This window comes from Aurantiacibacter flavus (assembly GCF_039710615.1).
GTDB lineage: Bacteria > Pseudomonadota > Alphaproteobacteria > Sphingomonadales > Sphingomonadaceae > Alteraurantiacibacter > Alteraurantiacibacter flavus.
On the sequence record NZ_JBDLBR010000001.1, the window covers coordinates 230,687 to 284,672 of the forward strand.

The 53,986-nt window shown below is 64.5% G+C and carries 61 protein-coding genes and 1 tRNA gene (1 of these 62 only partly in view); 43 read left to right on the forward strand and 19 right to left on the reverse strand.

From position 1 onward, the window contains the following. Positions 1-65 precede the first annotated feature (65 nt). Positions 66-2,258, reverse strand: a complete 2,193-nt coding sequence (gene uvrB / locus ABDJ38_RS00940; protein ID WP_346783199.1) for an excinuclease ABC subunit UvrB — start codon at positions 2,256-2,258, stop codon at positions 66-68. Positions 2,259-2,404: 146 nt separating this feature from the next. Here uvrB and ABDJ38_RS00945 point away from each other — a divergent pair, with 146 nt between their 5' ends. The 7 genes from ABDJ38_RS00945 (at position 2,405) to ABDJ38_RS00975 (ending at position 8,847) form a co-directional block, all read left to right on the forward strand. Continuing rightward, the gene (locus ABDJ38_RS00945) at positions 2,405-2,932 is read left to right on the forward strand and encodes a DUF3617 domain-containing protein (protein ID WP_346783200.1); all 528 of its coding nucleotides are present in this window, start codon (positions 2,405-2,407) and stop codon (positions 2,930-2,932) included. A gap of 68 nt (positions 2,933-3,000) precedes the next feature. Then, positions 3,001-3,804 carry an esterase/lipase family protein gene (locus ABDJ38_RS00950; protein ID WP_346783201.1) on the forward strand — a complete coding sequence of 268 codons (804 nt, stop codon included), beginning with the start codon at positions 3,001-3,003 and terminating at the stop codon, positions 3,802-3,804. Positions 3,805-3,885: 81 nt separating this feature from the next. After that, entirely contained in the window at positions 3,886-5,310 is a 1,425-nt protein-coding gene (locus ABDJ38_RS00955; protein WP_346783202.1) for a circularly permuted type 2 ATP-grasp protein, read from the forward strand. Positions 5,311-5,327: 17 nt separating this feature from the next. After that, entirely contained in the window at positions 5,328-6,272 is a 945-nt protein-coding gene (locus tag ABDJ38_RS00960; protein ID WP_346783900.1) for an alpha-E domain-containing protein, read from the forward strand. Positions 6,273-6,291: 19 nt separating this feature from the next. Further along, positions 6,292-7,107 (forward strand): transglutaminase family protein, encoded by an 816-nt coding sequence (locus ABDJ38_RS00965; RefSeq protein ID WP_346783203.1) that lies wholly within the window; start codon positions 6,292-6,294, stop codon positions 7,105-7,107. 65 nt (positions 7,108-7,172) lie between these two features. Beyond that, entirely contained in the window at positions 7,173-7,928 is a 756-nt protein-coding gene (locus ABDJ38_RS00970) for a proteasome-type protease (RefSeq protein WP_346783204.1), read from the forward strand. Positions 7,929-8,118: 190 nt separating this feature from the next. Beyond that, the gene (locus ABDJ38_RS00975; protein WP_346783205.1) at positions 8,119-8,847 is read left to right on the forward strand and encodes a response regulator transcription factor; all 729 of its coding nucleotides are present in this window, start codon (positions 8,119-8,121) and stop codon (positions 8,845-8,847) included. 7 nt (positions 8,848-8,854) lie between these two features. On the opposite strand, the gene ABDJ38_RS00980 is transcribed toward ABDJ38_RS00975, so the two are convergent. Continuing rightward, on the reverse strand, positions 8,855-9,535 hold the full coding sequence (locus tag ABDJ38_RS00980; protein ID WP_346783206.1) for an extensin family protein: 681 nt from the start codon (positions 9,533-9,535) through the stop codon (positions 8,855-8,857). Between the two features lie 195 nt (positions 9,536-9,730). Between ABDJ38_RS00980 and ABDJ38_RS00985 the strand changes: the two genes are divergently transcribed. The 4 genes from ABDJ38_RS00985 to ABDJ38_RS01000 all read left to right on the forward strand — a co-directional run bounded on the left by ABDJ38_RS00985 (position 9,731) and on the right by ABDJ38_RS01000 (position 14,207). Next, positions 9,731-10,891 carry a phosphoserine transaminase gene (locus ABDJ38_RS00985; RefSeq protein WP_346783207.1) on the forward strand — a complete coding sequence of 387 codons (1,161 nt, stop codon included), beginning with the start codon at positions 9,731-9,733 and terminating at the stop codon, positions 10,889-10,891. 25 nt (positions 10,892-10,916) lie between these two features. Next, on the forward strand, positions 10,917-11,381 hold the full coding sequence (locus tag ABDJ38_RS00990; RefSeq protein WP_346783208.1) for a nuclear transport factor 2 family protein: 465 nt from the start codon (positions 10,917-10,919) through the stop codon (positions 11,379-11,381). Positions 11,382-11,442: 61 nt separating this feature from the next. After that, positions 11,443-13,026: a phosphoglycerate dehydrogenase gene (serA, locus tag ABDJ38_RS00995; protein ID WP_346783209.1), complete on the forward strand. Its 1,584-nt coding sequence runs from the start codon at positions 11,443-11,445 to the stop codon at positions 13,024-13,026. A 74-nt stretch (positions 13,027-13,100) separates the two neighbouring features. Beyond that, on the forward strand, positions 13,101-14,207 hold the full coding sequence (locus ABDJ38_RS01000) for an ATP phosphoribosyltransferase regulatory subunit (RefSeq protein WP_346783210.1): 1,107 nt from the start codon (positions 13,101-13,103) through the stop codon (positions 14,205-14,207). On the opposite strand, the gene ABDJ38_RS01005 is transcribed toward ABDJ38_RS01000, so the two are convergent. Then, positions 14,204-15,064, reverse strand: a complete 861-nt coding sequence (locus ABDJ38_RS01005) for an alpha/beta hydrolase (RefSeq protein ID WP_346783211.1) — start codon at positions 15,062-15,064, stop codon at positions 14,204-14,206. The genes ABDJ38_RS01000 and ABDJ38_RS01005 overlap by 4 nt on opposite strands. A gap of 365 nt (positions 15,065-15,429) precedes the next feature. On the opposite strand from ABDJ38_RS01005, the gene ABDJ38_RS01010 reads away from it, so the two are divergent. Further along, on the forward strand, positions 15,430-16,719 hold the full coding sequence (locus ABDJ38_RS01010; protein ID WP_346783212.1) for an adenylosuccinate synthase: 1,290 nt from the start codon (positions 15,430-15,432) through the stop codon (positions 16,717-16,719). Positions 16,720-16,812: 93 nt separating this feature from the next. Further along, positions 16,813-17,793 (forward strand): winged helix DNA-binding protein, encoded by a 981-nt coding sequence (locus tag ABDJ38_RS01015; protein WP_346783213.1) that lies wholly within the window; start codon positions 16,813-16,815, stop codon positions 17,791-17,793. A gap of 82 nt (positions 17,794-17,875) precedes the next feature. Here ABDJ38_RS01015 and ABDJ38_RS01020 read toward each other — a convergent pair. Next, positions 17,876-17,951, reverse strand: a tRNA-Val gene (locus ABDJ38_RS01020). A 123-nt stretch (positions 17,952-18,074) separates the two neighbouring features. Between ABDJ38_RS01020 and ABDJ38_RS01025 the strand changes: the two genes are divergently transcribed. Continuing rightward, positions 18,075-19,316, forward strand: a complete 1,242-nt coding sequence (locus ABDJ38_RS01025; protein ID WP_346783214.1) for an FAD-dependent oxidoreductase — start codon at positions 18,075-18,077, stop codon at positions 19,314-19,316. Here the strand turns inward: ABDJ38_RS01025 and ABDJ38_RS01030 are convergent. Next, positions 19,256-19,837, reverse strand: a complete 582-nt coding sequence (locus ABDJ38_RS01030; RefSeq protein ID WP_346783215.1) for a TlpA family protein disulfide reductase — start codon at positions 19,835-19,837, stop codon at positions 19,256-19,258. The two genes, ABDJ38_RS01025 and ABDJ38_RS01030, sit on opposite strands and share 61 nt — an antisense overlap. Positions 19,838-19,856: 19 nt before the next feature. On the opposite strand from ABDJ38_RS01030, the gene argH reads away from it, so the two are divergent. From argH to ABDJ38_RS01050, 4 genes are read left to right on the forward strand one after another with little or no spacing between them, the layout of a single operon-like run. Further along, on the forward strand, positions 19,857-21,233 hold the full coding sequence (argH, locus tag ABDJ38_RS01035) for an argininosuccinate lyase (RefSeq protein WP_346783901.1): 1,377 nt from the start codon (positions 19,857-19,859) through the stop codon (positions 21,231-21,233). Then, on the forward strand, positions 21,230-21,472 hold the full coding sequence (locus ABDJ38_RS01040; protein WP_346783216.1) for a hypothetical protein: 243 nt from the start codon (positions 21,230-21,232) through the stop codon (positions 21,470-21,472). Before argH ends, ABDJ38_RS01040 begins: the two co-directional genes overlap by 4 nt. A 6-nt stretch (positions 21,473-21,478) precedes the next feature. Continuing rightward, positions 21,479-22,747: a diaminopimelate decarboxylase gene (gene lysA, locus ABDJ38_RS01045; protein ID WP_346783217.1), complete on the forward strand. Its 1,269-nt coding sequence runs from the start codon at positions 21,479-21,481 to the stop codon at positions 22,745-22,747. Between the two features lie 8 nt (positions 22,748-22,755). Beyond that, entirely contained in the window at positions 22,756-23,535 is a 780-nt protein-coding gene (locus tag ABDJ38_RS01050; protein WP_346783218.1) for a precorrin-2 dehydrogenase/sirohydrochlorin ferrochelatase family protein, read from the forward strand. Here the strand turns inward: ABDJ38_RS01050 and ruvX are convergent. From ruvX to pyrE, 7 genes are all read right to left on the reverse strand, one after another. After that, positions 23,532-24,029, reverse strand: a complete 498-nt coding sequence (gene ruvX / locus ABDJ38_RS01055) for a Holliday junction resolvase RuvX (protein ID WP_346783220.1) — start codon at positions 24,027-24,029, stop codon at positions 23,532-23,534. The genes ABDJ38_RS01050 and ruvX overlap by 4 nt on opposite strands. Next, positions 24,008-25,162, reverse strand: a complete 1,155-nt coding sequence (locus ABDJ38_RS01060; RefSeq protein ID WP_346783221.1) for a DUF3089 domain-containing protein — start codon at positions 25,160-25,162, stop codon at positions 24,008-24,010. Before ABDJ38_RS01060 ends, ruvX begins: the two co-directional genes overlap by 22 nt. A 34-nt stretch (positions 25,163-25,196) precedes the next feature. After that, entirely contained in the window at positions 25,197-26,303 is a 1,107-nt protein-coding gene (locus ABDJ38_RS01065; protein ID WP_346783222.1) for an AI-2E family transporter, read from the reverse strand. 3 nt (positions 26,304-26,306) lie between these two features. Continuing rightward, the gene (gene lepB / locus ABDJ38_RS01070; protein ID WP_346783223.1) at positions 26,307-27,176 is read right to left on the reverse strand and encodes a signal peptidase I; all 870 of its coding nucleotides are present in this window, start codon (positions 27,174-27,176) and stop codon (positions 26,307-26,309) included. After that, on the reverse strand, positions 27,173-27,574 hold the full coding sequence (acpS, locus tag ABDJ38_RS01075; protein WP_346783224.1) for a holo-ACP synthase: 402 nt from the start codon (positions 27,572-27,574) through the stop codon (positions 27,173-27,175). Before acpS ends, lepB begins: the two co-directional genes overlap by 4 nt. Positions 27,575-27,641: 67 nt before the next feature. Continuing rightward, the gene (locus ABDJ38_RS01080) at positions 27,642-28,403 is read right to left on the reverse strand and encodes a pyridoxine 5'-phosphate synthase (RefSeq protein ID WP_346783225.1); all 762 of its coding nucleotides are present in this window, start codon (positions 28,401-28,403) and stop codon (positions 27,642-27,644) included. A gap of 2 nt (positions 28,404-28,405) precedes the next feature. Next, positions 28,406-28,984 (reverse strand): orotate phosphoribosyltransferase, encoded by a 579-nt coding sequence (gene pyrE, locus ABDJ38_RS01085; RefSeq protein WP_346783226.1) that lies wholly within the window; start codon positions 28,982-28,984, stop codon positions 28,406-28,408. Positions 28,985-29,179: 195 nt separating this feature from the next. Here pyrE and coxB point away from each other — a divergent pair, with 195 nt between their 5' ends. The 8 genes from coxB to ABDJ38_RS01125 all read left to right on the forward strand — a co-directional run bounded on the left by coxB (position 29,180) and on the right by ABDJ38_RS01125 (position 35,618). Next, entirely contained in the window at positions 29,180-30,277 is a 1,098-nt protein-coding gene (gene coxB / locus ABDJ38_RS01090; protein ID WP_346783227.1) for a cytochrome c oxidase subunit II, read from the forward strand. A 38-nt stretch (positions 30,278-30,315) separates the two neighbouring features. Continuing rightward, positions 30,316-32,031 (forward strand): cytochrome c oxidase subunit I, encoded by a 1,716-nt coding sequence (ctaD, locus tag ABDJ38_RS01095; RefSeq protein ID WP_346783228.1) that lies wholly within the window; start codon positions 30,316-30,318, stop codon positions 32,029-32,031. Between the two features lie 73 nt (positions 32,032-32,104). After that, positions 32,105-33,016, forward strand: coding sequence for a heme o synthase (locus tag ABDJ38_RS01100; RefSeq protein ID WP_346783229.1), 912 nt, complete (start codon positions 32,105-32,107; stop codon positions 33,014-33,016). Beyond that, positions 33,013-33,141: a hypothetical protein gene (locus ABDJ38_RS01105; RefSeq protein WP_346783230.1), complete on the forward strand. Its 129-nt coding sequence runs from the start codon at positions 33,013-33,015 to the stop codon at positions 33,139-33,141. The genes ABDJ38_RS01100 and ABDJ38_RS01105 overlap by 4 nt, the downstream gene beginning before the upstream one ends. After that, on the forward strand, positions 33,141-33,740 hold the full coding sequence (locus tag ABDJ38_RS01110) for a cytochrome c oxidase assembly protein (protein WP_346783231.1): 600 nt from the start codon (positions 33,141-33,143) through the stop codon (positions 33,738-33,740). Before ABDJ38_RS01105 ends, ABDJ38_RS01110 begins: the two co-directional genes overlap by 1 nt. Before the next feature lie 67 nt (positions 33,741-33,807). After that, positions 33,808-34,635 (forward strand): cytochrome c oxidase subunit 3, encoded by an 828-nt coding sequence (locus ABDJ38_RS01115; RefSeq protein ID WP_346783232.1) that lies wholly within the window; start codon positions 33,808-33,810, stop codon positions 34,633-34,635. A 9-nt stretch (positions 34,636-34,644) separates the two neighbouring features. Next, positions 34,645-35,040 (forward strand): DUF983 domain-containing protein, encoded by a 396-nt coding sequence (locus tag ABDJ38_RS01120; RefSeq protein WP_346783233.1) that lies wholly within the window; start codon positions 34,645-34,647, stop codon positions 35,038-35,040. Continuing rightward, complete coding sequence (locus ABDJ38_RS01125) at positions 35,037-35,618, forward strand: SURF1 family protein (protein WP_346783234.1); 582 nt, start codon at positions 35,037-35,039, stop codon at positions 35,616-35,618. The genes ABDJ38_RS01120 and ABDJ38_RS01125 overlap by 4 nt, the downstream gene beginning before the upstream one ends. A 1-nt stretch (position 35,619) precedes the next feature. On the opposite strand, the gene ABDJ38_RS01130 is transcribed toward ABDJ38_RS01125, so the two are convergent. Continuing rightward, on the reverse strand, positions 35,620-36,099 hold the full coding sequence (locus ABDJ38_RS01130; RefSeq protein ID WP_346783235.1) for an SRPBCC domain-containing protein: 480 nt from the start codon (positions 36,097-36,099) through the stop codon (positions 35,620-35,622). A gap of 46 nt (positions 36,100-36,145) precedes the next feature. Here ABDJ38_RS01130 and ABDJ38_RS01135 point away from each other — a divergent pair, with 46 nt between their 5' ends. From ABDJ38_RS01135 to ABDJ38_RS01145, 3 genes are read left to right on the forward strand one after another with little or no spacing between them, the layout of a single operon-like run. Continuing rightward, positions 36,146-36,499: an ArsR/SmtB family transcription factor gene (locus ABDJ38_RS01135; protein ID WP_346783236.1), complete on the forward strand. Its 354-nt coding sequence runs from the start codon at positions 36,146-36,148 to the stop codon at positions 36,497-36,499. A gap of 39 nt (positions 36,500-36,538) precedes the next feature. Beyond that, positions 36,539-37,939, forward strand: coding sequence for a threonine synthase (thrC, locus tag ABDJ38_RS01140; protein ID WP_346783237.1), 1,401 nt, complete (start codon positions 36,539-36,541; stop codon positions 37,937-37,939). Beyond that, a complete protein-coding gene (locus ABDJ38_RS01145; protein ID WP_346783239.1) occupies positions 37,939-38,826 on the forward strand; it encodes a class I SAM-dependent methyltransferase in 888 nt (295 codons plus the stop codon). The genes thrC and ABDJ38_RS01145 overlap by 1 nt, the downstream gene beginning before the upstream one ends. On the opposite strand, the gene ABDJ38_RS01150 is transcribed toward ABDJ38_RS01145, so the two are convergent. Further along, the gene (locus ABDJ38_RS01150) at positions 38,823-39,611 is read right to left on the reverse strand and encodes a DUF1499 domain-containing protein (RefSeq protein ID WP_346783240.1); all 789 of its coding nucleotides are present in this window, start codon (positions 39,609-39,611) and stop codon (positions 38,823-38,825) included. The two genes, ABDJ38_RS01145 and ABDJ38_RS01150, sit on opposite strands and share 4 nt — an antisense overlap. Before the next feature lie 116 nt (positions 39,612-39,727). Between ABDJ38_RS01150 and ABDJ38_RS01155 the strand changes: the two genes are divergently transcribed. From ABDJ38_RS01155 to ABDJ38_RS01180, 6 genes are all read left to right on the forward strand, one after another. Next, complete coding sequence (locus tag ABDJ38_RS01155) at positions 39,728-40,099, forward strand: dihydroneopterin aldolase (protein WP_346783241.1); 372 nt, start codon at positions 39,728-39,730, stop codon at positions 40,097-40,099. Then, a complete protein-coding gene (locus tag ABDJ38_RS01160; protein WP_346783242.1) occupies positions 40,096-40,437 on the forward strand; it encodes a Rossmann fold domain-containing protein in 342 nt (113 codons plus the stop codon). Before ABDJ38_RS01155 ends, ABDJ38_RS01160 begins: the two co-directional genes overlap by 4 nt. Before the next feature lie 22 nt (positions 40,438-40,459). After that, positions 40,460-41,461, forward strand: coding sequence for a GTP 3',8-cyclase MoaA (moaA, locus tag ABDJ38_RS01165; RefSeq protein WP_346783243.1), 1,002 nt, complete (start codon positions 40,460-40,462; stop codon positions 41,459-41,461). Beyond that, on the forward strand, positions 41,461-41,703 hold the full coding sequence (locus ABDJ38_RS01170; protein WP_346783244.1) for a MoaD/ThiS family protein: 243 nt from the start codon (positions 41,461-41,463) through the stop codon (positions 41,701-41,703). The genes moaA and ABDJ38_RS01170 overlap by 1 nt, the downstream gene beginning before the upstream one ends. Position 41,704: 1 nt before the next feature. Then, on the forward strand, positions 41,705-42,154 hold the full coding sequence (locus ABDJ38_RS01175) for a molybdenum cofactor biosynthesis protein MoaE (RefSeq protein ID WP_346783245.1): 450 nt from the start codon (positions 41,705-41,707) through the stop codon (positions 42,152-42,154). 79 nt (positions 42,155-42,233) lie between these two features. After that, a complete protein-coding gene (locus tag ABDJ38_RS01180) occupies positions 42,234-42,416 on the forward strand; it encodes a hypothetical protein (RefSeq protein WP_346783246.1) in 183 nt (60 codons plus the stop codon). A 94-nt stretch (positions 42,417-42,510) separates the two neighbouring features. Here the strand turns inward: ABDJ38_RS01180 and ABDJ38_RS01185 are convergent, their stop codons facing one another. Then, the gene (locus ABDJ38_RS01185) at positions 42,511-43,020 is read right to left on the reverse strand and encodes a hypothetical protein (RefSeq protein WP_346783247.1); all 510 of its coding nucleotides are present in this window, start codon (positions 43,018-43,020) and stop codon (positions 42,511-42,513) included. A gap of 214 nt (positions 43,021-43,234) precedes the next feature. Between ABDJ38_RS01185 and rplU the strand changes: the two genes are divergently transcribed. The 4 genes from rplU to ABDJ38_RS01205 all read left to right on the forward strand — a co-directional run bounded on the left by rplU (position 43,235) and on the right by ABDJ38_RS01205 (position 45,503). Then, a complete protein-coding gene (gene rplU / locus ABDJ38_RS01190; protein ID WP_346783248.1) occupies positions 43,235-43,675 on the forward strand; it encodes a 50S ribosomal protein L21 in 441 nt (146 codons plus the stop codon). Positions 43,676-43,714: 39 nt separating this feature from the next. After that, positions 43,715-43,984, forward strand: a complete 270-nt coding sequence (gene rpmA / locus ABDJ38_RS01195; protein WP_346783249.1) for a 50S ribosomal protein L27 — start codon at positions 43,715-43,717, stop codon at positions 43,982-43,984. 163 nt (positions 43,985-44,147) lie between these two features. Beyond that, on the forward strand, positions 44,148-44,669 hold the full coding sequence (locus tag ABDJ38_RS01200) for a GNAT family N-acetyltransferase (RefSeq protein ID WP_346783250.1): 522 nt from the start codon (positions 44,148-44,150) through the stop codon (positions 44,667-44,669). Positions 44,670-44,840: 171 nt separating this feature from the next. Beyond that, complete coding sequence (locus ABDJ38_RS01205; protein ID WP_346783251.1) at positions 44,841-45,503, forward strand: TetR/AcrR family transcriptional regulator; 663 nt, start codon at positions 44,841-44,843, stop codon at positions 45,501-45,503. Here the strand turns inward: ABDJ38_RS01205 and ygfZ are convergent. Next, complete coding sequence (gene ygfZ / locus ABDJ38_RS01210; RefSeq protein ID WP_346783252.1) at positions 45,434-46,174, reverse strand: CAF17-like 4Fe-4S cluster assembly/insertion protein YgfZ; 741 nt, start codon at positions 46,172-46,174, stop codon at positions 45,434-45,436. The two genes, ABDJ38_RS01205 and ygfZ, sit on opposite strands and share 70 nt — an antisense overlap. 80 nt (positions 46,175-46,254) lie before the next feature. Between ygfZ and pyrC the strand changes: the two genes are divergently transcribed. After that, positions 46,255-47,292 (forward strand): dihydroorotase, encoded by a 1,038-nt coding sequence (gene pyrC, locus ABDJ38_RS01215; protein WP_346783253.1) that lies wholly within the window; start codon positions 46,255-46,257, stop codon positions 47,290-47,292. Here the strand turns inward: pyrC and rarD are convergent. The 3 genes from rarD to ABDJ38_RS01230 all read right to left on the reverse strand — a co-directional run bounded on the left by rarD (position 47,289) and on the right by ABDJ38_RS01230 (position 51,335). Beyond that, positions 47,289-48,194 carry an EamA family transporter RarD gene (gene rarD, locus ABDJ38_RS01220; RefSeq protein WP_346783254.1) on the reverse strand — a complete coding sequence of 302 codons (906 nt, stop codon included), beginning with the start codon at positions 48,192-48,194 and terminating at the stop codon, positions 47,289-47,291. The two genes, pyrC and rarD, sit on opposite strands and share 4 nt — an antisense overlap. A 245-nt stretch (positions 48,195-48,439) precedes the next feature. Continuing rightward, positions 48,440-49,849: a succinylglutamate-semialdehyde dehydrogenase gene (astD, locus tag ABDJ38_RS01225; RefSeq protein WP_429771077.1), complete on the reverse strand. Its 1,410-nt coding sequence runs from the start codon at positions 49,847-49,849 to the stop codon at positions 48,440-48,442. A gap of 73 nt (positions 49,850-49,922) precedes the next feature. After that, positions 49,923-51,335 carry a protein adenylyltransferase SelO family protein gene (locus tag ABDJ38_RS01230; protein ID WP_346783256.1) on the reverse strand — a complete coding sequence of 471 codons (1,413 nt, stop codon included), beginning with the start codon at positions 51,333-51,335 and terminating at the stop codon, positions 49,923-49,925. A 72-nt stretch (positions 51,336-51,407) separates the two neighbouring features. Between ABDJ38_RS01230 and ABDJ38_RS01235 the strand changes: the two genes are divergently transcribed. From ABDJ38_RS01235 to ABDJ38_RS01245, 3 genes are all read left to right on the forward strand, one after another. Further along, positions 51,408-52,277, forward strand: a complete 870-nt coding sequence (locus tag ABDJ38_RS01235) for an alpha/beta fold hydrolase (protein WP_346783902.1) — start codon at positions 51,408-51,410, stop codon at positions 52,275-52,277. Further along, positions 52,274-53,431, forward strand: a complete 1,158-nt coding sequence (locus ABDJ38_RS01240; protein WP_346783257.1) for a glycosyltransferase family 4 protein — start codon at positions 52,274-52,276, stop codon at positions 53,429-53,431. The genes ABDJ38_RS01235 and ABDJ38_RS01240 overlap by 4 nt, the downstream gene beginning before the upstream one ends. Before the next feature lie 127 nt (positions 53,432-53,558). Next, positions 53,559-53,986, forward strand: the 5' portion of a protein-coding gene (locus ABDJ38_RS01245) for a tetratricopeptide repeat protein (protein ID WP_346783258.1). 349 nt of this gene lie beyond the right edge of the window; 428 of the gene's 777 nt are visible here — the first part of the coding sequence; its start codon is at positions 53,559-53,561; its stop codon lies off the right edge, out of view.

Consider the following 53,986-nt stretch of genomic DNA (forward strand, 5'->3'; position numbering starts at 1 on the left):
ATATATTAATTTCAGTTATTTAAGAAAACCCTTGCTTGCGCTCATTTCCTTGTCGAAGTCCCGCATCACTTCCCCCACTTCTTCTTCTGCACCTTCCCATAGCGCGTCTTGCGCGTTCCCGGACGGCCCTCATTCGAACGCCCCACCATCGGCGCTTTCTTCTGATCGTCGGGCAAGCCCAGCTCGTCTGCCTCGAGCCGCCGGATTTCGTCGCGCAACCGCCCAGCCTCCTCGAACTCGAGGTTCGCTGCCGCGTCGCGCATCTTCTTTTCCAGCTCCTCGATATAGGCGCGCAGGTTGTGGCCCACGAGGTTATTGCGACCGTCCTCGGCCTCGATATCGACCGTCACTCCGTCCTTCGCCGCCGTATGCGCGACGATGTCGGCGATCTCGCGCTTGATCGTCTGCGGGGTGATCCCGTGCTCCTCGTTGTATTCGCGCTGCTTCTCGCGGCGGCGGTCGGTTTCCGCCATTGCGCGCGCCATCGAGCCGGTCACGCGGTCGGCATAGAGGATCACCTTGCCATCGACATTGCGCGCGGCGCGGCCGATGGTCTGGATCAGGCTCGTCTCGCTGCGCAGGAAACCCTCCTTGTCCGCATCGAGAATGCACACCAGACCGCACTCAGGGATATCAAGCCCTTCGCGCAGCAAGTTGATGCCGATCAGCACATCATAGACGCCCATGCGCAGGTCGCGGATCAGCTCGATCCGTTCGAGCGTCTCGACGTCCGAGTGCATGTAGCGCACGCGCACGCCCTGTTCGTGCATGAACTCGGTAAGGTCTTCGGCCATGCGCTTGGTCAGCGTGGTGACCAGCGTGCGGTAGCCCTTCGCCGCCACCGCCTTGGCCTCGGCGATGCAGTCCTGCACCTGATCCTCGGTCGGGCGGATTTCCACCGGCGGGTCGATCAGGCCGGTGGGGCGGATCACCTGTTCGGCGAACACACCGCCGGTCGCTTCCATCTCCCAGTTGCCGGGAGTGGCCGAGACGGCGACCGTCTGCGGGCGCATCGCGTCCCACTCGTTGAAGCGCAAGGGGCGGTTGTCGATGCAGCTCGGCAGGCGGAAGCCATATTCGGCCAGCGTCAGCTTGCGGCGGTGGTCGCCGCGCGCCATCGCGCCGACCTGCGGGATCGTCTGGTGGCTTTCGTCGACGAACAGCAGCGCGTTCTCGGGCAGGTATTCAAACAACGTCGGCGGCGGCTCACCCGGCAGGCGGCCGGTGAGGAAGCGGCTGTAGTTCTCGATCCCGGCGCATGAACCGGTTGCCGCGATCATCTCGAGATCGAAGTTGGTGCGCTGCTCAAGCCGCTGGGCTTCGAGCAATTTGCCCTCGGCGTTCAGCTCTTCCAGCCGGTGCGCCAGCTCGAACTTGATGGCCTCTGCGGCCTGCTTCATGGTCGGGCCGGGTGTCACATAGTGACTGTTGGCATAGACGCGCACCTTGTCGAGCGCCGCGCCCTTCTTGCCGGTGAGCGGGTCGAACTCCGCAATCTCTTCGATCTCGTCGCCGAAGAAGCTGATGCGCCAGGCAGTGTCTTCGAGGTGGCTGGGGTGCAATTCGAGATTGTCGCCCCGCACGCGAAAATTGCCGCGCGCGAAGGCGGCGTCGTTACGCTTGTATTGCAGGGCCACCAGCTTACGGATCAGCTCGCGCTGGTCGACGCTGTCGCCTTGCTTCAAGTCGAAGATCATGGCCGAATAGGTTTCGACCGAGCCGATGCCGTAAAGGCATGACACCGAAGCCACGATCAGCACATCGTCGCGTTCGAGCAGTGAGCGGGTGGCCGAGTGGCGCATCCGGTCGATCGCCTCGTTCACCGAGCTTTCCTTCTCGATGTAGGTATCCGAGCGCGGGACATAGGCCTCAGGCTGGTAGTAGTCGTAGTAGGAGACGAAGTACTCGACCGCGTTGTCGGGAAAGAAGCTCTTGAACTCGCCATAGAGCTGCGCGGCGAGGATCTTGTTCGGCGCCAGCACCAGGGCAGGGCGCTGCAAGGTCTCGATCACCTTGGCCATGGTGAAGGTTTTTCCCGAGCCGGTAACGCCGAGCAGCACTTGCGTCTGTTCGCCGTCCTCGGCGGCGGCCACCAGATCGGCAATCGCGGTCGGCTGATCGCCGGCGGGCTCGTAGTCAGACACCAGCTTGAAGGGCTTGCCGCCCGCCATCTTCTCGGGCCGGGCAGGCCTGTGGGGCACGAATGCGCCGGAGGTGTCGGGCTCTTCCAGCCCTCTGCGGATTACCAGTTCTGCCATCGCGCCGATATGGGACGTGCGCGGGTCTCGCGCAACGCTATCGAAAGAGCCGATTGGCAGTGCGGCAAGCGGCTGTTAGGCTCGCGGCGACTAGGGACCGTTTCGACGGGCCTGCCTTGTTGCGTCTTTGCGAAGGAACCCGCCAAATGAAAGCTCGCCTGATACTGCCTGCCGCCGCCGCGCTCGCGCTCACTGCCTGCGGCAGCTCGAACGACGAGGAGTTGCAGGACGAGGCGCTGTCGATGGATGACGTTGCCGGCTCAGGCGACCTCACGCTCGCCGCAGGGCAATACAGCTCGACGGTCGAACTGATTGAGTTCGACCTGCCCGGCCTGCCCGACGATATCAAGCAGTTCGCCGAACGACAGTTCGCCGAAGAGGGCGCAAACGAAACACTCTCGTGCGTCACCGAAGATGCCACGCCCGAGGAGTGGATCAGCGAGATGAACGAAAGCGATTGCACGATCTCCGATCTCGCGAAGAGCGGCAACAGCTTCACCGCCACGATGCAGTGTAACGATCCGCAAGGCATGAACGGCAAGGTCATGCTCAACGGGACCATGGAGGGCGACGAGGTGCAGATGGAAGCGCGGTTCGAGCAGGCGATTCCCGAAATGGGCGCAGCGAAAATGCATATGCGGGTGACCGGTACGCGCGTGGGCGATTGCAGCTGAGGCGGGATACTTTCTGCAACCCGCGCGTTTCTTTTTCCACTTGCAGAAAGGACACAAAGCGGGGGTGCATGTTTGAATTGCTGCCACGATCGCGGTTCCATCCGGCCAGGTTCGATCTGGGTCGGCTGCGCGACGTCGTGGTGGCTTCCTTCGATGCTGTCCGCAGGCGGCTGGCCCTGCTCACCGCGCCGCAGCCCAAGGGCGCGCATACTCCGCCGCTCAGGCTGCTACCCGGCGAGATTGCCTATTACGCCCGCTGGTTGGCAGGCAAGGCGTTCTATCCTTGCACCTTGCCGGAGAGCGACAGCCCCAAGGTGGTAATACTGCTTCCCGGCTTCGGGGCGGACGCGCGCCGGATGGCCCGCATGGCGCACGAGCTTGAACAGGCCGGGCACAAGGTGAAGCGCTGGAAGCTGGGCTATAACCTGGGCCCGAGCGAGGAGCGTTTCCGTCAGCTGTCCGACCGCATCGTCGAGGTGCATGAACGCTACGGCACGCCGGTTTATCTCGTTGGCTGGAGCCTGGGTGGGGTGTTCGCCCGCGAGATGGCCAAGCTGCATCCCGAACGCGTGGCCAAGGTCATCACCTTGGGCTCGCCGTTCAGCCACACGCCTTGGTCGAACCACCTCTGGCGGACCTATCAGGCTGTGACCGGCTACCCGGTCAACGATCCGCCGATTGCCTGCGATGTCCGGGCCAAGCCACCGGTCGAAACGGTGGCCTTGTGGAGCCCGTGCGATGCGGTGATCTCGCCGCGTGCGGCGCGCGGCCTGCCGGGCGAGCGCGACCGCGCGGTGTCGGTCCGCTGCACCCATCTGGGCTTTGCCGATTCAAACGAGGCGATTCTCGCCGTGGGGCGCGAACTTGCCTGAAGCAGAGAGTAAAAAAACTGTCGCGAGGGCACTTGGCGCGGGGCAAAGTTCCTGCCATGCTGCATCGCACAAAGGAGTTGCATGACCAGCGAAACCGGCTTTGACGAGATGCACGCACCCGACGGATCGGTGCGCCCGGCCTATGCCGGATATCAGGAGTGGCTCTCGCAGCAGGATGAACGCTGGATCCACTCGAAGAGCTTCGAGGCCGAGACGTTCTTCCGCAAAACCGGGATCACTTTCAACGTCTATGGCGAGGACGACGCCGAGGAACGGCTGATCCCCTTCGACATGGTGCCGCGCATAATCACCGGCGGCGAATGGCGGCGGCTATCGCGCGGGATCGAGCAGCGGGTGCGAGCGCTCAACGCCTTCATGCACGATCTCTACCATCGGCAGGAGATCATCCGCGCAGGGCGCTTGCCCGAGCGCCTGTTCCGCAACAACGATGCCTGGCTGCCGCAGATGGTCGGCTTCACCCCGCCGGGCGGGGTCTACACCCATATCGTCGGCATCGACCTGGTGCGGACGGGGCCCAACGATTTCATGGTGCTCGAAGACAATGCGCGCACGCCATCGGGCGTCTCGTACATGCTCGAAAACCGCGAGACGATGATGGCGATGTTCCCCGAGCTGTTCAGCCATGTCCCGGTGCGTCCGGTCTCGGACTATCCGTCGCGGCTGGCCGCCAGCCTTGCCGCCTGCGCGCCGCACGGGGCGGGGCCGAAACCCTCGATCGCGGTGCTCACCCCGGGCATCTACAATTCTGCCTATTTCGAGCACGCCTTCCTTGCCGACCAGATGGGCGCCGAACTGGTAGAGGGCAGCGACCTGCGCGTGGTCGATGGCAAGGTGCAGATGCGCACCACGGCGGGCTATCAGCCGGTCGACGTGATCTATCGCCGGGTCGACGACGATTTCCTCGACCCGCTGACCTTTAACCCGGATTCGGTGCTCGGCGTGCCGGGGATCATGGACGTCTATCGCGCCGGCAACGTGACGATCGCCAATGCGCCGGGCACGGGCGTGGCCGACGACAAGGCGATCTATTCGTTCATGCCCGAGATCGTCGAGTTCTACACTGGCGAGAAGCCGCTGCTGCCCAATGTCGAAACATGGCGCTGCGCCGATCCCGATGCGCTTTCCTATGTGCTCGACAATCTGGCTGAGCTGGTGGTCAAGGAAGTCCACGGCTCGGGCGGTTATGGTATGCTGATCGGCCCGACCTCCTCGAAGAAGGAGATCGCCGCCTTCCGCAAGAAGCTTGAAGCCAAGCCCGAGAATTACATCGCCCAGCCGACGCTGTCGCTGTCGACCTGTCCGATCCTCACGCGCAAGGGGCTGGCGCCGCGCCATGTCGACCTGCGCCCCTTCGTGCTGTGCTCGCCTTCGGGGGTCGACATCACGCCGGGCGGGCTGACCCGCGTGGCGCTGAAGAAGGGGTCGCTGGTGGTCAATTCGAGCCAGGGCGGCGGCACCAAGGACAGCTGGGTGCTGGACGACTGATGGCGAACAGAACGCATATCCTCGGCCGGACGGCCAACGCCACCTTCTGGATGTATCGCTATCTGGAGCGGGCGGAGAACACCGCGCGCCTGCTCGCGGCGGGCCAGCGCATGGCGCTCACCCGCGGGGCCGAGATGGCGAGCCAGGAATGGGCCTCGGTGCTCACCACGCTGGGCCTGAAGGACTCCTATCTCGCGCAGTATGACGAATATACCGGCTCGCACGTCTGCGATTTCGTGCTGCGGTCGAAGAACAATCCGGAAAGCGTGCTCTCGATGATGGAGCGGGCCCGGCTGAATGCGCGCATGTGCCGCTCGGCGATCACGGCAGAGGTCTGGGAATCGGTCAACGAGGGCTGGATGAGCCTGCGCGAGTTGCTTTCCAAGCAGGTGCGCTCGGCCAATCTGCACGAGGTGCTGATGGCGATCCGGCGCGAGAGTGCTGTCGTGCGCGGGGCCACCCACGGCTCGATGCTGCGCAACGAGATCTACAGCTTCGCCCGCGCCGGCACATTTCTCGAGCGGGCCGACAACACCGCGCGTATCCTCGACGTGAAGTACTACCTGCTGCTGCCGTCGCTGTCCTATGTCGGCACGCCGCTCGATGCGGGGCAGTGGGATAATGTGCTGCGCTCGCTTTCCGCCGAACGCGCCTATCGCTGGCTCAACGCGGGGCGCAGCGACATTCGCTCGATCGCGGATTTCCTGATCCTCGACGACCGGTTCCCGCGCAGTCTGATATTCTGCTATCATTCGATGCGCGAAAACCTGTTTCATCTCGCGCAGTTCCACGGCCGCGAGGGCAAGGCGCACGAGGCCATGCGCGACGCCGACATGAAGCTCAGCGAAATCACCGTGGAGACGATCTTCGAACAGGGCCTGCACGAGTTCCTGCTCGGTTTCATCGCCGATAACAACAAGCTCGCGGGCGCTATTGCGGAGGATTACCGCTTCATCGCCTGAGCCAGCGGAGCAAGCTACCATGCGACTAACGATCCGCCACACCACCCGTTACCGGTTCGCCCACGAGGTGGGCTATGCGATACAGCGCCTGCGGCTGACGCCGAAGGAAACGCAGGGGCAGAAGATCATCGACTGGCAGATGGTTTACGAGAACGCGCATGAGGAACTGGTCTACGACGATCAGAACCACAACCACGTGACACTGATCACGGTTGAGGAAGGCGCGCGCGAGGTCGTCGTCGGTTGTAGCGGCACCGTGGAGACGCAGGACCATGCTGGCGTGGTCGGGCATCATGCCGGGCACCTGCCACTGTGGTCGTTTCTCTCCTATACCGACCTGACGCGGCCCGGCCCGAAAATCCGTCAGCTCATCGCCAAGGTGGAGCGCAGCGAGGAGGGTATGGTCGATACCTTGCACAATCTTTCCGCCACCATTCTCGAAGCGGTCGAGTATCTGCCGGGCGAGACCAATTCGGGCACCACTGCCGAAGCCGCCGCCGCTGCGGGCAAGGGCGTGTGCCAGGACCACGCGCATATCTTCATCGCTGCCGCGCGCGCGATCGACATTCCGGCGCGCTATGTCAGCGGCTACCTTATGATGGATGACCGCATCGAGCAGGAGGCGACTCACGCCTGGGCCGAGGCATGGGTGCCTTCGCTCGGCTGGGTCGGGTTCGACGTATCGAACGGCATCAGCCCCGATCCGCGCTATGTCCGTGTCGCCACCGGACGCGACTATCGCGATGCCGCGCCGGTCACAGGGATCAGCTTCGACACCGTCACCGAGGACTTCCATGTCGAACTCGCGGTTGAACAGCGCAGCGTGGAGCAATAGAGGCGTGGGGACGAGGAACGCGGCCTGACCCGTAAATGGGCTGGCCGCCATAGGAAGATCGATCAATGACATATTGTGTTGGCATGGTGCTCGATAAGGGCCTGGTCCTGATGAGCGACACGCGCACCAACTCGGGCGTCGACAACATTTCGGTGTTTCGCAAGATGCAAAGCTGGTCGGTGCCGGGCGAGCGGATCATCTCGATCATGACCGCGGGCAATCTGGCCACGACCCAGGCGGTGATCTCGCAGCTGGAGGAACGCTCGAAAGCGCCGGAGGATCGGTCGAACAGCCTGCTCGAACTGCCCACCATGTTTCAGGTCGCGATTGAACTGGGCAATCTGCTGCGCGAAACGATTGGCGATACGCAGAAGCAGAACGGCGCGAACGGCGGAAGCCGGTTCACCGCCTCGCTCATCCTCGCGGGCCAGATCAAGGGCATGGAGCCGCGCCTGTTCATGATCTACCCCGAGGGCAATTTCATCGAAGCCAGCATCGACACCCCGTTCTTCCAGATCGGCGAGACCAAGTACGGCCGCCCGATCCTGCTGCGCGCCTACGAGCGCACGATGAGCTTCGAGGATGCGGTGAAGCTGCTGATGGTGAGCATGGACTCCACCCTCAAGGCGAACCTTTCGGTTGGCCTTCCGCTCGATCTGATGGTGATCGAGCGCGACGTGTTCGAGCCGCGGCACGAACGCCGTATCGAGGCGGGCGATCCCTACTTCGAGGAAATATCCTCGAGCTGGGGCGACGCGTTGAAAAGTGCGTTTCAGTCGCTGCCCGACTACGCGATGGATACGCCAAGCAAAATCCCTTGAATCAAGTCCTGATAGCCCTCGCCAAAGTGCTTAAGGGTTTGATGTAGGGAAGACCCACTAGTTAGCTCCACTTTGGGGGTAAATTAACCTTGATATGCCGCAGATTTTGGGGCGATGGCCGGCTCTATACTACTGATTCCGTAGCAATACGCAGTGCCTAGGGGAGTCCATAGGGGCTAGGTCTAGGGTCATGGAACACAGGATCACACTTCACATCGTTGGCGGGACAAGCCGCACACGGGCGGAACAGGCGCGGCTGGCCTTTTCGCAAGGGCACCACGCGGAGGTCTATTCGGACCTTCATGAGCTGTTCGACCGTCCGCCACGAACCGGGGCGATCATCGCCTGCGACGATGTGATGGCGGAAGGTGCTGCGGCGCTGCTTGAGAAGCTTGGTGAGCAAGGTATCTGGTTGCCGGTCGTCGCTGCCACCTCGAACCCCGGAGTGGAGCAGGTGGTCGAGGCGATTCAAGCGGGCACGATCGACTATCTGGAACTGCCGCTGACCTCGGCGGAGCTGGTGCGGCTGATCGCCCATCTCGAATCAGACGCAGGTCGCCATGCCGAGGCACGGCGTCGGCTGATCGACGCCCGCAGCCGGATCAAGAACCTATCCAGACGTGAACGAGAAGTGCTTGATTGGCTTTCCGAAGGCTGTTCGAACAAGGCGATTGCGCGCGAGTTGGAGATCAGCCCACGCACCGTCGAGATTCACCGCGCCAACATGATGGACAAGCTGGGCGCAGGCCATGCCGCGGAGGCGGTGCGGATGCGTCTCGATGCGGCATTGGACGTGCGGCAAAGCCATTCCGCAGGTGCAGATGAGGAAGGCGAGGGTAACGCTTTCGAGGGGGCGATCGGTATCCACCCTGAAAAGCGCTCTGCTCTTGGTCGCAGGCGTGGGGGCGCACGTGCCTAGAACAGGCCTAGCGACAGAAGCTTTTGCCTTCGGCCACGCCTTCGAGATGGAAATGGTTGCGGTGCGCGGAATTGTAATCCGGTCCTAGCACCGTTCCGAACCGGCGGCAGGCCGAACTCTGAACCACGCGCAGAAACTCGCGCTCGGCGGCGGAACCGCCGTTCCAGTCATCGAGCACCGACACGCGCCGCCCATCGGCCAGCACGAAGCCCGAAATGTCGATGGCCGAGGCCGTCGCATGGGCGCTGCGCCGCGAGGTTCCCGCCACGTTGCGGCAATTATAGCTGCCGTAGGTCTCGATCCGCACCAGCTTCGCACCGAGGATCTGGCGCGCAGCCCGGTCGACGCCGAAGCGCGCCCAGCCGGCGAAGGCCTGGCTGACCGGGCAGGTCACCGCGCCAAGGTTGCTGAGCGCAAGTTCGCCATCGTCGCTGCTCAGGGCGATCAGTTGCACCGTTCCGAGATTGGTGCAGCCGTTGCCGTCGTAACGGTCGGGAAGGGGGGAAAACCGTGCGCCGCTGCCACCCAGGTCGGCCATGCAGGCGCGGTCGGCAGAGCGCATGGGCGCGGCAATGGCGCGCGAGTCGGCGCTGCGTGGAGCGCTCGCCTGTCTGCCTGAGCGTTCCGGCACCAGCGAGCAGCCCGCCAGTGCGGAGGCCAGAATCAGCAGGGCAGCCAAGCTTCGCATAGGGCGCAATGTGCCGCAGACATGCTTAAGAGAACCTTGCCAGGATCAGAAAACTGCTCCTTTGGTCATCCGTAACCGGGCCATGGGCGGGCACAGGCCAGCGATCTGCGATTGACATTGGGCAGCGTGTCTTTAGGTGCGGCTCCGGGCCACGCGGTCCCAACGCCGCGCGAGCTCTCTGAAAGGAGAGAATACATGACTGTACAACCTACGCTCAAGCCTGAGCGCCCCTTCTTTTCATCCGGACCCACCTGCAAGCCACCCGGCTGGTCTGTCGACAAGCTCGACACCCGCTCGCTTGGTCGCTCGCACCGCGGCAAATACGCCAAGGGCCGGTTGAAATATGCCATCGACCTCACCCGTGAGCTGCTCGGCATTCCCGACGACTATCTGGTCGGCATCATGCCTGGCTCGGACACCGGCGCGCTGGAATGCGCGATGTGGACGATGCTCGGCGCGCGCCCGGCCACGATTGCGGCGTGGGAAAGCTTCGGCAACGTGTGGATTCAGGATGCAGCCAAGCAGCTCAAGCTGAAGGACCTGCAGATCCTCGACGCCGGTTACGGCGAAATTCCCGATCTGACGCAAGTCCCGCAGGACAACGACGTGGTGTTCACCTGGAACGGCACGACCTCGGGCGCGAAGATTCCGAACACCGACTGGCTCGCTCCGGGCCGCGAAGGTCTGGCCATCAACGATGCCACCAGCGCCGTCTTCGCGATGGAGATGGACTGGGCGAAGCTCGATGTGACAACTTACTCGTGGCAGAAGGTGCTGGGCGGTGAAGCGCAGCACGGCATGATGATCCTGTCGCCCAAGGCGGTGGAGCGGATCAACAGCTACGACCCCGAGTGGCCGTTGCCCAAGCTGTTCCGCATCAAGAAGAAGGGCGCCATCGACAAGGCGATCTTCGAAGGCGCAACGATCAACACCCCCTCGATGCTGGCGACCGAAGACTATATCGCCGCGCTTGAGTGGGTGAAGGAAATCGGCGGCCGTGAGGCGATGTTTGCCCGTGCCGACGCCAATGCCAAGATCGTCAAGGACTGGATCGAGGCGACCCCGTGGCTGCGCAACATGGTTGCCGACCCGGCGCAGCAGACCAACACCGGCGTGTGCATGGTCTTCCAGGGCGAGTGGATCGACAGCCTGTCCGATGAGGACAAGGCCGCGGTTCCCGGCAAGATCGCCAAGAAGCTCGAAGAGCTTGAGGTCGGCTTCGACTTCAACGGCTATCGCGATGCCCCTCCGGGCCTCAGGATCTGGTGTGGTGGTTCGCTTGAAAGCGAAGATATCGCGCGCCTGCTGCCGTGGATCGAGTGGGCTTACGAAGAGCTCAAGGCCGGCAACCTGTAAGAGGTTGGCAACAGGAGGTAACGCCATGGCGCGTCCACCCCTTCCGCCCTTCACCGCCGAAACCGCCGCGCAAAAAGCGCGGATGGCCGAGGACGCATGGAACGGGCGCGACCCTGCAAAGGTCGCGCTTGCCTATACGCCCGACAGCCGCTGGCGGAACCGCTCGGAATTCCTGTCCGGCCGCGATGCGATCGTCGCCTTCCTCACTGCCAAGTGGGAACGCGAGCTTGAGTATCGGCTGATCAAGGAAGTCTGGGCCTTTGAAGGCAACCGCATCGCCGCCCGTTTTGCCTATGAGTGGCACAACGCGACGGGTGACTGGTTCCGCTCCTACGGGAACGAGAACTGGCAGTTCGATGCCGAGGGGCTGATGGCCGTGCGCCTTGCCAGCATCAACGACGTGCCGATTTCGGAAGGCGAACGCCTGTTCCACTGGCCCCAGGGCCCGCGTCCGGCGGACCATCCCGGCCTTTCCGACCTCGGTCTTTAATCCCGATTGCGGCGCTGCCATGCGTCGTGCACCCGATATTTCCTGCGACAGGAGCACTATTGTGACCAAGCCCAAAGTCCTCATTTCCGACAAGATGGATCCCAACGCCGCCAAGATCTTCGAAGAGCGCGGCTGCGACGTCGATGTCATCACCGGCAAGACGCCCGAAGAGCTGAAGGCCATGATCGGTCAGTACGATGGCCTCGCGATCCGCAGCTCGACCAAGGTTACGCCTGAAATTCTCGCCGCCGCGACCAATCTCAAGGTGATCGGCCGCGCCGGTATCGGTGTCGACAACGTCGATATCCCGGCGGCAAGCGCGCAGGGCGTGGTGGTGATGAACACCCCGTTCGGCAATTCGATCACCACCGCCGAACACGCCGTCGCGCTGATGTTCGCCGTGGCCCGCCAGATCCCGGCTGCCAACGAGCGCACGCAAAAGGGCGAATGGCCGAAGAACGACTTCATGGGCGTCGAGCTGACCGGCAAGACGCTCGGCCTGATCGGAGCGGGCAACATCGGCTCGATCGTCGCCAGCCGCGCGCTGGGCCTGAAGATGAAGGTCGTCGCCTACGATCCGTTCCTGACGCCCGAGCGCGCCATCGAGATGGGCGTTGAGAAGGCCGACCTCGGCACCCTGCTCGAAAAGGCGGACTTCATCACGCTGCACACCCCGCTGACCGACGAGACCCGCAACATCCTCAGCCGCGAGCGGCTCGAGCAGTGCAAGAAGGGCGTGCGGATTGTGAACTGCGCGCGCGGCGGCCTGGTCGACGAAGCGGCGCTGAAGGACCTGCTCGACAGCGGCCACATTGCCGGTGCCGCGCTCGACGTGTTCGCCAAGGAACCCGCCAAGGAGCACCCGCTGTTCGGCACTCCGAACTTCATCTGCACCCCGCACCTCGGCGCCTCGACCACCGAAGCGCAGGTCAACGTGGCTCTGCAGGTGGCCGAACAGATGGCCGACTATCTCGTCAACGGCGGTGTCACCAACGCGCTCAACATGCCTTCGCTCAGCGCCGAGGAAGCGCCGAAGCTGCGCCCCTACATGGCGCTGGCCGAGAAGCTGGGTTCGTTGGTGAGCCAGCTCGCCCACGGCAACCTCACCGAAATCAGCATCGAGCGTTCGGGCGCTGCGGCCGACCTCAACGGCAAGCCGATCGAAGGCGCGGTGCTGGCGGGCTTCATGCGCCACTATTCGGACACGGTGAACATGGTCAACGCACCCTATCTCGCGAAAGAGCGCGGGTTGCAGGTACGTTCGGTCCGCTATGAGGGTGAGGGCGTTTACAGCACGCTGCTGCGCGTGACCGTGGCGACCAGTGCGGGCCCGCGTTCGGTGGCCGGCACGCTGTTCGCCGACAAGGGCGCGCGTCTGGTGGAGATATTCGGCATTGGCATCGAGGCCGATCTCGAAGGCCACATGCTCTATGTCGTCAACGAGGATGCGCCCGGCTTCATCGGCCGTGTCGGCTCGCTGATGGGTGAGCATGGCATCAACATCGGCACCTTCCACCTTGGTCGCCGCGAGACCGGCGGCGAAGCGGTCGTTCTGCTGAGCGTCGACGCGCCGATCCCGGCTGAGGTGATCGCTGCGGCGGAGAAACTGCAGGGCGTGAAGCTGGTGAAGGCGCTCAACTTCTAAGCCACACAGGTGCAACTGTCATCCCGGCCTAGTTTTCCTTCCGCCGGGATGACATTGTGGCTAGGGGGCCTTGCATGACCGACCGCACCACCGACCTCCTGCCCGAAGGCCTCGAAGACCGCCTGATCCAGAGCGCCTCTGCGGCCACGCGCATCGAGCGGGCCATTCTCGATACCCTCACCGCGCACGGATATGACCGCGTGCGCCCGCCGCTGATCGAGTTCGAACGCTCGCTCGCCGCGCGGATGGACGGGGTGAGCCGGAACCACATGTTCCGCTTTGTCGATCCCAAGAGCCTGCGCACGCTGGCCCTGCGCGGCGATATTACGGTGCAGGTCGGGCGCATCGCCGCCACCTCGCTCGTGAAAGCGCCGCGTCCGCTGCGGCTCGGCTATGCCGGGCAGGTGGTGAAGATCGCCGGAACCGCGCTCGAACCGCGCCGCGAGAACCTGCAACTGGGCGCCGAGCTGATCGGCACCGATTCGGTTTCCGCCGCCAGCGAGATCGTCGAACTGGCGATTGCCGCGCTCGAAGCTGCCGGGGCCACCGGTATCTCGGTCGATTTCACCATGCCCGACCTGATCGATGTGCTCGCCGATGGCCCGCTGCGGCTGGCCGACCGCGAGGCGGTGCGGCGCGAGCTGGACATGAAGGATGCAGGCGCGCTCACCGAAGCGGGCGGCGAGGCCTATCTGCCGCTGCTGTTCGCCACCGGCGCGCTGCCCGAGGCGCTGGCCGGGCTCGATGCGCTGAACAAGGGCGGCGTGCTCGACAGCCGGATCGAGGCGATCTCGCAGATCGCATCGCGGGTCGAGGGACGTGCACGCCTCACGCTCGACCCGACCGAGCGTCATGGCTTCGAGTATCAAAGCTGGTTCGGCTTCACGCTCTACGCGCAAGGCGTGCGCGGCGAGCTGGGGCGGGGCGGCACCTACCGCATCGGCGGCAGCGGCGAAGTGGCGACCGGGTTCTCGCTTTACCCCGAAGAGTTGGTCGATGCGGTGAAGGCGGACGAAGGCATCGGAGAGAAGGTGTTCCTGCCGCTCGGCCATGACGAGGCGGTTGCCGCTAAGCTGCGCGCCAAGGGTAAGCGGACCGTGGCTGCGTTGTCAGAGCAGGATGATCCCGCCAGACTTGGTTGTTCGCACCGGCTTGTAGGTAGCGAAGCCAAGCCGCTTTAATTGCCGAAGATTTCCTGTAACCAGTTGCGGGCGACTTCAGTTGGCCCGTAACCTGCGCGCCCGAACCAGCGGCTCAGCCGCATATGCGCGAGCGGGCTGGTGCCCGGGAATGCGTGACGCTCCACGCGCCCGCCGGAGCTGCTGAGTGCCTGTTCCAGCAGCCGCGCTTGCCTGCCCGTAAAGCCATTGGTTGTGTGCAGGATCAGGAAAGGAGGGACGCGCTCACCGCTCGCTTCGAACTGCGCGACCGGAGAGAGCGCGGCAAGGTCGGCACCGGCAAAGGCCGGATCGATAAAGCGCTTCCTGAGTTGGCCCGATCCCGTGCTCGGTTCGCCCGGATCATAGGCCGCGCCGTCGAGGGCGATCACGCCAGCCAGATCGCCCGGCGCAAGGCCATGCGCGCCGAGCAAGTTCGGATCGCTCGCCACCAGAGTGGCCAGGTGCGCCCCGGAGGAATGGCCCATCAGCACGATCTTGCGGCGGTCGGTGCCCAGGTCGTCGGCCTGCGCGAACAGCAAGGCGAGCCCCGCCGCCATGTCCTCGGCCATCGTCCGAACGGGTACCTCAGGCACCATGCGGAAGTTGAGCGCGGCGAAGTGCCAGCGCTCCTCATGCGCAAAAGGCACCTTCGCATCCTTCAGCCGCCGGGTCTTGTCGCCGAACTGCCAGGCCCCGCCATGGACGAACGCCAGCAGCGGGCGTTTGTCCGCCCCCGCTGAGTGTAGGTCCAGCGCCTGCAACGGATGCTCGCCGTAGGCCAGCGTGGCGGTCGGCTGGCGAAAGCGCGGGCCCGAGCGGTCTTCCGCCCTGCGGCCGTATCCCAGCAGGGCATTGGCGATGGTGCGCAAGCTCGGCATGGTGCGGGGGCTGCCCTTTGGTAGTGCCGGTGGCAAGGCCAATCTGAACGCAGTGCGCTTTCCTACAGGGCGACGAGCGGCTAACCTCTCATGGTTGCGCGCGCGGCGATCCGCGCCGTAAATTGGCGTTTTGTGTCAAGTTCAGGAAATGAGATCAAGAATTTGATAAAACTGTATATTACATCTCGATCCCGCAATTGCACGGTGTCAACTTCGACAAGTTCGCGCGCTGGTGTTGACTTGGCCGGAGGCCCGGCTACAGACGCCACCGCATTCGGGGAGCCGCTCCCCACTGGTCCAATCCGTTCGCCGAGTCCTGTCGAAGGGCGTCCCGGATTTCCTTGGCAGGGTGGAGGACTCTATCCATGCCTAACGTAACCGTGATTGGCGCCCAGTGGGGCGACGAAGGCAAAGGCAAGATTGTCGACTGGCTGGCTACGCGCGCCGATGTGGTGGTGCGCTTTCAGGGCGGCCACAATGCCGGCCACACGCTGGTGGTGGGCGATAAGACCTATAAACTCTCGCTGCTGCCATCGGGCATCGTCACCGGAACGCTGAGCCTGGTCGGCAACGGCGTGGTACTCGATCCGTGGGCGCTGAAGAGCGAGATCGAGCGGCTTGAAGCCCAAGGCGTCGCGATCACGCCCGACAACTTCGGCATTGCCGACAATTGTCCGCTGATCCTGCCGGTCCACGGCGAGCTCGACGTGATGCGCGAGGCCGCTGCGGGCAAGGGCAAGATCGGCACCACCGGGCGCGGCATTGGCCCTGCCTATGAAGACAAGGTCGGCCGCCGCGCGATCCGCGTGTGTGACCTCTCGCACCTCGACGAACTCGAGCCGCAGCTCGATCGCCTGTGTGCGCACCATGATGCATTGCGCGCAGGGTTCGGCGAACCGCCGATCGACCGGTCCGCTCTGCTTGCCAAGCTGCGCGAAATCGCTCCGTTCGTGCTTCAGTATGCGCAGCCGGTGTGGAAGCGGCTTAACGAGGTGAAGAAGGCCGGGGCCAAGATCCTGTTCGAGGGCGCGCAGGGCGTGCTGCTCGATGTCGATCACGGCACCTATCCTTTCGTGACCAGCTCGAACACCGTTTCGGGCACGGTGGCGAGCGGCTCGGGCATGGGGCCCGGCGCGGCGGGCTTCGTCCTCGGGATCGTCAAGGCCTACACCACCCGCGTGGGCTCCGGCCCGTTCCCGACGGAGCTGGAAGACGAGACCGGCCAGCGGCTGGGCGAACGCGGGCACGAGTTCGGCACCGTCACCGCGCGCAAGCGTCGGTGCGGCTGGTTCGACGCGGCGCTGGTGAAGCAGACCTGCGCTATCTCGGGCGTGACCGGCATTGCGCTGACGAAGATCGACGTGCTCGACGGGTTCGAGACGATCAAGATCTGCACCGGCTACACGCTCGATGGCGAACCGATCGACTACCTGCCCGCCAATGCGCAGGATCAGGCGCGGTTGGAGCCGGTCTATGAAGAGATCGACGGCTGGGAAGGGACCACGGTGGGCGCGCGCAGTTGGGCCGATCTTCCGGCGCAGGCGATCAAATATATCCGCCGGATCGAAGAGCTGATTGAGTGCCCGGTGGCCAGCGTTTCGACCAGCCCCGAGCGTGAAGATACGATCCTGGTGCGCGATCCCTTCGCCGACTGACTCCTGGCCTCGGGGTTTATGCTTAACGAATTCTTGACAAGGCCCTGATTTGTTCTCATTGTGTTCGCATTCACCGCTGGGGAGTGCGAAGAGATGGGTCAAGCCGCCTTAATCGATTTCACCTATGAAATGGCCGCTGACAGCGCCGGTATGAAGCTGGCGCTGTCGGTGTTTTCGGATCGGGCGGAAATTCGCGATGATCTGCGCGAGGATGCGGAGATCGCGGGGTTTGCCTTGCGCCAATGCGGCCCTCTGGCGGAGCTGCTCGATGCCGATCCGCGGCCCTTGGGTGAACTGGTGTTCCTCGACTGCCCCGATCTCGACGGGGCAGGCTATGCTGCGCTCAGTCAGCTCGATGAGCGGGCAGGGCGAACGGGGGCGCGGCTGATTGTGTCGACCACGGTCGATGCGCTCGATGCGGTTTACGGTTGTTGCGCGACGAGCCATCCGCAGATCCTCGTCAATCCGCGCCGGGCGGACCGGGTGATTGCGCTGGGCCGGATGCTGGCCGATCTATCGGGTCTGCGCGTGCGCGAATTGTCGGAGGAGGATCGGCTTACCCTGCTGCGCATTACCGAGCAGGTCAGCCACATTGCCGAACGAATTGATATGCTGACGCCGGATTCGACGGCAAAGCCTTCTGGCGAAAGCGTTTTCCGTTTCGGATCTGCGGCGCCTTCGCGGCGGCGCAATGGCGAAGGGCCGGTGCGCGCGACACGCCCGCCGCTCCCCGATCCGCGTCTTGTGCGCCGGATCATCCAGCAGCGCCAGCTGCGCGGGCGGTTCTTCGATGGCGACCTCTTCTCCGATCCGGCCTGGGACATGCTGCTCGATCTGACCGCCGCAAGGGCTGAGCATTTGCGGGTGTCGGTGACTTCGCTGTGCATTGCCTCGAGCGTTCCGCCGACCACGGCGCTCAGATGGATTTCGCAGATGACCGAAGCTGGACTGCTCGAACGGTTCGAGGACGATACCGACCGTCGCCGCGCCTTCATCCAGCTGACCGAGAAGTCGTCCGATGCGATGGCGCGCTATTTCCACGAACTAGGCCAGGCGGCCGCGCAGATGGTGTGAGGGGATGGGCTCGTGTGCCCTGCGCTTCGCTCGGGAGTTTTGACGCGCATTCATCCTCTGGATGGATCCACCTAGTCAAAACTGGTGGGCGGTGACGGGCTCGAACCGCCGACCCTCTCGGTGTAAACGAGATGCTCTACCAACTGAGCTAACCGCCCCTGAGGCCATAAGCCCCATAGAGCAGCGGCGCTTAGCGGAAGGTTTATGTTCTGAAAAGAGGTTCCCTGCGGGATTGGCGACGTACTGGCGAAATGCAGGGGGCTTCGCTAGGCATCGCGGCGATGCAACCACTGTCGATCGCCATTGCCGGGTGCGGCATTTCAGGTCTTGCCTCGGCGCTGTTGCTGTCGCGGGCAGGCCACCGGGTATGTCTGTACGAACGCTTCGCGGCGCCGCAGCCGGTGGGTTCCGGATTGATGATCCAGCCGACTGGCATGGCAGTCCTGGCCGAACTGGGACTCGCCGAGAGCATGACGGCGAAGGGCGCGCCGGTAACTGGCTTGCTGGGGCTGAACCGGGAGGGCGAACCGGTCCTCGAAGCTGCCTATTCGGATTTGCCGCGAGCGAGCGTGTTCGGTCTTGGCATCCACCGGGCGGACTTGTTTGGCATCTTGTACGAAGCAGTGCTCGCCGAACGCATTCCGATTGAGACAGGCTTTGCCGTCAGCCAGTTTGCCGAAGAGGCAGGCGGGGCAGTGCTGATAGACGAGCAAGGCCGCCGCTCTGCGAGCCGCGATCTGGTTGTCGATGCGCTCGGTCTGCGCTCACCGCTGGTGCCGCCTGTCAATGCGCTGCTGCCTTTTGGCGCGCTTTGGGCGAACGTCGAACTGCCGAAAGGCGCGCCTTTCTGCGGCGACCTGCTCGAACAGCGCTACGAGCGGGCTTTGCGAATGGTCGGCGTCTTGCCAGTCGGCGTCGGGCGGGCGGCCTTCTTTTGGTCGCTAACGGCAGACGAATATGCAGCATGGCAAGCGGGCGGCATGGCGCGCTGGTGGGATGAGGTGGAGCAACTGTGGCCGCAATGCTGTGCCTTTCGCCAACAATTGCGCGAGGCCGACCAGCTTGTGTTCGCGCGCTACGCCCATCGCACCTCGCGCCAGTCGCCCAGCGAGCGCCTGGTTCACCTTGGCGACGCCTGGCATGCGGCGAGCCCGCAGCTGGGGCAGGGCGCGAACATGGCCTTGCTCGATGCCTATGCCTTGGTGCTCGCCCTGAAGGCGCAGGATCTCGCTGCCAGCAAGGCCCGCTTCCTTGCGCTCAGGCAGTGGCACGTTCGGCTCTATCAGGCCCTCACCTGGGCCTTCACCCCGCCATTCCAGTCTGCTGCCGCATGGCCTGCGATCTTGCGCGACCTGCTGCTGGCCCCCGCCTCCCGCGTAGGGCCGGGTCCGCGAATGAAGGCGCATCTGGTGGCGGGGCTGGCGGGCGATCCGCTCACCCGGCTCGGCCTTGCGATGCCCGACTACTTGGTGCTCGCCGCTTCCAGCACCGCCTCGCGTGCCTCAGCGGTCGACCAATCATAGGCACCGATCACTCGCCACACCTCCTTGCCCTCGGCATCGTACAGGATGGTCAGCGGCAGCACTGCGCCGCCGCCATAGGCGAAGGCGAGCGCGTTGTCGGGGTCCATCCACGGTTCAAGCGCGGCGAAATCGTGGTCGGCGAAGAACGGCTTGACGGCTTCGGCCCCGCGCAGGTCTTCGCTCACTGTTATAACCCGCACCGTGTCCCCCAGCTCGTCTGCCATGTCGTCGAGCAACGGCATCTCGATCACGCAGGGCGCGCACCATGTCGCCCACAGGTTGAGCAGGAAAGGCTGCCCGTCCGTCTCGGCCAGGGCCAGTTCGGTGCCGTCGGGCTGGCGCACGGTCACCACGGGCACCTCATCACCCGCCAGCGAGCGGTCGAGCGTTCCGGTAAGCGTGGTGTCAGTCGCTTCGGTGCTCGCAGCTTGCGTGTCTGGCTCTGCGCCGGTATCGCACCCGGCCAGCAGCGCCGCGAGGCAGGCCACCAGCAATTCCGGGGATTTTCGCAGTTTGACCAAGGATAGTTCCTCCAACGCCATGTGGGGCGGACGGTTTGCCGAAGGCCCTTCGGCAATCATGCGTGAAATCAATGCCTCGATTCCGTTCGACAAGGCCCTTTGGCGACAGGATATCGCCGCAAGCAAGGCTCATGTCACCATGCTTGGTGCACGGGACATCGTTTCTGGTGCCGATGCCGAGACTATTCTGGCCGGGCTCGACAAGGTCGCGGAAGAATATGAGGCCAGTGGCGTCCCCGAAAACTGGGACCTTGAAGATATCCACATGACCACCGAGAGCCGCCTTGCCGAACTGATCGGCCCGGTGGCTGGCCGCCTGCACACTGCGCGCAGCCGCAACGATCAGGTGGCGACCGACTTCCGCCTCTGGGTGCGCGACGCCATCGACGAGACGCTCGCCGGGCTCGATGCCCTGCGCCGCGCGCTGGTCGAACAGGCGGGCAACCATGCCGACTCGATCATGCCCGGTTTCACCCACCTGCAGACCGCGCAGCCGGTCACGCTCGGCCACCACCTCATGGCCTATTACGAGATGGCGAGCCGCGACGTATCGCGCTTCGAGGATGCGCGCGCCCGGCTCAACCGCTCGCCGCTCGGCAGCGCCGCGCTGGCAGGCACCGGCTTCCCGATTGACCGCGATATGACCGCCCAGGCGCTCGGCTTCGATAGCCCGACCGACAACAGCCTCGATGCCGTGTCCGACCGCGACTTTGCGCTCGACTACCTCTCCGCCGCCACCCAGTGCAGCCTGCACCTGTCGCGGCTGGCGGAGGAGTTCGTGATCTGGGCGAGCCAGCCCTTCGGCTTCGTGCGCATGGCGGATAGTCTTTCTACCGGCTCCTCGATCATGCCGCAGAAGAAAAACCCCGACGCCGCCGAGCTGGTGCGCGGCCATGCCGGCCGGATCATGGGTTGTTTCACGTCGCTGATGGTGACGATGAAGGGCCTGCCGCTCGCCTATTCGAAGGACATGCAAGACGACAAGCCGCCGGTGTTCGAGGCGCACGGGCTGCTGGGCCTTTCCATCGCGGCGATGGTCGGCATGATTGCTGACAGCACCTTCAAGACCGAGCGGATGCGGCAGGCGGCGGAACTCGGCTATGCCACGGCGACCGACCTTGCCGACTGGCTGGTGCGCGAAGCAGACATTCCTTTCCGCGAGGCGCATCACATCACCGGCGCGGCGGTAAAGCTGGCCGAAAGCAAGGGCTGCGCGCTCGACGAGCTGTCGCTCGACGAATTGCAGGCCATCGATGGCCGGGTGGACGAGCGCGTCTACAAGGCGCTCTCGGTCGAGGCATCGGTGGCCGCGCGCTGCTCGCACGGTGGCACTGCGCCTGCCGAAGTCCGAAAACGCGTGGCCGAGGCGCGATTGGCACTGGGGATGGGCGCGTGAGGCGCGCCGCACTCCTGATTGCCGGCTCGCTTGCGCTTGTCGCCTGCGGCCAGCGCAACGAGCTTGAGCCCGCGCCCGGCCGTGCCTTGCCGCCCGCGCCCTATGGCGTGAGCGAGCCGCTCACCTCCAGTCAGTTGCTGGCAGTGGACCCACAGGCTGTGCCCGAGCGCAGCGTGGAACTGCGCAGCGAATCCGAAGAACGGGAGGACGATCCGTTCGACCTCCCACCCGAAGGGTAAGAAACATTGGATCATTTTCAGCTTCGTAACGGCGAGATGTTCGCCGAGGACGTTCCGCTCGCCCGCATCGCGGACGAGGTCGGCACGCCCGTCTATGTCTATTCGCGCGCCACGTTCGAGCGCCATGCCCGCGTCTTCCGCGAGGGGCTCGCCGGGCTCGAGCGCAAGCCGCATATCGCCTTCGCCGTGAAGTCGAACCCGAACCTTGCCGTGCTGAGCCTGCTCGGGCGCGAAGGTTATGGAGCGGACGTGGTTTCAGGCGGAGAGATGGCGCGTGCCATCGCGGCGGGCATTCCGGCAGCCGACATCGTGTTTTCTGGCGTGGGCAAGACCGCGCGCGAACTGGCCAAGGGGCTCGACGAACAGATCGGCCAGTTCAACATCGAGAGCGAGGAAGAGGGCGTCGAACTGGCGCAGATCGCGGCGGAGAAGGGCGTGACAGCTCCCTGCGCGCTGCGTGTGAACCCCGATATCGATGCGGGCACCCACGAGAAGATCTCGACCGGCAAGAAGGACAACAAGTTCGGCGTGCCGATTGACCGCGCGGGCGAGATCTACGCGCGCCTTGCGGCCTTGCCGGGGCTGGAGATGCGCGGGCTTGCCGTCCACATCGGCAGCCAGTTGTCCGAACTGGCTCCGCTCGAAGCGGCCTTCCTGCGGCTCGGCGAACTGCTCGGTGAGATTCGGGCGGCGGGTGACACCGTCACCCATATGGACCTCGGCGGCGGGCTTGGTGTGCCTTACAAGAAGGGCGAGGCCTACCCGAGCCCGGCAGACTATGGCGCGATGGTGGCCCGTGTCACCAAGGGCTGGGACGCGACGCTCATGTTCGAGCCGGGCCGTGTGATTGCGGGCAATGCCGGGGTGCTGCTCACCCGCGTGATCCGCGTGAAGCGCAATGCTAACCGCGATCCGTTCGTGATCGTCGATGCGGCGATGAACGATCTGGCGCGGCCCTCGCTTTACGGTGCCTGGCACGATTTCGACGCCGTGCGACCCAGCGGCGCGCGGATGGTGGCGAACATCGTCGGCCCGATCTGCGAGACCGGCGACACCTTCGCCACCGGGCGCGAGATCGAAGCGGTCGGACCGGGCGATCTTGCCGTGTTCCGCACCGCCGGAGCCTATGGCGCGACCATGGCGAGTTCCTACAACTCGCGCGGGTTCGTGGCCGAGGTGATGGTCGACGGCGAGGAATTCGCCGTTGTTGCCGACCGCATCCTGCCCGAAGCGATCACCGCTGCCGAGCGCGTGCCCGACTTCCTGAAGCGCTAGGGCTGCCGATGCGCTCGCTCCCGCTCTTCCACCGTATTTCCGGTCAGCCGGTGATCGTGCTGGGCGAGGGCGAGGCTGCGGTGCCCAAGGCGCGTCTCGTGGAACGTGCGGGTGGCAGGGTGATTTCCGATCTCCAGCGGGGAATCGACGAGGGCGCGCGGCTGGCCTTTGTCGCCCACGAGGATGAGGCGCGGTGCGAGGCCGATGCCCTGCGGCTGCGCGGCGCCGGGCTGCTGGTCAACGTGGTCGACAAGCCCGACTGGTGCGACTTCACCACACCGAGCCTGCTGGAGCGCGATCCGGTGCTGATTGCGGTCGGCACTTCGGGCGCGTCGGCGGGGCTGGCCAAGCACCTGCGCTTGCGGCTCGAGGCTCTGTTGCCGCCGTCGCTCGGAAAGCTGGCGCAAGGGCTGGCCGAGGCGCGCGGTGCCTTGCGCAAGGTCTTTCCCGAGTCTGCCGAGCGCCGCCGTGCGCTCGACGCGGCGCTGGGCGAGGGTGGAGTGCTTGATCCCCTCGATTCGGGCAGTGCGGAGCGGCTTGGGGAATGGCTGGCCGCTGGTGGCGAGGCTGCCGCGCCCGCAGTGCATGAATTTACGGTTGTGAGCGACGATCCCGATGACCTCACGCTGCGTCAGGCGCGTCTGCTCGGGATGGCCGATGCGGTGATCGCCGATCCGAAGGTTAGTGAAGAAGTGTTGGTTCGCGCACGCGCCGATGCGGTCCGGTTTGCCTTGCCCTACGATGGCGAGATGCCTGCGGGGCTCGTAGTGATTGTGCGCCGAGCTTAGAACATTCCGCCCGCCAGCCGGTCGATAGCTGCTTGCAGGATGATCGCGGCGGCGTGGCTGTCGATGCGCTCGGCGCGCTTGGCGCGGCTGAAATCCTGGTCGATCATCGCCCGCTCGGCGCTGGTGGTGGACCAGCGCTCGTCCCACAGCAGCACCGGCAGCCCGAGCCCCTGCTCGGACATCTGCGCCAGATTGCGCGCAAAAGCACGGCTGGCCTGCACGCGTGGCCCCGCGCTGCCATCCATGTTGAGCGGCAGGCCGATCACCACGCCCACCACCGAGCGGGCGGCGCACAGGTCGGCCAGCGCAGCGCGGTCACGGCCGAACTTGCCCTTCGGCAGGGTCTTTCCCGCCGTTGCGAAGGTCCAGCGCGCGTCGCACAGCGCGGTGCCGATGGTCTTGGTGCCGAGGTCGAGCCCGAGCAGCACCCCGCCATCGCCCAGCGCCTCGCGGAAGGCGGGAGCCTCTTCGGTTACGAGCGCGCTTGCTGCCATGCTTGCACCCGACGCACGACGTCGGCCTTGAGGTTCGCCCAGAACAACGGGATGTCGTAGACGTGGTAGTTGTTGCCGGGCAGCACGTACTGCCCCATGTCGACGGGCTCGCCGATCAGCAGCAGACCGTTGGCATCGCACCGCGCGCCCACGGCAGCGGATACCAGCTCGCCATCGGAAAGGTCGGAATTGGGCACCAGTGTGCCGATGTTGGCGCTGGCTGCCGCATCTCCGCCCGCGCTTCCGGTGAGCGGGTTCACGCAGAGGATCGGGCTGCCCACGCGGCTTTGCCCGTCGAGCCCCGGGGTGGTTTCGTAGCGGGTGAGCAGCAGGCCAGGCTCGGCCGGTTCGGCAAAGCTCACCCAGTCGCTGATGCAGGCAGGCTGATCGGGGCTGGCGCAGGCGGGCAGGCCAAGCAGTGGCAGATCGTGTTCCAGCGAAATCGGCCAGCCGATCGGATAGGCGGCAGCGATTCGCTCCTGCAACGGCGTCCCGATAACGCGGTCGGTCAGTAGGCGAGTAATGTGCAGGCCGCCCTGGCTGTGTCCGGCGAGGATGATTGGCACGTCGGGGGCGATGCTTTCGAGGAAGAAGTCGAAGGCCTGGCTGAGGTCGGCGTAAGCCGCATCGAGCGCTTGCTGTGCCTCGGGGGCGTCGGTGAGGAAGGCGCCGAAGGTGGCCTGGCGATAGCGCGGAGCCCAGATCTCGCTGGCGTCGTTGAAGGCGCTGGCCATTCCGCGCACCATCAGCCGGGCGCGCCGCTGCGATTCCTCGTGGTCTAGCGGGGCATTCCAGTGCGCGCGATCGAGATAGCTGGTGGGGTGGATGAAGAACACGGCGAAGGCCGGGGTGGTGTCACCCGCCGCTTGCACCGGAGCCGCAGCGGGACTGGGCGTCTCGGGACGTTCCTCCGGCTCTGTCTCCGATTCGCCATCGGTCGCGGCGGCCTCGCCGGGTTGCCAGCGCGCGGGGTCATCCTCAATCGCGAGGCCGGGGCGGCTGAACCACATCGCGGGATCGTGGTAGGCGATTTGCTCAAGCGGTGCCTGAGCCTCGAACTCGCTATCCGGGACCAACGCGATCTTGGTGACATCGTCGGCGTAGATGCGCAGGCCAAACAGAACTGCGGCCACAAAGACGATGCCGAATACGATAAAATAGAGGAACTTACGCAGGGTCGCTCTCCCCGGAGACAGCAGCTTCGTCGCGTGCGTTCTGCTCGCTGCGCCGTTCGAGCGCGACCTTGATCATGGCCAGCAGCGGGTCGGCCAGGAACAGGCCGAGGATGCCGAACAGGATGCCCATGATCAGCTGCATTCCCAACACCAGCGCCGGAGCCAGATCGACCGTTTTCTTGGCGATCATCGGGATCACGATGTACCCGTCGATATTCTGCACCAGGAAATAGACGACGATGGTGTAAATCCCCATCTCGGTGCCGCCCGAGAAGCCCACCAACACCATCAGCACGCCTGAGACCACCGCGCCGATGTTGGGAATGAAGGCGAGCAAGCCTGTTAGGATGGCAAGCAGGGCAGGCATGGGGATCGCGTCGCCCGTTACCACGCCGTAAAGCATCAGCATGAAATAGGTGAAGATACCTTCGACCACCATTCCCACGATGCGGCCAAACATCAGCCGCCGCATGGTATAGCCCATGCGCTCGGCGGTGAGATAGAAATCCTCGCGCCGGGTGCGGGGCAGCATCCAGGCCACCCCGCGTTCGTAAAGGCGCGGCTCGATAGCGACATAGACGCCGATGATGAGGATGAGGACCACGGTCGTCAGTCCGCCCAGCAACCCGCCCAGCGCGCGGGTGACGGTGCCGACGCCGTCCATTGCTTGGCCTGCCATGCCCTTCAGGTCGTCGAGTGCAATCTCGAAGCCCTGGCCCCTGGCCCAGAGAAACAGCTCGCGCGCTTGCTGTTCGACGATCTCGGGCAGTTCGGCTGCCTCGCGCGAAATTTGCGAGCCGGCATACATCGATAGCCAGACGAGAAACCCGGTTCCGCCCGCCAGCACGATGGTGACGCGCCACGGGCGGGCGATGGGCAGCCACCGTCCGAGCAGGCGGGCCCCACCGTCGATCATAGAGGCAAAGACCATGGCACCGAAAATCACCAACAGGCTTTGCGAGATATAGATCGCGAGGATCACAAGGCCGACGATGATGGTCCAGACGAGCGCCCGGGCGGCCTCGAACCGGAGTTCCGGGCTGGTGATACTCGCCGGGCTTGCTCCCATTTCCCGATCGTCGTTGTCGCGCTGGGCCATGGTCTAGTCCCCGTCCTTCTGCGGGCGCAGGCTGGTCCATGCGCGGTCGGGCCGCAGGGCGGAGAACCAGCTCAGAGGATTGTAGCTGGCGCTGCCGTCAAGCGAGAAGGTGATGAATTCGGCGCGCCCGCCGACATTGGCCAGCGGCACCGGCCCGCCGAGCCCGCTTGCAAAGATCGGCGCGCGGCTGTCGGCAGAATGGTCGCGGTTGTCGCCCATCAGAAACACGTGGCCATCGGGCACGGTGATCACTTGCATATTGTCTAGGGTCTGGTTCTCGTGGTCGATGATCAGATAGCTGGCCCCGTTGGGAAGCGTCTCGCGGTAGGTTGGCGGCTCGTAGACCGTGGTGCCATCCTCCAGCTGCACGCGAAAGGGGGCGAAGGCGGCCATGCAGTCCCTGCCATCGCACTGTCCGTCCTCGTCGGCAGGCAGGCGCACCGGCGGCTCGACCGCCTGCGGCACCGGTTTGCCGTTCAGGATGATCTGCCCGTTGACCACGGCGATCCGGTCGCCGGGAAGGGCGACCACGCGCTTGATATAGTCTTCGGCATGGGTCGGCGGAACGGCGATGACGATATCGCCATATTCGGGCGTGCCGGGCGCAATGCGCCAGTCGGCGCGGGGCAGCAGGTGGAAGCTCGCCGAGACCCAGCTCCAGCCATAGGGCCACTTGCTCACCACCAGCCGGTCACCCACCAGCAGGTTGGGCATCATCGAGCCCGAGGGGATGTAGAACGGCTTGGCGACGAAGGTGTGAAAGGCCAGCACCGCCAGCAGCATCAAGGCAAGACCGCGAATCTCGGCCAGCCAGTCGACTTTCTCTTTCTCGCCGGTCTTGTCGGATGAGGAGGAGGTGGTGGCGTCGCTCATGCGGGAAAGGCCTCAAGTATCACGAAGGCTTGCGCCCATGGATGATCGTCGGTCAGGGTCAAGTGTATCTTCACAAGGTGTCCATCCGGGGTCAGCTGTGCAAGCCGTGCCGCCGCCCCTCCGGTCAGATCAAGGGTGGGGGCACCCGAGGGGGCATTCACCACCCCGATATCCTTCATGAACACGCCAGCACTGAACCCGGTCCCGACAGCCTTAGAAAAAGCTTCCTTGGCGGCGAATCGCTTGGCGTAGGTTCCGGCCTGCGTGTGGGGTCGACGGGCGGCCTTGGCATTCTCGATATCGGTGAAGACGCGATTGATGAAGCGTTCACCGAAGCGGTCGAGCGAGTTCTGGATGCGCTCGATGTTGCACAGGTCGGAGCCGAGGCCGATAATCACGACGCGATACTTTCGTCGCCCCGGACTTGATCCGGGTTCGGGCTGTTCTCGTGGTGGGGGGTGTGGCTCACCGCGCGTCGTCCATCAGTTCGCGCATCCGAAGCACCGCCGCTTCGAGCCCACAGAAGATTGCCTCTCCGATAAGATAGTGCCCGATGTTCAGCTCGGCGAGCTGGGGAATCGCGGCGACCGGCTGCACGTTATCGTAAGTTAGGCCATGGCCGGCGTGCGGCTCGATGCCGTTCTTCGCGGCGAGGGCAGCCATGTCACTGAGGCGTTTCAATTCGCGTGCAACCTTCTCGATATCCCCGTCGAGCCCGGCATGGGCATATTCGCCCGTATGGAACTCGACCACCGGTGCGCCAAGGCGCAAGGCGGCCTCGATCTGGCGCTCGCTGGCCTCGACGAACAGCGAGACGCGGATGCCTGCGTCAAGCAAGCGCCCGACAATTGGCGCCAGCTGGTTGTGCAGCCCCGCCGCATCGAGCCCGCCTTCGGTGGTGCGCTCCTCCCGCTTTTCGGGGACGATGCAGGCGGCGTGCGGCTTGTGGGCGAGGGCTATGGCGAGCATCTCGTCGGTCGCCGCCATCTCGAAATTGAGCGGCAGGTCGGTCGCGTCCTGAATGCGGCGAATGTCTTCGTCGCGAATATGCCGGCGATCTTCGCGCAGGTGCGCGGTGATGCCGTCGCCGCCGACTCGGGCCACGATCTCGGCCGCGCGGACCGGGTCGGGATGGTCGCCGCCGCGCGCGTTGCGGATGGTCGCGACATGATCGATGTTCACGCCAAGCCGCAGCTTGCCCGGATTGAGGACGTTCGACTCGGCCATGGTCAGGCGCGGCTCCCCGGCTTGGTGACGGGGATTTCGGCCAGTTCGTCGGGCAGCTCGTCCTCCGCGTAGGTCGGGAAGTTCAGCGCCACGAGCGGGAAGAACGGCACGCCCAGGTCGGCCTCGCCATTGGAGCGGTCGACCAGCGCAACCTCGGCCACCACCTTGCCGCCCTCTTCTCCCACCGCGGCAATCGCCTCGCGGCTGGACAGGCCTGTGGTCACCACGTCCTCCACCATCAGCACCTTTGCGCCCTTTTCTAGCGCGAATCCGCGCCTCAGGTGGAACTTGCCCTCGGGCCGCTCGAGGAACATCGCGTCTTTCTGCAAGGCGCGGCCCATTTCGTGCCCTATTATGATGCCACCCATTGCGGGCGAGACCACGGCATCGATGCTGGCGCGCAGATCGCGCGGGATCTGCTGGGCAAGGGCGATGGCAAGGCGTGCCGCGCGGTCGGGGTTCATCAGCACGCGCGCGCATTGCAGATAGTGTGCCGAGTGGCGGCCCGACGAGAGGCGAAAATGCCCCTCCAGCAAGGCGCCGCTGGCGCGGAACTCGGCGAGGACCTCGTCTTGTGTCATGATGGGGGACGTTTCCTGTTATTTGTGCGAACGATTTGCAACTGGACCGGTGTTTCCACCGGGGCCTGAAAAATTCCCTAGAAGCGCTTGAGGCATGGGGCAAGCGGGCGTATAGGCGCGCCTTACAGGCCCCATTGAGGGGCAAGAAGGCCTGTGCGCAGGGGCTTGGATTCAGGGTTCGCGCGCTACAAAAGAATGGAAAGCTTCGACGCAATGACTTTCGGCGACATCGCCCGCAAGCCGCTCACCTTCCTGACCATGCTGGTCGCGGCCGTCTCTTTCACTGCTTCTCCGCAAACTGTCTTTGCGCAGGATCAAGCCGTCACCGCGCCGATCGAGGCTCCGGTCGATGCCGCTCCTGCTGACACGGCTGCGCCTGCTGCCGAGGCGGCGCCCGCTTTCGAGCACTACGGGCCGGATATGATCAAGGGTCAGCCGACTCCCGGCGGTCTCGGCTTCCAGGATCAGTACACCGCGAACGGCAACTATGCCTTGTGGATGCACGATGCGATCCTGCTGCCGATCACCGTGGTGATCAGCCTGTTCGTTCTGGCGCTGCTGTTGTGGGTGATCGCGCGATACAATCGCCGTTCGAACACGGTGCCTTCGAAGACCAGCCACAACACGCTGATCGAGATCGTCTGGACCGTTATTCCGGTGTTGATTCTCGTCGTCATCGCGGTGCCGTCGATCACGCTGATCTCGCGCCAGTACAAAAGTCCGCCGGAAGACGCGATTACGATCAAGGCCAATGGCTACCAGTGGTACTGGGGCTATGAATATGTCGACAACGGCGGCTTCGAGGTGATCTCGAACATGCTGAGCGACGAAGATGCGCTCTCTGCTGGTGAGCCGCATCAGCTCGCGGTGGACAACCGTATGGTGGTGCCGGTGGGCGTGCCGATCCGGTTGCAGACCTTCGGCGCCGACGTGATCCACTCGTTCGGTATCCCGTCGCTGTGGTTCAAGATCGACGCCGTGCCGGGCCGCATCAACGAGCGCGTGCTGACGATCCAGGAGCCGGGCATCTATTACGGCCAGTGCATGGAGTTGTGCGGTGCACGTCACGGTTACATGCCCATCGCCATCGAAGCGCGCCCGCTTGAAGAGTTCAATGCCTGGGTGCTCAGCCAGCCGGGTGGCACCACGCCGGAGCTTGAGGCCGCCGCTGCTGCGGAGGCTGCTGCCGCCGAGGCAGAAGCTGTCGCAGGCGAGGGCGATGCCAATGCCAACGAGGCACCGGCTGTCGGCACCGAAGCTGTCGCGCCCGACGCTATCGCGCCGACCATCTAATTATAACGAAACGAATAGCAAGCTAGGGTAGCATCGAAATGGCCACCACCGCAGACACCTTTCAGGCCCATGGCGAAGAGCATCATCACGATGCCGATCACAAGCCGGGCTTTTTCGCGCGTTGGTTCATGTCGACCAACCACAAGGATATCGGCACCCTTTACCTGATCTTCTCGATCATCGCGGGTATCATCGGCGGCGGCATTTCGGGCATCATGCGCGCCGAGCTGGCCGAGCCGGGCCTGCAGGTTCTGGGGACCGTGGTGAACATGCTCGGTGGCGATGGCGCCAGCTTCGACCAGCAAGGCCACATGTGGAACGTGCTGATCACCGCGCACGGCCTGATCATGGTGTTCTTCATGGTCATGCCCGCCATGATCGGCGGCTTCGGAAACTGGTTCGTGCCGATCATGATCGGCGCGCCCGACATGGCCTTCCCGCGCATGAACAATATCTCGTTCTGGCTGACCGTGGCGGGCTTCTGTTCGTTGCTGTTCTCGCTGTTCGTGCCCGGCGGTACCGGTATGGGCGCTGGCACGGGCTGGACGGTCTATGCCCCGCTTTCGACAAGCGGTTCGGTCGGCCCGGCGGTCGACTTCGCGATCTTCTCGCTGCACCTTGCCGGTGCCGGTTCGATCCTGGGTGCCACCAACTTCATCACCACCATCTTCAACATGCGCGCGCCGGGCATGACCTTGCACAAGATGCCGCTGTTCGTGTGGTCGGTGCTGGTTACCGCCTTCCTGCTGCTGCTCGCACTGCCGGTTCTGGCTGCGGCGATCACCATGCTGATCACCGACCGTAACTTCGGCACCACCTTCTTCGATCCGGCCGGTGGCGGCGACCCGATCCTGTACCAGCACCTGTTCTGGTTCTTCGGTCACCCCGAGGTCTACATCATGATCCTGCCCGGTTTCGGCATGATCTCGCAGATTATCGCGACCTTCAGCCGCAAGCCGGTGTTCGGTTACCTCGGCATGGCCTATGCCATGGTCGCGATCGGCGTGGTCGGCTTCATCGTGTGGGCGCACCACATGTATACGGTCGGCCTCGACGTGAACACGAAGATGTACTTCACCGCCGCAACCATGGTCATCGCGGTGCCGACCGGCATCAAGATATTCTCGTGGATCGCGACGATGTGGGGCGGTTCGATCCAGTTCAAGTCGCCGATGGTCTGGGCGATGGGCTTCATCTTCCTGTTCACCGTCGGCGGTGTGACCGGCGTCGTGCTCGCCAACGGCGGCATCGACGACAACCTCCACGACACCTACTACGTGGTGGCGCACTTCCATTATGTGCTGTCGCTGGGTGCGGTGACCTCGATGTTCGCAGGGTTCTACTACTGGTTCCCGAAGATGAGCGGCAAGATGCACTCGGAGTTCCTGTCGCACCTCCAGTTCTGGATCTTCTTCGTCGGCGTGAACATGATCTTCTTCCCGATGCACTTCCTCGGGCTGCAGGGCATGGCGCGCCGCTATCCGGATTTCACCGCGGCCTATGCCGAGTGGAACTACGTGGCCAGCATCGGCTATGCCATCACACTGGTGTCGGTTGGGGTGTTCTTCCTGAACATCATCTACGCCTTCGTGGCCGGCAAGAAGGCTCCCGGCAACTACTGGGGCGAGGGCGCCACGACGCTCGAGTGGAGCCTGTCGAGCCCGCCGCCGTTCCACCAGTTCGAAACGCTGCCGGTGATCGAGGATCATCACAGCGCGGACGACCATATCTCGACGAAGCCCGCGACTGCCTGAGCCGCGCCTTCTGATTGACGACAAACAGAAGGGGCGCGCCGGCAACGGGGCGCCCCTTCGCAAAGGACCAGATGTGAACACGACAACCGCCACCTTTGCTCCCACGCTTCCGGCCGACTGGCGCGATTTCCTCGCGCTGACCAAGCCGCGGGTGATGAGCCTCGTGGTGTTCACCGGGCTGTGCGGCTTGCTGGCCGCGCCGGGCTATCTTCATCCGGTGCTCGCCTTCACCGCGATCCTGTGCATCGCCATGGGAGCGGGCGGGGCGGCCGTGCTCAACCAGTGGTGGGAAGCCGATATCGATGCGCTGATGAAGCGCACTGCAAACCGGCCGCTTCCCGGCGGGCGGATGCGGCGCGAGGATGCGCGCGACTTCGGCCTGTTCCTGTGTTTCACCTCGGTGATCGTGATGGGGCTGGCGATCCATCCGCTGGCGGCAGGCGTTCTGGCGCTGTCGATCGTCTACTATTCGGTCATCTATACCATGTGGCTGAAGCCGCGCACGCCGCAGAACATCGTGATCGGTGGCGGTGCCGGGGCTTTCCCGCCGCTGATTGGCTGGATCGCGGTGACCGGTGAAATCACGCTGATGCCGGTGCTGCTGTTCGCAATCATCTTCACCTGGACACCGCCGCACTTCTGGGCGCTCGCGCTGTTTGTGAAGACCGACTATGCCAAGGCCGGTATTCCGATGATGCCGGTGGTGGCGGGCGAACGCTCGACCCGGCAGCAGATCCTTGCCTATTCGGTGATCCTGCTAGCCGTCGCGCTTGCCCCCTGGGCGATTGGCGGAGTCGGCGCGATCTATGGTGCGGCGGCGCTTGCCTTGTCGGCGGCCTTTCTGGTGCTGTCGGCGCGGGTGGCCTTCCGCCAGTCGCAGCCGGGCGACACCATGAAGCCGGAAAAGCAGCTGTTTGCCTTTTCGGTGTTGTACCTGTTCGCGCTGTTCGCCGCCTTGGTGGCTGATCGGATGGTGCTGGCATGACGCCCGAGGAAGAAAAAGAGTTCGTCCGCCGCCGCAAGGCGCGCAACGTGGTGATTGCCCTGGGGTTGTTCGGCTTCGTAGTGTTGTTCTACTTCATCACCATTGTCCGGATCGGAGGTAACTGATGTCGCAGACAGCAACCCTCGACGCGCGCAATCGGCGCACCATGCTGTTCGCATTCCTGGCGGCGCTGGGGATGCTTGGGCTTGGCTATGCTTCGGTGCCGCTTTACCGCCTGTTCTGCCAGGTGACGGGCTTTGCGGGAACCACTCAGCGCGCGAGCGAGGCCGACGCCGATCTGGCCGAGCGTTTTGCCGCAAGTGCGGGCGCGACGACCTATTCAATCCGCTTCGACGCCAACACCGAGCGCGACATGCCGTGGGACTTCCGGCCGCTTCAGCGCACTGACACGGTGACCATCGGGCAGCGCGACATGGCGATTTTCGTCGCCCGCAACAATTCATCGGAGCCGATTACGGGCACCGCCACCTTCAACGTCGAGCCCGAGCAGGCCGGCGCCTATTTCAACAAGATCCAGTGCTTCTGCTTCACCGAGCAGGTGCTCCAGCCGGGGCAGGAAGTGCGTATGCCGGTGCTCTACTTCGTGGACCCGAAGGCGCTGGATGATCCGAATATGGACGAGGTGGAACAGATCACCTTGTCCTATACCTTCCACCGCGCTGCCGACCAGTCGGCAACAAGCGAGGGGGAAGGCGAGAGTTAGGCTCTGGACCGCGCCGAAAGCGCGTTCTAAGGGCAAGTGCAAATCTGCCGATCAGGGAAGACAGACAATGGCCGGTGCCAAGAACCACGACTATCATATCCTTCCGCCTGACATCTGGCCGTTTGCCGGCGCGATGTCCGGGCTGGTGTTCACCAGCGGCATGGTCATGTTCATGCACTCCGACTATTTCACGAACTGGCATCTGGTGCTCGGCCTCGGCGTTGCAGGCCTGATTGCCACATTCTTCGGCTGGTTCTCGAAGATCGTGAACGAAGCGCAGGCGGGCGATCATACTCCCGTGGTGCAGTTGCACATGCGCTATGGCATGATCCTGTTCATCGCCTCGGAGGTGATGTTCTTCGTCGGTTGGTTCTGGTCGTGGTTCGATTTCGCGCTGTTCCCCTCGGCCATGGCCGAGGTGGTCGACGGCGTGTGGCCGCCGGCCGGTATCGAAGCGGTTATGAACCCGTTCGACCTGCCGCTGCTCAACACGCTGATCCTGCTCTGCTCGGGCACCACCGTCACCTGGGCGCACCATTGCCTGATCCATGGTGACCGCGACGGTCTGAAGAAGGGCCTGTGGCTGACCATCGCGCTCGGCGTGCTGTTCTCGGCCGTGCAGGTTTACGAATATGGCCACGCGCCGTTCGGCTTCGGCGGCAACACCTACAGCTCGGCCTTCTACATGGCGACGGGCTTCCACGGCTTCCACGTGCTGGTCGGCACGATCTTCCTGATCGTCTGCCTGGCGCGGACCTACAAGGGCCACTTCACCCCGCAGCAGCACTTCGGCTTCGAAGCTGCCGCCTGGTACTGGCACTTCGTCGACGTGGTCTGGCTGTTCCTCTTCATCACCGTCTACGTGTGGGGCGGCTTGGGTGCCGAATATCACTAAGGCCTGTTCGTGAGCGACGCCCACGATAGTACGAAGGGGCAGCCCACTATCGGTGAGGCTGCCCTTTTCGGTTTGTGTCCGCGCTGCGGCGCGAAGAGCCTGTTTGCAGGTCTCACCCGCTTCGCCGACAAGTGCCCCTCCTGCGGGCTCGACTTCTCGCGCTTCAATGTCGGTGACGGGCCGGCGGCCTTCCTGACCATGATCGTTGGTGCCCTGGTGGTGATCGGCGCGCTGTGGCTGCAGCTCTCGTTCGAGCCGCCCTGGTGGCTGCACGTGATCCTGTGGGTGCCGCTGACGACCGGCGGGGTGATCCTCGGGCTGCGGCTGTGCAAGTCATGGCTACTGGCGAGCGAGTTTTCGCGCCGGGCCGAAGAGCATCGTCACGAGTACAAGGGCGACGAATGATTTTCGGCATCCGCCGCTGGCCAATCGTTCCCACGCTGGTGGTGCTGCTGGCTGCAGCCATCATGGTGAAGCTGGGCTTTTGGCAGCTGGACCGGCTAGGGCAGAAGGAAGCGATGATCGCCGAGTTTTCGCGCAATGCGCAAAGCTCCTCGGTGGCGGAGCTGTCTTCGCTCGATGGCGCGGACGATCTTGTCTATCGTCGGGTGCGGTTCTCCTGCGCTACGCCTTCAGGCTGGACAGCGGTAGCCGGGCGCAGCGCCGATAATGCGGCGGGCTATGTCCATCGCTATGTCTGTCGCGCGGGCGAGCCGGCGCTGCTGGCCGACATCGGATGGTCGCGAGGCCCACGCGAGCCGACTTTCGCTGGCGGAGAGATCTCGGGCGTCCTGGTGCGGCTTGGCGAAGACTACAAGGTGGTTGCAAGCGATGGCCTTGCCGGGCTCCAGCCGATTGCGCGGCCCGATCCCAACGACATGCCGAACAATCACCTTGCCTATGCGGTGCAGTGGTTCTTCTTCGCACTCACTGCGCTGGTGATCTACGTATTGGCGCTGCGCCGCCGGCAGCGCGAGGCCTAGCCTACTTGTAGAAGCCGTGACGCAGGTTGATGCCGTGCTCGATCCAGGCCTTCATGGCCGCGAGCATTCCGGTCCAGCCTTCGCAATTCAGGAAAGCGCTGCGCAGCCCGCCTGGCGTGTCGCGCCATCCTTCCTCGACAATTTCAACCAGAGTCCGCCCGTCGTCGAGCGGCTTGAACAGCATGGTGACGGTGGTCTTGTAGTCTGCTTCTGCCAGCTTCGCACCGATTTCGCCGGTCTCGCCTTCGCTCGCGCTCCATTCGATCACGATCTTCTCATTGGGCAGAACCTCGACGACTTCGACCGGGACAGCTCCGGGAAAATCGTGGAAGTCCCACAAGACCGTGGAGCCCGCCTCCATCCGTCCCCTGGCCCCGCCAGTTGTGAAGTACTCCGATAGCTTGGCCGGATCGGCCACGGCCTCGAACACCTCTTCCACCGGCTTTGCGATCCGACCCGAGATACGAAAATTGACCTGCATGGACGCTCTCCTTGATTCGCTCTCAATTATGTTATAAAAACATCACATGTCAAACGATGAAGAACTCGACCGTGTGTTCAAGGCGCTCGCCAACGCCAACCGGCGGGCGATCTGCGATCAACTGAAGCTGCGTCCGCTCACCACCGGGCAGCTTTGTACCTGCTTGCCCGAGCTCGATCGCACCACGGTGATGATGCACCTGCGCGTGCTTGAGCAAGCAGGGCTGGTGGTTCCCGTGAGGAAGGGGCGCGAGCGGTTCAACCATCTTGACGCCATGCCCATTGCCGCAATTCACGAACGCTGGATCGGCCCCCACGCCGCGCGCGCGGCTAGCCGGCTGCTTGACCTCAAGAGCAAGCTCGAGACGGAAGAGCAGTCCGTCATGAGCGGCAAGGCATAGCTTGCGGGCGGCGCTCCTCGCCGCTAACCGCTTTTCCCGATGAAATACGTCTCCACCCGCGGCAATGCGCCGTCGCTCGATTTCGAGGGCGTGACCCTCGCTGGCCTCGCGTCTGATGGCGGGCTTTACGTGCCCGAGGCATGGCCGCGCTTCAGCGAGGCCGAGATCGCCGCCATGGCGGGCCTCTCCTACGTAGAGCTGGCGGTGAAGGTGATGTTGCCCTTCGTCACGCCCAGCCTCACCGAGGATGATCTGCGCGACCTTTGCACGCGCGCCTATGGCCGGTTCGCGCACCAGGCGGTGACGCCGCTCGTCCAGTTCGACCAGCAGCACTGGCTGCTCGAACTGTTTCACGGTCCGACGCTTGCCTTCAAGGACGTGGCGCTGCAGCTTCTCGGCCGCCTGTTCGAGCACTTCCTTGCCAAGCGCGAGGATCACCTCACCATCGTCGGCGCGACCAGCGGTGACACCGGCTCTGCCGCCATCGACGCGGTGGCCGGGCGCGAACGGGTCGATATCTTCATGCTGCATCCCGATGGCCGGGTGAGCGACGTGCAGCGCCGCCAGATGACCACGGTGCGCGCGCCCAACGTCCACAATATCGCAATCGACGGCAGCTTCGACGATGCGCAGGCGATGGTAAAGCGCATGTTCGTCGACAGCCACATGACCGGGCGTTTTCGTATCAGCGCGGTGAACTCGATCAACTGGGCACGGCTGATGGCGCAGGTGGTCTACTATTTCGCCGCCGCGCTCCAGCTGGGCGCGCCGCAGCGCAAGGTCGCCTTCTCGGTGCCGACGGGCAATTTCGGTGACGTGTTCGCCGGCTATGTTGCGGCGCAGATGGGGCTGCCGGTCGAGCGGCTGATCGTCGCCACCAACGTGAACGACATCCTCCATCGCGCGCTCTCCAGCGGCGACTATTCTGCCGGCACCGTCACCCCCACTGCTGCGCCGAGCATGGACATTCAGGTGTCGTCGAATTTCGAGCGGCTGCTGTTCGATGTTGGCGGGCGCGACGGCAAGGCACTGGCTGAGCAGATGGCGGGCTTCGAGAGCACCAAGGCGATGCAGCTCACCAATGCCCAGCGCCAAGGTGCCGCCGCGCTGTTCACCAGCGCCCGCGCCGATGCCGACGACATGGGACAGGCGATGGCCTGGGCGCACGAGAAGTGCGGGCAGGTGATCGATCCGCACACCGCGATCGGTCTCCACGCGGCGCGTACGGCGGGCATTGCGGCGGAGATCCCCGTTGTCACGCTGGCGACGGCGCACCCGGCCAAGTTCCGCGATGCGGTCGAGCGGGCGACCGGAACCCGGCCATCGTTGCCGGGCCGGATGGGCGACCTGTTCGAGCGGGCCGAGCAATACGACCGCCTGCCAGGTGACTACGATGCCGTGCGCGATTTCATCGAGGCGCACGCGACGCCGTCGGCCTGATGGCTGACCTGGCCGCAGATCCGCTGGTGATGGCGGGCGTGGGCTGGGCCGACTACGGCCTTGTCGACTCGGGCTATGGCCGCAAGCTCGAACGCTATGGCGACTATCGCTTCATACGCCCCGAGCCGCAGGCCATGTGGGCGCCGAGGCTTGCCGAGTGGGACGCCCACGGCGAATTTGTCCCCGGATCGGACGAGGACGGTGGCGGCCGCTGGCAATTCGCCCAACAGGTGCCGGAGGAGGGCTGGCCGCTCGGTTGGGAAGAGGTCCGCTTTACCGCCCAGTGTACGCCTTTCCGCCATCTCGGTTTCTTCCCAGACATGGCCCCGGTGTGGAGCTGGATGCGCTCGATGCTGGCAGGCAAGCCCGATGCGAGCGCGCTCAACCTGTTCGGCTACACCGGTGTGGGCAGCCTGGCGTTGAGCGAGTGCGGCCAGGTCACCCACGTCGATGCGAGCAAGAAGTCGGTCGCCCAGGCGCGTGAGAATGCGGCCCTGTCGGGGATGGACAATCGCCCCGTGCGCTGGCTGATCGACGATTGCGCCAAGTTCGTCGCCCGCGAAGTGCGCCGCGAGAATCGCTATGACGGGATCATCCTCGATCCGCCCAAGTTCGGGCGCGGTCCGAAGAACGAAACTTGGCGTTTGGAGGAGGGCCTGCCCGGCCTGATCGGCGATTGCCGCCAGCTTCTCGATTCCGAAAGCCGCTTCCTGTTCCTGACCGTCTATGCCGTGCGGATGAGTTCGCTCGCGCTTGCGGGCCTCTTGGCTGAGGCCTTTGCTGATCTTCCGGGAAGGATCGAATATGGCGAATTGGCGGTGCGCGAGGACGGACCTGATGGCCGACTGCTGCCCACCGCCATTTTCGCCCGCTGGGCGAACGATTAAGCCGCCGAGAGGTCTTTCAGGAAATCGCGGACGCGCCTGGCGTTGAAGCCGAGATCGCTCACGCCCACTCGGCTGACCGAGCGCATATCGACGCGGGTCGAGCCGTCCATCACCGGGGTCACGCGCACAACCACATCGTCGCGGAATCGCAGGTAGCCGGCATAGGCGGTCGCTTCGAGCTGTTCTTCGACCGGCTGCGTCTCGGCGACCGTCCACCCGCGCTGCTCCATCAGCACCCGCGCGGCGGCGAGCACTTCGGACGGGCTGCGGTCGATCAGGATCGGCTCGATGTTGGAATAGGCCTCTGTGTGGAAGGCGCGCCATTCCTCTTGCGAGAATGGCCCGGTGCTGACCGGCGCGACATCGAGCGCGACGAACTGCGGCATGTTGTTGAGGTCGGTGCTCACGTCGTGGATCGGCGGCGCCTTGCCGGCCGGCATCACCACCTGCGTGTACATCACCAGCACCAGCCCCGCGCTCAGCACGAGCGCGAGGCCCGCCTTCCAGCGTTTGCCGCCACCACCCTTGACGACGAAACCGATAATCATCGCCAGCAGCGCCACGATGGCGATCACGCCTGCCGGCCACATCATCATCATGAAAGCGCGGAAGCCGGAGAGCTTGTCGATGAGGTCATAACGCGCGAGGGTCAGCCCGCCGAGTGCGATGAGGACAGCCAGCAGCGCGCCCCCCAGTGCGAAAGCGCCAAGGCCGCGCGCGATCTTGGCGCCCGTTGAAGGGGCGCTCGTCGGCGTGTCGGTCTCGTATGCGGTTGTCTCGTTCATCGCTGTGGTCCCCTCGATTGGCCGGTGTATGAGAAGGCTCATACCCGCTCGCCTGCGTCAAAGCTACAAACACCGGGGAGCTTGCCAAGGTTCCGCACTGGTGCCATGCGCGCGCCATGGCAGACAGCCTTACTCTCGAACTGGCCGACTTCGAACACGATGTCCACACGGGCATCTACTCGGAGGAGACAGGCCGCCCGCAGCCGCTGCGCTTTACCGTGCAGGTGCGTTTCCGGTGCCCGCCCGAACGCTTTGTCCCCGAAACGCCGCTGAGCGCGAGCAAGAACTACATGGATCTGAAGTTCGCCTGCTCCGAAGCGCTGGGCGACACGCATTACCAGTTGATCGAGGCCGTGGCCGATCACGTGTGCGAAACGCTGTTCCTGCAGGACGAGCGCGTGGAGGCGGTGACGGTCAAGATCGTGAAGCTGGCGCTTAGCGAGGCGGATGAGAAGATCGGCATCACGCTCCACCGCGACCGGCGATGACCGCAGGGCCGAGCGGACCGGCGATTGTTGCGGCACGTGATTTGCCTGCAAGCGCGCTCGATGCGGCGGCGCAGTTTCATGCCAGCCTCGTCCCGCTGGTGCGTGAGCAGGCGCAGGAGCACCCGCTCGTCGTCATCGACTTCGCCGCTGCCGATCATTCCAACGCAAGCTGGCGGCAGGCGGTGGTGGGGCAGCTGGCGCGCGAGCTTGCCCCGGTGCGGGTGAATGCCATCGCCAGCCAGACCGAGGCGCAGGAGGCACGGGCGCGGGCGCTCGAATATCTGGCCCGCGCACCCGGCGTGACAGGGCAAGTGCTCTGCTTGGATGGCAATCGCTGAAAAAATGGCTAAGTAGGGCGCAATGTCCTGCAGCCAGCCCTTGGTCGACGCCTTCCAGCGCCGCATCTCTTATCTTCGCCTGTCGGTGACGGACCGGTGCGACCTGCGTTGCACCTATTGCATGCCCGAAGCGATGCAGTTTCTGCCCAAGAAGGACGTGCTGAGCCTTGAAGAGCTGCACAAACTCTCGCTGGGGATGATCGAGCGCGGGATTACCAAGATCCGCCTTACCGGAGGGGAGCCGCTGGTGCGCCGCGACGTGATCGAGCTGATTCGCGCGCTCGGTCGTAAGATCGGCGACGGGCTCGACGAGCTGACCCTGACTACCAATGGCACCCGGCTTGAAGAGTTCGCCGAGGATCTGTTCGCCGCCGGTATTCGCCGCATCAACGTCAGCCTCGATACGATGGACAGCGCGCTGTTCGAGCAGCTTTCGCGGCGCGACAGGCTGGTGAAGGTGCTGCGCGGGATCGCGGCGGCGCAGGCGGCGGGGCTTAAGGTCAAGCTCAACACCGTGGCGCTGAAGGGCCTGAACGAGGAGGAAATTCCCTTCCTCGTCGAATGGTCGCACGCGCGCGGGGCTGACATGACGCTGATCGAGATCATGCCGTTGGGCGAGATCGAGGGTGAGCGCTCAGATCACTACCTGCCGCTGCCCGCCGTGCGTGACCGGCTCGAGCAACGCTGGACGCTGACCGACATTCCCGATTCGACCGGCGGCCCGGCGCGCTATGTACGGGTGGAGGAGACCGGCGGCAGGCTCGGTTTCATCACCCCGTTGACGAACAATTTCTGCGCCTCGTGCAACCGCATCCGCATCACCGCCACCGGCCAGCTCTATGCCTGCCTCGGAGGGGCCGAGATGGTCGACCTGCGCGCGGCCCTGCGTTCGGACACACCCGATGCGCGACTGGCCGAAGCGCTGGACGAGGCCATGCGCATAAAGCCGGAGAAGCACCATTTCCGTATCGAACAGGGAAGCGGTCCGGCGCAGCCGCGCCATATGTCAGTGACGGGCGGTTGATGGCGGTAAAACTCGTTTTCCTCGGCAAGCTGGCCGACCTTGCGGGCGCACCCGAGCGCGATGTCGCCGGTCCGCTCGACTGGGACGGGCTGCTCGCCGAGCTTGGTCCGCAGCTCGCCGCGCAGGTGCAGAGCGACAAGGTCAAGCTTGCGCTCGACGGCGCGCTAGTTAGCGACAAGGCGACGCTCGCCGCGCCCGACGGCAGCGAGATTGCGTTGCTCCCGCCCGTTTCAGGCGGCTGACATGGCGATCCACGTCCATCTGGTTGATCAGCCGTTCAACCCCGGGGCCTTGCTCGGCCCGTTCACCAATGCCCATCCGGGCTATGGCGGCCTTGCGAGCTTCATCGGAGCCGTGCGCGCCGACGATGATGTGCGCGCGCTCGAGCTCCTGCACTACGAGAAGATGACCGGTCCGGGCATGGAAGCACTTGCCGAGGAGGCCGTGCATCGCTTCGAGTTGCTGGGCTTGCTGGTGATGCACCGCCATGGCGTAATGGAGCCGGGCGAGCCGATCGTGATGGTCGCGGCCTGTGCGCGGCACCGGCGCGGGGCCATCGGTGCGGTCGACTATTGCATGGATCACCTGAAATCCGACAGCTGGTTTTGGAAGCGCGAGCAGCGCGCCGATGGCTGGCACTGGATCGAACCGCGCGACGAAGATCATTCCGATCTCGCCCGCTGGAGCAAATGATCCGTTCGATTTGACCGCGATCAAGGATGGCCTCCAGCGATAGCGCCAAACCGGTTCCTGTAACGAAGGAGCCGAACAGATGGCTAAAGCAGGCGGATCGATGGCAGGATTGGCCACCACTGCAGCCGCAGATTCTATCGGCACCCACACTGTCATGCCAGAACGCGTGAGCGGTCTGGTTTCACGAGTTCAGGACTACTTTCTCCCGGTCCTGATCATTCTCTGGGCGCTGGGTTCGGCGGCGATAGCTGCTCTGGCTTAGGGGCATTGCCATCAGCAGCTGCCATATGGGCACAGTCTTCAGAGTTGCGCGGGGTCACGAGGGCGGCCCCGCGCATTTTTCTTTGCCCTATTCGCTAGGAGGCCAGCTGGGCAGATAGTTCGGACAGGACCGCGTCTTCCGCTGCCACCATGTCGGCAGCCTCGCTGCGTGCTTCGCCAATGGTTTCGGTCGATTCGCCTGACGTGCTGGCAGCGATGAACAGCCGGTCGAGATCGGCCAGCGCCACCATTGCGCGGCTGCGTTGCGTACTCAGACCCGCCAGCGCCACTTCGGCCAGAGCCCAGGCGTCGCTGCCCGCAGTGGCACCGCGAGCCGCGGCCACGCGCGAACGCACGGCACTCTCGCTCGCGAGGAAGGCGGCATGGGCCGTGCGGACGGATTCGACCAGCTCTCGGGCCTGCGACAACACCGGTTCGGTGGGGTTGGGGGGCGGGGCAGGAGTCGTCTGCGGCGGCGTCATCACCATGCCGACCCGTTCGATCTCGCGCTGGGCGAGCGATGGGTATTCGCCCGCGGGCGTGGCGCAGGCCGCAAGAGCAAGCGGCGCGGCCGCAACGAACAGCATGGCGATTCTGGCTATCATGGAGTTATCGCACTAGCCTGAGGTGAGACACCTTTCCAGCCCGGCAATTTTTGGCCTTCATGGTGTTCTCGGCATTGACTCGATGCGGGCCATCGCCTAACGGCAGCGCTCTTGTGGTGCCCGAGGGGCGCCCTTTTTTGTTGTTTGCGCGGGGATGGGTCACACAGGCTCGATTCTGGCAAGGACGACACCAGATGAAACGGATTATAGCACCATGTTCGCAGTAGTGCGCACGGGCGGCAAGCAGTATCGCGTCGCCGAAGGAGACAAGATCGCGGTCGAGAAGCTGGCGGGTGACGCCGGCGACAAGGTCGTTTTGGACGATATCCTGCTCGCCGGTGAGGGCGAGAGCCTGGCCGATGCTGGCAAGGTCACGGTTTCGGCCGAGATCATTGCCCAGGCCAAGAGCGAGAAGGTGGTCGTTTTCAAGAAGCGTCGCCGTCACAACTATCGTCGCAAGAACGGCCACCGCCAGCAGATGACCTTGCTGCGCATCGTCGGTGTGGGCGAGGGCAAGTCGGCGGCGAAGAAGGCTGCTGCCAAGAAGGCCGATGCTCCGGTGAAAGACACGTCCGAAGAGAAGGCCGCGCCGAAGGCTCGCAAGGCCGCGCCCGCCAAGGACGCCGCGCCTGCCGCCAAGGCCGACAAGGAATAAAGCCCGGCACGCCCGGCTCAGGATTACGGAGAAGACACAATGGCACATAAGAAAGCTGGCGGCTCGTCGCGCAACGGTCGCGATTCAGAAAGCAAGCGTCTTGGCGTCAAGAAGTTCGGCGGGCAGCAGGTGCTCGGCGGCAACATTCTCGTGCGTCAGCGCGGCACCCGTTTCTACCCGGGCGCGAACGTCGGCATCGGCCGCGATCACACCCTGTTTGCCACTGCTGAAGGCGTCGTGCGCTTTCACGACGGCAAGCTCGGCCGCAAGTATGTGTCGGTCGATGCCATGGCAGAAGCTGCCGAATAACGGATGGTGATAGCGGGCCATCCACCGGGATGGCCCCAGTCGGGCGGCGAATAGCCCGGCACTGGAAGGAGATGGGGCCGCCCCGTCTCCTTTTTTGCGTTTCTCCTTCCGCCCGCCAGCCCACCGGAGGTCCGGGGCTGCGGGCTGGTCGAGGAGAAATGTGATGTTCATACGCAGCGAGCGGCTGATGCTGCGGCCGATATTTCCTGAAGACTGGCGTGAGCTTTTCGCCGGTATTGCCGACGAAAGCGTCGTCAGGATGCTCGCACGCGTGCCATGGCCCTATACCGCCGACGATGCGCGCCGCTTCTGCAACCAGCCGCGCGGAGTTGACGAGATGCTGTTTGCCATCACCCTGCCGGGGGAAGATGGCGCGCCGTTGATCGGCACGATCGGGCTCGCGCCCTCAGAGCCCGAAACCGCCTATGAACTGGGATACTGGATAGCCCCTAGTCGCCAGCGCGAGGGTTATGGCAGCGAGGCGGTGGGTGCAGTGCTTGCTACGGCGCGCGCCTTGGGCTTGCGCGAAGCCCGCGCCGGACACTTCGTCGATAATCCTGCCTCGGGTAAGGTGTTGCGAAGGTGGGGCTTTCTGCCTGATGGGCAGCTCGAACAGACTGCCTGTGCAGGGCGCGGAGGGCGGCGGGTGCCAGCGCTGCGCTATCGGTTGTCACTCGCCGACTGACCCCATCTTTGCTTGATGATGTCGCTTACAAAATTGTCAGCATATACTTATGCTTACTTTCCACTTTGAATACGATGGTCGATCGGATACTGAAGATATCCAGTAGCTCGGAATTGCAGAACGAAATTCTGGATCGTCTTAAGACGGGGCTTTGGTGTCGCAGGAGTAGGAGTGAGTTTGAGCCGTCAGCGCTTGAGTGCTCAGGAAAGTCGCGCGGTCGCTTTGGAAGCGGCACGCACCTTGCTCCTCGAACAAGGCCCTCATGCAGTGACGTTGAAGGCGGTGGCGGCGCGGGTGAACCGTAGCCATGCCAATCTGCTTCACCACTTCGGCTCTGCCACCGGGCTACAGCAGGCCCTGGCCAATTACCTTGCCACCACGATCTGCGATGAGATGGCTGAGTCGAAGCGATTGATGCTGGCCAGCGACTTCGATCCGCGGACGATGGTTGATTTCATTTTCGATACGTTCGGATCGGGCGGGGCGGGTGCTCTCGCTGCCTGGATGCTTTGTACCGGTCACAAGCGTGCGCTCGATCCGATTATCGAAGCCGTGCATGATTTTATCGATGAGTGCTTGCCAGCGGATATGGCCTCCGCCGGAGTGACCAAGCGCCGTGAGCTGACCTACTCGTTGGTGCTGATGGCGCTGGGCGAGGCGCTGATGGGAGAAGAACTGGCCGGTTCATTGGCGGTCGGTCACGGTGCGGCGCAGCGCCATGGGGAAGAGCTGCTCGCCGTTGCCCGCGAGCGGCTGGCCCACTCCTACACGCCAGAGCCCAACGGCAGCCAGGCGGGCACGAGATCTTCCGGTATCCCTTCGACCCGTAGGTGATCGATGGCATAGCCGGCGTCGGGATGTTCGGCTTTTCTGCGTTTCTCGTCAGACCGGTCCAGCGGAACGACGACAAGCCGCCGGTTGACCTTCTGCCGCCAGTTCATCCGCGCGGTGTTCTCCTGCCCGACGTAGCATCCCTTGGTAAAGCTCACGCCGCCCAGTTCCATCGCATTGGTTTCGAGCCAGAGAATATCACCCAGTTCCGCGCGACCCTCGGGCACGCCGCAGGCCAGGCGATGGGCTAACCAGTCTGCATCGCTGGAGGTCATTTCCTTGGCTGGCGAAGGGCCGAGCCCGCGCCAACCCAGCATCGGGAGGCGCGGATCGGATGTTGTGGCGAACCCATCAGCCGCATTGGCAGACCACCAGACCGCCAGCGCCGGATCGCGCGTGATGGCGATCTTGCGGCGCAAGCGATAGAGCGACAGGCGTTTCACCAGTTCGTCGGCATGGTCGGCTTCGCAGTCGAGCAAGAGATCGTCTCCGTCGCGCCAGACGAGGAAGTCGAACATGGTCTTTCCCTGCGCCGAAAGCAGCGCGGCATAGACGGGCAGATCCCCGCTCACGTCGTTGGTGACGAGGCCTTGCAGGAATTTGGCAACATCCTCTTCGCTGTCTTGCGGGGAGAGGCGGATTACGGCGCGCTGGGCGAGGGGCAGGGCAGTCATGTCTCTAAGGTGGGAGCAAGCCTGCGTGCGTGCAAGCGGGAGGGCTGTTCGTTCGGCGCGCCCTGTGGCAGAGCGCGCGCATGACCGACACGATCACGATCCCCCGTCCCGACGATTGGCACCTGCACCTGCGCGATGGCGCGGTGATGGAGGGCGTGCTGCCCTATACCGCGCGCCAGTTCGGCCGGGCGATAATCATGCCCAACCTGGTGCCTCCGGTGACCACGATCGATGCCGCCGCCGCCTATCGCGACCGGATCGTGGCGGCCCTGCCCGAGGGGGCTGCCTTCACGCCGCTGATGACCGCCTATCTCACCGACGATACCGACCCCGCCGATATCCGCGCCGGGTTCGAGGCGGGCGTGTTTACCGCGGCCAAGCTCTATCCCGCCGGGGCGACCACCAATTCGGCCTCGGGCGTGACCGACGTTGCCAATGTCCGCAAGGTGCTCGAAACCATGGCCGAGATCGGGATGGTGTTCTGCGTCCATGGCGAAGTTACCCATGCCGATATCGACATTTTCGACCGCGAGGCCGTGTTCATCGAACGAGCGCTCGCGCCGTTGGTGCGCGACCTGCCCGAGCTGAAGGTGGTGTTCGAACATATCACCACCGAAGAGGCGGCGGACTTTGTTGCTGAATCCGGCCCCAACGTGGCCGCGACGATCACGCCGCAGCACCTCCATATCAACCGCAACGCCATGCTGGTGGGCGGGATCAGGCCGCATGCCTATTGCCTGCCGGTCGCCAAGCGCGAGCATCACCGGCTGAGCCTGCGCCGGCTCGCCACCTCGGGCAACGAACGGGTCTTCCTCGGCACCGACAGCGCGCCCCATGCGCGCGAGGCGAAGGAAAACGCCTGCGGCTGCGCGGGCATCTTCAATGCGCCCTATGCTCTCGAAAGCTATGCCACCGTGTTCGACGAGGAAGACGCGCTCGACGCATTCGAGGCCTTCGCCAGCCGCAACGGCCCGGCTTTCTATGGTCTGCCGGTGAGCGAGGAGACGGTCACGCTGGTGCGCGAAGAGCAGCAGGTGCCGGCCACGCTCGAACTGGCGGGCACGCATTACGTGCCGTTCCATGCAGGCGAGACGCTGGGCTGGAAGCTCGCCGGTTAGACAGGACGCACGGCGGGGCGGCGCGTCGAGCGGACCAGATCCCAGATGAACAACGCCGCCGCCGCCCAGATCGCGACGAAGCAGGCAAGCTGCGCGGGGTGCAGCTCCTCGCCGAACACCAGCAGCCCGAGCAGGAATACGATGGTGGGCGAGACGAACTGGAGGAAGCCCATCACGGTGTAGGGCATGGCCCGCGCGGCGGTGGCAAACAGCAGCAGCGGCACGGCTGTCATCGGGCCGCCCATCACGATGCCGAAGGTCTCCAGCATGTCGCGGCCCAGGGCTAGCCCAGGCCCTGCCTTTGCGCTCCAGACGAGAAAGCCGATCGCAATCGGCGCCAGCACCATCGATTCGACCACGAGCCCCACCACCGGCCCGGCCGCCACGGTCTTGCGCAGCAGGCCATAGGTACCGAAGCTGAGAGCGAGCGTGACGCTCACCCACAACGTCGTCAGCGCGCCTGCGGCCAGCGCCGCCACCCCGATCCCCGCGAGCGCCACCGCCGCCCACTGTCGCCGGGTCAGCCTTTCGCCGAGAAAGATCAGCCCCAGCAGCATCATCGTCAGCGGCAGGATGTAGTAGCCAAGGCTGGCGGCATAGACATGGTCTGTCTGGATCGCCCAGACATAGAGGCACCAGTTCACCGCAATCAGCCCTGCGCTTGCCGCAAGCGTGAGCATGGTGCGCCGGTTGCGCAGCACGGCGGAAAGCTCGCCCAGGTTGCTGCGAACAGCGATGATCGCAAGACACAGCGGCAGGGTGAACAGAGTGCGCCAGGCGACATATTCAAACACCGGCACCTCGTGCACCAGCATGAGGTATATCGGCATCGAGCCCCAGATCGCATGGGCGCCGAGGGCGAAGACGAGGGCGCGTTTGCTGCTGAGGGTCGCTTGGGTCATTGCTCCAGGGCGGTAGGCTCAAGCCTTGCTGGCGGCAAGCTGGCCGGGCTGTTGCCGCCGGTTCAGCTACCTTCCATTAGATAGGTTTCGAATCAAGATGGAATTTATCTCGATTGCTGATGGCGCGCCGCTTGTTCCCCTGTCTCGCGGTGCGGTAGCGTACCTTCCTGGTCGTCTAGAGGAAGGTCTCGCCGGGGCGCTCGCGGCTCAGGACTGCCCGCGGGCGCCCTGATAGGGGCCTTTGCTCAGACTTCGCGAAAACCCACGCCCACGCTCGCGCGCGGCTGCTCCATCTCGGTACTGGTGACCGGGTAGGCGCAATAGTCGGCGGCATAGAATGCGGCCGGGCGGTGATTACCCGAAAAACCGATCCCGCCGAAGGGCGCAGCCGACGATGCACCATTGGTGGGCCGGTTCCAGTTCACGATTCCGGCGCGGATATTGGCCCAGAAGCGGTTGTACTGCGCTGGATCGCCACCCACCAGCGAGGCCGAAAGGCCGAACCGGGTATTGTTCGCCTCGGCAATGGCCGCGTCGAAATCGTCGACCCGCACCACCTGCAACAGCGGTCCGAACAGTTCGACATCGGGCCGCTCGGCCATGCCGGTCACATCAACCAGCGCCGGGGTCACGAAAGGCAGCCCCTCACGCGGGCGGCGCATATGGGCAATGGCCTTGCCGCCGTTCGAGATCAGATAGAGAAAGCTCTCGGTCAGCTGGTCGGCGGTGCGCATATCGATCACCGGGCCCATGAACGGCTGTGGATCGTCGAACGGCGCGCCGATCACGATGCGCTCGGTCAGAGCCTTTACCGCGCCGATCACATCGTCGTACATATCGTTCTTCACGATCAGGCGGCGCGCGGCGGTGCAGCGCTGGCCGGCGGTGGTGAAAGCGCTTTGCACGATCAGCGCGGCAACGTCGTCGATTTTGGGTGTGTCCCACACGACGAGCGGATTATTGCCGCCCATCTCGAGCGCGACGATCTTGCCCGGATCGGTCGCCAGCTTGCGGTTGATCGCGATGCCGACTTGCGCCGAGCCGGTGAACAGAACGCCGTCGACATCGGGATGCGCGACCAACGCCTTGCCTTCATCCGGTCCGCCGATCAGCAGCTGGACCAGATCCTGCGGCACGCCCGCGCGCACGAAGAACGACAGCAGTTTTTCGCCCACGGCAGGCGTCTTCTCGCTCGGCTTGAGGATCACCGCGTTGCCCGCGATCAGCGCGGGGATGATGTGGCCGTTCGGCAGGTGCGCAGGGAAATTGTAGGGGCCGAGCACGGCCATCACTCCGTGCGGCTTATGGCGCAGCGCAGCCGAGCCTTGCAGCGCGCTGTCGAGCTTGCGCTGGCCCGTGCGCTCGGCATAGGCGCGGACCGAGATTTCGACCTTCGCCATAACCGCCTCGACCTCGGTGCGCGCTTCCCACAAAGGCTTGCCGGTTTCGCGTGCGATCAGCTCGGCGAACTCCTCCTGCTCCTTGCGGACCTCGTTGGCGAAGCGGCGTATCCGCTCGATCCGGGTGGCGAGCGGCTGCGAGGCCCAGGCCGGCCAGGCGCTGCGTGCTCGGGCGACCAGTTCGTCGACATTGCCATGTGGTGCGCGCCAAAGCTCGGCCCCGGTGGCCGGTTCATACGAGATCAGATGCGACACGTCGGACAAAGTTATGCTTCCTTCGGACTTCGTTTCATGTGTTCCTTAAGGCCTCATTCGGCAACAGGCAAAGTCACAAAGACTTAGACGATAAATGCCCGATAGGTGCGGGCGCATCGCCCAAGGCATCCCCCAACGCGCGCACCCGCTCCACCTTGTCTGCTAGCGGTTCCCAGTCATCGTTCTGCGCGATGGCGTCCCAGATGCTCTCGACCTCTTCGATCAGCATCGATTCGGGCTCCTCGCTGTCCCAGTAATCCGATGCGCCGGGCAGGGCGGGGCGTTCGGCCAGAGCTTCGGCCAGCTCGCCCTCGGCATTGCGCCCGCCGCGATGGCGGTGGAAGAAGGCGTCCGGCCCGATCTGCCCTTCGCGCATTGTCACTTCGGCTGCTCCCACCAGCGCGCGGTCGGCCTCTTCGCCGTCTCTTGCAACGCCAAGCCGCCAGCAGAAGCGCCGCATCATCGCCGCTTCGTACAGCGGACCGAAGCGATTGAGCGCTGCCAGCAGCGCATCGCTATCCGCCAGCGGGCGCAGCGCGATGGCGAGCTGGGCGAGGTTCCAGCGGATCGCCTCGGGCTGGCGGCCAAAGGCATAAAGCCCCTGATGGTCGAAATAGGCGGCGGTGAACTGCGGCTCCCACTTGGGCAGGAAGCGCCATGGGCCATAGTCGAAGCTCTCGCCGGTGAGGTTCATATTGTCGGTGTTGAGCACGCCGTGGACGAAGCCCGCCACCATATAGCTGGCGGCAAGATCGGCGAGGCGCTCGGCGGCCTGATGAGCGAGGATCACCGCCGGATTATCGCGGTCGGGCGCGTCTTCCGGGGGGAGGTGGCCGGGAAATTGCGCGAGGCAATAGTCGACCAGCTTTGCCAGATGCTCGTGCTCCTCCAGCACCAGCAGCCGCTGGAAGCTGCCGATGCGGATGTGCGAGTGCGACAATCGCACCATCACGGCAGACCGGGTGGGGCTGGGCTCGTCGTTGCGCCACAGCTTCTCGCCGGTTTCGACCACCGAGAAGGTCTTGCTGGTGTTGACGCCCAGCGCTTCGAGCATCTCGGTGGCGAGAATCTCGCGCACCGCGCCCTTCAGCGTCAGGCGTCCGTCGCCCGAGCGGCTCCACGGGGTCTGCCCACTGCCCTTGGTGCCGAGGTCGAGCAGGCGGCCCGCCCCATCGCGCAGCTGCGCGAACAGGAACCCGCGTCCATCGCCAATCTCGGGATTGTAGGTGCGGAACTGGTGGCCGTGATAGCGCAGCGCGAGCGGCTGGGGCAAGTTGTCGGGTAGCGGCTCGAAATGTCCGAAATGGGCGATCCATTGCTCGTCGGAGAGGCTATCGAGCCCCACGGTGCCCTCGTGCCGGTGGTTGCGGAAGCGCAGGGTCGCGGAGGGGAACTCTGCTGCCTCGACCGGGTCGGCGAGGAAGTCGGCCACTCCGTCTATCTGCGGGTCGGGGCGATAGGGGGCTGCTGCAGGGGCTTGACGCATATGCGCATAAGTGGCCATCGCAGCGCCGTGGCGCAACCGGCCCACGCAAGACAAAGGGTGGCAGCGCGGACCATGACGACGAGCGACTATGCGGATCTTTATTGGGAAAGCGGTGAGGGCCTGAAGCTGCACGCCCGCGACTATGCCGGGCCCGAGGACCGCCCCGCGATCCTGTGCCTGCCGGGCCTCACCCGCAATGCGCGCGATTTCGAGCCGGTGGCCGAGGCTTTCGCCGGTGACTGGCGCGTGCTTGCGCTCGACTTTCGCGGGCGGGGAGAGAGTGACTATGCCAAGGAATCGGACAGTTATGTCCCGCTCACCTATGTCGCCGATGTGCTGGCGCTGGTCGACGAGCTGAAGCTGGAGAAGGTAGTCGCCATCGGCACTTCGCTCGGCGGGATCGTGACAACGCTGATCGCGCTGCAACGGCCAGAACTCTTCGCAGGCGCGGTGATCAACGATATCGGCCCGGTGATCGAGACCGATGGTCTGGAGCGCATCCGCGACTATGTCGGTCAGGGCCGCAGCTTTCCGACCTGGATGCACGCCGCCCGCTCGCTGCGGGAGGCCTCGCTGCATATCTATCCGGACTATGCCATCGAAGACTGGCTGACCTTGGCGAAGCGGATGATGTGCGTGGGCAACAATGGCCGCATCGCCTACGACTACGACATGAAAATCGCCGAACCATTTTCCGATCCCTCGGCTACCGAAGCAGTCGACCTGTGGCCCGCCTTCGAGGCGCTTGGCGGAAGGCCGGGGTTGGTGCTGCGCGGCGCGCTGTCCGACCTGCTCTCGCCTGCGACCTTCGCCGCCATGGGCGAGCGATTGCCTGGGTTCGACTGCGTGACCGTGCCGCGCGTGGGCCATGCCCCGACGCTGGCCGAGCCTGAGGCGCAGACCGCCATCGCGCGGCTGCTCGATCGGGTGCTGGCGGCATGAGCAAGGTCCCGCGCATATTGCACCTGCACTCGACCTTCGATGCCGGCGGCAAGGAGGTGCGCTGCGTGCGCCTCATCAACCATTGGGGCAAGGCGGCGGAGCATGCTATCGTTTCGGGCGACCCAGAGCGGCGCGGGGCGGCCTCGCTGCTCGGCAAGGCGGCGAAGGTGAGTTGGCCGAAGTTCCCCTCGCTCACCGGCAAGCCGACGCCCGGTCGGTTCAAGAAGATCGCTGAGGCCATGGCGGGCTATGATCTTATCTGCACCTACAACTGGGGCGCTATCGACGCGGCGATGGCGCACACGCTGTTTGCCGACATGTTCAAGCTGCCCCCGCTGGTCCACCACGAGGACGGCTTCAACGAAGACGAAGCGGGCGGGCTCAAGTGGCGGCGCAACTTCTATCGCCGCATCGCGCTGGGGCGCACGGCGGCGCTGGTGGTGCCCTCGCACACGCTGGAGGCGATTGCGCTCGACGTATGGCAGCAACCGCGCGGCCGCGTGCAGAGGATCGCCAACGGCATCGACACCCGCGCCTTTGCCGCGCCGCCCAAACGTGACGTGCTGCCCCCGCTGGTCAAGCACAAGGATGAGTTCTGGATCGGGACGCTGGCAGGCCTGCGCAAGGTCAAGCAGCTCGATATGCTGATCCGCGCCATGACCTACGTGCCGCCCGAATGGCAGCTGGTGATCGCGGGCGAGGGGCCTGAGCGCGAGAGCTTGCTGGCGCTTGCCGAAAGCCTGGGGGTGGAAGACCGCGTGCATCTGCCCGGCTTCGTCGCCGAGCCGCAGAAGCTGGTCGGCCTGTTCGATATCTTCGCGCTGTCTTCGCAGTCTGAGCAGCAGCCGATTTCGCTGATCGAGGCGATGGCGGCAGGCCTCCCTGCGGTGGCACCGCGCGTGGGCGATATTGCCTCCATGGTCGCTTCGGACAATGGCCCGTTGCTGTTCGATGTGGGCGATCAGGAAACGCTGACGAAGACGCTCGACAGCCTCGCTCGCGATCCTGCCGCCCGCAAGCGGATCGGACAGGCCAACCGTGACAAGGCGCGCACCGAGTTTGACGAACTGCGCATGATTGAGCGCTACCGGGCGCTCTACTGGGGCTTGATGGACCGCAATGCCTTTCCGCGCTCTGACGCCGCCGAGGATTAAGCCTTAATCGGCGGTTCACCCATACCGGGCCAGCTGGGCACAGCGCCGACACAGTTATTGCCAGTTCCCGGCTGCCCCCCTAAAGAGCGCGGCTTATCCGCTTGAAGCAGGACAGATCGAAAGACCCGTGGCCAGCACTCCGACCGATACACCCAGTTCGCCGAACAACCGCAAAAGCGCGAGCGACGATGTCTTCATGCGCGAAGTGGATGAGGCCGTCCGTCAGGACGAAGTAGCCAACTTCGCCAAGAAATTCGGCCTGCCAATCGGCATCGCCGTGGCGCTGGGGCTGGCTGCCTTCGGTGGTTGGCTGGTTTTGTCGGGCCAGCAGGAAAGCAAACTGGAGGAAAGCTCCGAACAGCTGATTACCGCGCTTGACGAGCTGGAAGCCAACAACCCCGATGCCGCCAACGAAAAGCTCGCGGCGATTGCCGCCGGCGACAGCGAAGGCGCTGCCGGCATGGCGCGACTGTTGCAAGCGGGAATTGCGCTGGGCCAGAACAAGACCGAGGAAGCAGTCGGGCTCTATGGCCAGGTAGCCAACGATTCCGCGCT

Bases quoted from the DNA above. Each gene is read 5' to 3' on its own strand.
- uvrB (WP_346783199.1), bottom strand. From the start codon at position 2,258: ATGGCAGAACTGGTAATCCGCAGAGGGCTGGAAGAGCCCGACACCTCC.
- ABDJ38_RS00945 (WP_346783200.1), top strand. From the start codon at position 2,405: ATGAAAGCTCGCCTGATACTGCCTGCCGCCGCCGCGCTCGCGCTCACT.
- ABDJ38_RS00950 (WP_346783201.1), top strand. From the start codon at position 3,001: ATGTTTGAATTGCTGCCACGATCGCGGTTCCATCCGGCCAGGTTCGAT.
- ABDJ38_RS00955 (WP_346783202.1), top strand. From the start codon at position 3,886: ATGACCAGCGAAACCGGCTTTGACGAGATGCACGCACCCGACGGATCG.
- ABDJ38_RS00965 (WP_346783203.1), top strand. From the start codon at position 6,292: ATGCGACTAACGATCCGCCACACCACCCGTTACCGGTTCGCCCACGAG.
- ABDJ38_RS00970 (WP_346783204.1), top strand. From the start codon at position 7,173: ATGACATATTGTGTTGGCATGGTGCTCGATAAGGGCCTGGTCCTGATG.
- ABDJ38_RS00975 (WP_346783205.1), top strand. From the start codon at position 8,119: ATGGAACACAGGATCACACTTCACATCGTTGGCGGGACAAGCCGCACA.
- ABDJ38_RS00980 (WP_346783206.1), bottom strand. From the start codon at position 9,535: ATGCGAAGCTTGGCTGCCCTGCTGATTCTGGCCTCCGCACTGGCGGGC.
- ABDJ38_RS00985 (WP_346783207.1), top strand. From the start codon at position 9,731: ATGACTGTACAACCTACGCTCAAGCCTGAGCGCCCCTTCTTTTCATCC.
- ABDJ38_RS00990 (WP_346783208.1), top strand. From the start codon at position 10,917: ATGGCGCGTCCACCCCTTCCGCCCTTCACCGCCGAAACCGCCGCGCAA.
- ABDJ38_RS01000 (WP_346783210.1), top strand. From the start codon at position 13,101: ATGACCGACCGCACCACCGACCTCCTGCCCGAAGGCCTCGAAGACCGC.
- ABDJ38_RS01005 (WP_346783211.1), bottom strand. From the start codon at position 15,064: ATGCCGAGCTTGCGCACCATCGCCAATGCCCTGCTGGGATACGGCCGC.
- ABDJ38_RS01010 (WP_346783212.1), top strand. From the start codon at position 15,430: ATGCCTAACGTAACCGTGATTGGCGCCCAGTGGGGCGACGAAGGCAAA.
- ABDJ38_RS01015 (WP_346783213.1), top strand. From the start codon at position 16,813: ATGGGTCAAGCCGCCTTAATCGATTTCACCTATGAAATGGCCGCTGAC.
- ABDJ38_RS01025 (WP_346783214.1), top strand. From the start codon at position 18,075: ATGCAACCACTGTCGATCGCCATTGCCGGGTGCGGCATTTCAGGTCTT.
- argH (WP_346783901.1), top strand. From the start codon at position 19,857: ATGTGGGGCGGACGGTTTGCCGAAGGCCCTTCGGCAATCATGCGTGAA.
- ABDJ38_RS01050 (WP_346783218.1), top strand. From the start codon at position 22,756: ATGCGCTCGCTCCCGCTCTTCCACCGTATTTCCGGTCAGCCGGTGATC.
- ruvX (WP_346783220.1), bottom strand. From the start codon at position 24,029: ATGGCAGCAAGCGCGCTCGTAACCGAAGAGGCTCCCGCCTTCCGCGAG.
- ABDJ38_RS01065 (WP_346783222.1), bottom strand. From the start codon at position 26,303: ATGGCCCAGCGCGACAACGACGATCGGGAAATGGGAGCAAGCCCGGCG.
- lepB (WP_346783223.1), bottom strand. From the start codon at position 27,176: ATGAGCGACGCCACCACCTCCTCCTCATCCGACAAGACCGGCGAGAAA.
- ABDJ38_RS01080 (WP_346783225.1), bottom strand. From the start codon at position 28,403: ATGGCCGAGTCGAACGTCCTCAATCCGGGCAAGCTGCGGCTTGGCGTG.
- pyrE (WP_346783226.1), bottom strand. From the start codon at position 28,984: ATGACACAAGACGAGGTCCTCGCCGAGTTCCGCGCCAGCGGCGCCTTG.
- coxB (WP_346783227.1), top strand. From the start codon at position 29,180: ATGGAAAGCTTCGACGCAATGACTTTCGGCGACATCGCCCGCAAGCCG.
- ctaD (WP_346783228.1), top strand. From the start codon at position 30,316: ATGGCCACCACCGCAGACACCTTTCAGGCCCATGGCGAAGAGCATCAT.
- ABDJ38_RS01105 (WP_346783230.1), top strand. From the start codon at position 33,013: ATGACGCCCGAGGAAGAAAAAGAGTTCGTCCGCCGCCGCAAGGCGCGC.
- ABDJ38_RS01110 (WP_346783231.1), top strand. From the start codon at position 33,141: ATGTCGCAGACAGCAACCCTCGACGCGCGCAATCGGCGCACCATGCTG.
- ABDJ38_RS01115 (WP_346783232.1), top strand. From the start codon at position 33,808: ATGGCCGGTGCCAAGAACCACGACTATCATATCCTTCCGCCTGACATC.
- ABDJ38_RS01125 (WP_346783234.1), top strand. From the start codon at position 35,037: ATGATTTTCGGCATCCGCCGCTGGCCAATCGTTCCCACGCTGGTGGTG.
- ABDJ38_RS01130 (WP_346783235.1), bottom strand. From the start codon at position 36,099: ATGCAGGTCAATTTTCGTATCTCGGGTCGGATCGCAAAGCCGGTGGAA.
- ABDJ38_RS01135 (WP_346783236.1), top strand. From the start codon at position 36,146: ATGTCAAACGATGAAGAACTCGACCGTGTGTTCAAGGCGCTCGCCAAC.
- thrC (WP_346783237.1), top strand. From the start codon at position 36,539: ATGAAATACGTCTCCACCCGCGGCAATGCGCCGTCGCTCGATTTCGAG.
- ABDJ38_RS01145 (WP_346783239.1), top strand. From the start codon at position 37,939: ATGGCTGACCTGGCCGCAGATCCGCTGGTGATGGCGGGCGTGGGCTGG.
- ABDJ38_RS01150 (WP_346783240.1), bottom strand. From the start codon at position 39,611: ATGAACGAGACAACCGCATACGAGACCGACACGCCGACGAGCGCCCCT.
- ABDJ38_RS01155 (WP_346783241.1), top strand. From the start codon at position 39,728: ATGGCAGACAGCCTTACTCTCGAACTGGCCGACTTCGAACACGATGTC.
- ABDJ38_RS01160 (WP_346783242.1), top strand. From the start codon at position 40,096: ATGACCGCAGGGCCGAGCGGACCGGCGATTGTTGCGGCACGTGATTTG.
- moaA (WP_346783243.1), top strand. From the start codon at position 40,460: ATGTCCTGCAGCCAGCCCTTGGTCGACGCCTTCCAGCGCCGCATCTCT.
- ABDJ38_RS01170 (WP_346783244.1), top strand. From the start codon at position 41,461: ATGGCGGTAAAACTCGTTTTCCTCGGCAAGCTGGCCGACCTTGCGGGC.
- ABDJ38_RS01175 (WP_346783245.1), top strand. From the start codon at position 41,705: ATGGCGATCCACGTCCATCTGGTTGATCAGCCGTTCAACCCCGGGGCC.
- ABDJ38_RS01180 (WP_346783246.1), top strand. From the start codon at position 42,234: ATGGCTAAAGCAGGCGGATCGATGGCAGGATTGGCCACCACTGCAGCC.
- ABDJ38_RS01185 (WP_346783247.1), bottom strand. From the start codon at position 43,020: ATGATAGCCAGAATCGCCATGCTGTTCGTTGCGGCCGCGCCGCTTGCT.
- rplU (WP_346783248.1), top strand. From the start codon at position 43,235: ATGTTCGCAGTAGTGCGCACGGGCGGCAAGCAGTATCGCGTCGCCGAA.
- rpmA (WP_346783249.1), top strand. From the start codon at position 43,715: ATGGCACATAAGAAAGCTGGCGGCTCGTCGCGCAACGGTCGCGATTCA.
- ABDJ38_RS01200 (WP_346783250.1), top strand. From the start codon at position 44,148: ATGTTCATACGCAGCGAGCGGCTGATGCTGCGGCCGATATTTCCTGAA.
- ygfZ (WP_346783252.1), bottom strand. From the start codon at position 46,174: ATGACTGCCCTGCCCCTCGCCCAGCGCGCCGTAATCCGCCTCTCCCCG.
- pyrC (WP_346783253.1), top strand. From the start codon at position 46,255: ATGACCGACACGATCACGATCCCCCGTCCCGACGATTGGCACCTGCAC.
- rarD (WP_346783254.1), bottom strand. From the start codon at position 48,194: ATGACCCAAGCGACCCTCAGCAGCAAACGCGCCCTCGTCTTCGCCCTC.
- ABDJ38_RS01230 (WP_346783256.1), bottom strand. From the start codon at position 51,335: ATGCGTCAAGCCCCTGCAGCAGCCCCCTATCGCCCCGACCCGCAGATA.
- ABDJ38_RS01235 (WP_346783902.1), top strand. From the start codon at position 51,408: ATGACGACGAGCGACTATGCGGATCTTTATTGGGAAAGCGGTGAGGGC.
- ABDJ38_RS01240 (WP_346783257.1), top strand. From the start codon at position 52,274: ATGAGCAAGGTCCCGCGCATATTGCACCTGCACTCGACCTTCGATGCC.